Below are 56,862 nucleotides of genomic sequence, written 5' to 3' on the forward strand. Positions count from 1 at the left end.
CTTTCATTTGGACCAAGAGCGCCAAGGACATCCTGCAGAAGGTCATCCGGGCAAACTCGCGATTAAGTTCTAAACAGAATGAAACACTACACTAGCAGCCTGTCGGACTTTGGGCGTCGATAGCGAGAATGGGCCCCAGCGAGGCCAGTTTTTGCCGGATTCGCAGCCCCGTAGCGGGACTACGGGGCAAGAAGACGGTAAAAAATGGACCGCTGCGGCACATTCGCAGCCGACGATTCCAAAGTCCGACGGGCTGCTAGAATCCCCCGCGTCAGGAGAGAGCGCCTGCAGCCTTTGCAACAAAGCAAGCCGCAGGTGCCGCCGAAGGCGCAGGAGGTTTTCCAAACGCTCAGGCAAAAGGACTGGCAAGCGCCCGCAGCGATGCGGGCGTTTCCTTGCTGGAGAGAGATCGCCCCGCCCGCAAGCGGTGGCCATCCACCGAAGGAGCAAGCCGCTCGATGCCGTGCACCCCAGGCCGGCACAGGCGGTGAATCTCTCAGGTAAAGCGGACAGCAGGCAAACTCCGTGGCACTTCCTTGTGAGGTCGGCTGCGGTTCACTTTGCTCTGGAGAATGTCCGTGTCCACTCCTTCTGACTCCGCCGAAACCACCGCCTTGCGCACCACGCCGCTGCACGCCCTGCACCTTGAGCTCGGCGCGCGCATGGTGCCGTTTGCGGGCTACTCCATGCCCGTCCAATATCCCGCCGGGCTGCTCGCTGAACACAAGCATACGCGCAGCGCCGCGGGGCTGTTCGATGTCTCGCACATGGGTCAGCTGCGCCTCGTGGGCGCCGACGCGGCCGCGGCCTTCGAGCGCCTGATGCCTGTCGATGTCATCGATCTGCCCGTGGGCCGGCAGCGCTACGGGCTGCTGCTCAACGAGGCCGGCGGCATCATCGACGACCTGATGTTCGTGCGCCGCGAAAGTGACATCTTCGTCATCGTCAACGGCGCGTGCAAAGAAGGCGACATCGCGCATATCCAGACACGGATCGGCCAGCGCTGCGCAGTGCAGCCGCTACCCGAACAAGCCCTATTGGCGCTGCAGGGGCCGCAGGCTGCGGACGCGCTTGCGCGGCTTGCGCCCGAGGTGCAAAAACTCGTGTTCATGACGGGCATGGACGTGCGCATCGCGGGCTGCGACTGCTTCGTCACGCGCAGTGGCTACACCGGCGAAGACGGCTTCGAGATTTCGCTGCCCGCTGCGCAGGCCGAAACCTTGGCGCGCGCGCTGCTCGCGCAGCCCGAAGTGCAGCCGATTGGCCTGGGTGCCCGCAATTCGCTGCGACTCGAAGCGGGCTTGTGCCTTTACGGCAACGATATCGACACGCACACCACGCCCGTCGAGGCGGGCCTGCAGTGGGCAATCCAGAAGGTACGGCGCACGGGCGGCGCGCGCGCCGGCGGCTTTCCGGGCGCCGAGCGCGTGCTCGCGCAGCTCGACGGCCGCGTGCCGCTCACACGCCAGCGCGTGGGCCTGGTTGCGACCGAGCGTGTACCCGTGCGCGAGCACACGCGGCTCGAAAACATGGACGGCCAGGCGATTGGCGAAGTCACGAGCGGCCTGCTCAGCCCCACACTGAATCAGCCCATCGCGATGGGCTACGTGCCGCCCGACTATGCCGCTTTGGGCACCGAAGTCTTTGCCATGGTGCGCGGCAAGCCGGTGCCCATGCGCGTGAGCGCCATGCCCTTCGTGCCCACGCGCTACTACCGCGGCTGAAGGCCCGGGTCGGCGTGGAGTTTGCTCGCACGCACGGTTTACATTCACCCTGGACTTACGCAAACAAGGATGCTGCAAAGTGTTTTGCCCTGGAGCGCGCGCCTTGCCTGACCCCGATTTGCGTAATTCGTGTCACCCTCCCTTTTCCCTTTTTCAGGAGCCATTGCCATGAGCATCAAGTTTTCGCGCGAGCACGAATGGATCGACGCCAGCAACCCGCAAGCCGCCGTGGTCGGCATCACCGCGCACGCGCAGGACGCGCTGGGCGACGTGGTGTTCGTCGATCTGCCCGAGGTGGGCAAGACCTACCGTCAGGGCGAGGTGGCTGGCGTGGTCGAATCGGTGAAGGCCGCGGCCGACGTGTATATGCCCGTCACGGGCGAGATCGTCGAGGTCAACGAAGCGCTGCGCGCCGACCCCGCGCTCGCCAACTCCGACCCGCTGGGCGCGGGGTGGTTCTTCAAGGTCAAGCTTGCGAATCCCGCCGAGCTCGATGCGCTGATGGATGCAGCCGCATACGCCGAATTCTGCAAAAACGCTTGAAATACCTACGCTTTTAACTTCGCTTTCGAGAGCATTCATGCCTTCTACTCCACCGCTTGGCGTGCTGGAAAACGCCGCCGAATTTCTGCCCCGCCACATCGGCATAGACGCCGCCGACGAAGCGCACATGCTCTCGGTGATCGGCGCCGCTTCGCGCCGCGCACTGGTCGATGCGATCGTGCCGCACGCGATCGCGCGCAGCCAGGCCATGGACTTGCCCCCGCCCGTGGGCGAGGCCGCGGCACTGGCCGAGCTCAAAGCCATCGCGGCGCAGAACAAGGTGCTCAAGAGCTTCATCGGCCAGGGGTATTACGGCACGCACATGCCCGCCGTGATCCTGCGCAACGTGCTCGAAAACCCCGCCTGGTACACCGCTTACACGCCCTACCAGGCTGAAATCTCGCAGGGCCGCATGGAGGCGCTGATCAACTTCCAGACCATGGTCTGCGACCTCACGGCCATGCCCATCGCCAATGCTTCGATGCTCGACGAGGCCACGGCCGCGGCCGAGGCCATGACGCTCGCGCGGCGCAGCGCCAAGAACCCGAGCCAGCGCTTCATCGTCTCGGCCGATGCACACCCGCAGACCATCGAGGTGATCCAGACGCGCGCGGCGCCGCTGGGCATTGAAGTCGTGCTCGTGCCGCAGGCCGCGTGGGGCGCGGCGCTTGCAGGCGAGTATTTCGGCGTGCTCGCGCAGTACCCGGCGACGCACGGGCGCATCGACGACCTGCGCGCCGACGTGGCGCTCGTGCACGCCAGGCAGGCGCTGTTCGTCGTGGCGGCAGACCTGCTCGCGCTCACGCTGCTTGCGCCGCCCGGCGAATGGGGCGCGGACATCGTCGTCGGCAGCACGCAGCGCTTTGGCATGCCCATGGGCGCCGGCGGCCCGCACGCGGCGTACATGGCCTGCCGCGACGAGCTCAAGCGCTCGCTGCCCGGGCGCCTGGTGGGCGTGAGCGTGGATGCGCACGGCAACCCGGCCTACCGCCTTGCGCTGCAAACGCGCGAACAGCATATCCGGCGCGAAAAAGCCACCTCCAACATCTGCACTGCACAAGTGCTGCCCGCCGTGATCGCGAGCATGTACGCGGTCTATCACGGCCCCGCGGGCCTCGCGCGCATCGCCGAGCGCGTGGCCGCCTACACCGCGATCCTCGCGCAGGGCCTGCGCCAGCTCGGCGCTCCGCTGCGCGCGCAAAGCGCTTTCGACACCCTCGTGATCGACACCGCAGAAGCTACCGAAAAAATAGCTGCAAGCGCAGTATCTACGGGCGTAAACCTCAGAATTTATGCCAAAAACGCGGTGGGCATCTCGCTCGACGAGACCACCACGCGCGCCGACATCGAACTGCTCTGGCGCCTGTTTGCGCAGCACTTCGCCAGCGCAAGCCAAGCGCTGCCGCGCTGGGATGCGTTCGAAAACGGCGTCGCTACGCTGTTGCCCGAGGCGCTGCGCCGCAGCAGCGCCTTTCTCACGCACCCGGTGTTCAACACCCACCACAGCGAGACGGCCATGCTGCGCTACCTGCGCCAGCTCGCCGACAAGGATCTGGCGCTCGACCGCTGCATGATCCCGCTGGGCAGCTGCACCATGAAGCTCAACGCGACGAGCGAAATGATCCCCATCACCTGGCCCGAATTCGCCCACGTGCATCCGTTCGCGCCCGCCGATCAACTGCAGGGCTATCGGCTGCTCGACGCGCAATTGCGCGCCTGGCTCTGCCAGGCCACGGGCTACGCGGGCATCAGCCTGCAACCGAACGCGGGCAGTCAGGGCGAATACGCGGGGCTGCTCGCGATCCGTGCCTACCACGCGGCGCAGGGCCAGAGCCAGCGCACGGTCTGCCTGATCCCGAGCAGCGCGCACGGCACGAACCCCGCGAGCGCACAGATGGCCGGGATGCAGGTCGTCGTCGTCGCCTGCGATGCGCAGGGCAACGTCGATATGGCCGACCTGCGCGCCAAATGCGCGCAGTACGCCGATCGTCTGGCGTGCGTGATGATCACCTACCCGAGCACCCACGGCGTGTTCGAGACGCAGGTCAAAGAGCTCTGCGACCTCGTGCACCAGCACGGCGGGCGCGTGTATATCGACGGCGCGAACATGAACGCGCTCGTCGGCGTGGCGGCGCCCGGCGAATTCGGTGGTGACGTGAGCCACCTGAATCTGCACAAGACGTTTTGCATTCCGCACGGCGGCGGCGGCCCCGGCGTCGGGCCGGTGTGCGTGGTGGCCGACCTCGTGCCCTATCTGCCGGGCCACGCCACGGCGGGCATCCCTGGCGGCGTCGGCGCCGTGAGCGCCGCGCCGCTGGGCAATGCGAGCGTGCTGCCCATCAGCTGGATGTATGTCCGCATGATGGGCGCCGAAGGGCTGCGCCGCGCCACCGAGACCGCCATCCTCAGCGCCAACTACATCAGCGTGCGCCTGCGCGAGCACTACCCCACGCTCTACACCAGCGCAGGCCAGGGCACCGGCCCCGGTGAACCCGGGCGCGTGGCGCACGAGTGCATCCTCGACTTGCGCGGCCTCAAGGAAAGCAGCGGGGTGGTCGCCGAGGACGTGGCCAAGCGCCTGATCGACTACGGTTTCCACGCGCCCACGCTGAGCTTTCCCGTGCCCGGCACCTTGATGGTCGAGCCCACCGAGAGCGAGCCGCTGGCCGAGCTCGACCGCTTCATCGAAGCCATGATCGCGATCCGCGACGAGATCCGCGAAATCGAGGCTGGCCGCTGGCCGCAGGACGACAACCCGCTCAAGAACGCTCCGCACACCGCTGCGAGCCTGCTGCAGACCGAGTGGCCGCATCCTTACTCGCGCGAAGTGGCGGCCTACCCGGTGCCCCGTTTGCGCCAGAACAAATACTGGTCGCCCGTGGGCCGCGTAGACAACGTCTATGGCGACCGGCATCTGTTTTGCAGTTGCCTGCCGGTGCAAGACCTCGCCGAGGCCTGAAGCGCGGGCTTACACTGGCAATCCTGCGCTGCGCGTTGGCCTGCGGGCCACGCAGCGAGGTTTGCCACCATGACACGCCCTGACCTTTCCCTGCTGTTTGCCGCTGCCTTGGCGGAGGATGCGCAGCGTTCGTCCGCCGGTGCGTCCCCGCCAGCGACCGCTACACCGCCAACACCTGCCATGCAGGAACGACCTGGCGCGGATCGGCCGCACGGCGCCGTCGCCGCGCTGATCGCCGAGCTGCGCGCCTCGCAAGCCGAGCTCGAGAGCCAAAACCAGATGCTGCGCTACAGCCAAGCAGTGGCTGAGCGTGCCTCGGAGCGCTTCGAGACGCTGTTTGCAAGCGTGCCGCTCGCGCTCATGGTGGTCGATGCGCACGACATCGTGGTACAGGCCAACGCCATGGCGCACCTCTCGTTCCAGCCGAGCGAGCGCGACCGGCCGCTCACCATGCTGCAGCCTTTCGTGCACCCGGCCGACCTGGCGCGCGTGCAGCAGGCGTTCGCGCAGGCCAGCGAGCTCGGGCACAGCGAGGTCAAGGAGGTGGTGTTCACGATCGAAGGCCACCCTTGCATCACGGGCGACTTGCACATCGCGCGCATCGAAGCGGCGCAGGAAGACGAAGACACCCCGGCGCCGGTGCAATTCTTGTGCGCCGTGATCGACCAGGGGCCGCTGCTTGCCGAGCGCCGCGCGCTGCAGGAGCGCAATGCGCAGCTGCACGCGAGCGAAAAGCGCCTCGCCGCAGTGATCGACTCGGCGCTCGACGCCATCCTTTGCGTCGATCAAGAGCAGCGCATCACCGTATTCAACCCCACCGCGGCGGCGCTGTTCCAGTGCAACGCCGACGACGCGCTGGGCAGCCCGCTCGAGCGCTTCTTGCCCGGTGCAGCGCAGGCGCTGGCGTTTTCGCAGCTCACGACCCAGGCCATGCTCGGCGAGATGACGGCACGCACTGCCAGCGGCAAAGAGCTCGCCGTCGAAGTGAGCATCTCGTTCGAGCGCCATGCCACGAACGAGACGGCCACCGTGTTCGCGCGCGACCTCACGGGCCGCAAAAAAGCCGAGGCGCAGCGCAACGAGCTCGAAGCGCAGCTGCGCGAGTCGCACAAGATGCAGGCCGTAGGCACCATGGCCGGCGGCATCGCGCACGACTTCAACAACATCCTGGGCGCGATCCTGGGCAACGTGGAGCTTGCGAAAGCGGACTGCGCCGCGGCGCCGGACACCCCTGTGAGCCAAACGCTCCGCGAGAGCCTCGAGGAAATCGACAAGGCCGCGCGGCGCGCGCGCGATCTGGTGCGCCAGATCCTTACCTTCAGCCGCAATGAGCCGCCGCAGCGTGCTGCCGTGTCCTTGGCCGAAGTCGCGCACGACACCGAGCGCCTGCTGCGCGTCACGCTGCCGCCCACGATTGCCCTGCATCTCCAGGTGTCCGAGCAGCTCCCCGCCGTGCTCGGCGACGCGACGCAGATCGGGCAGGCCGTGCTCAATCTCTGCACCAATGCCGTGCAGGCGCTGGGCAGCAGCCGCCGCGGCCATGTCCATGTCGAAGCGCAGCGGGTACAGCCCGAGCAGCGCCTGCGCGAACGCCTGGGCCTCGCCGCCCACACCGACTACATCGCCTTGACGGTGCGCGACGATGGCCCCGGGATGGACGCGGCCACTCAGGCTCGCATCTTCGAGCCTTTTTTCACCACCAAACCCGTGGGCCAGGGCACGGGCTTGGGGCTTGCCGTGGTGCACGGCATCATGCGCACGCACGGCGGCAGCATCGCGGTGCAAAGCAGCCCCGGCCAGGGCAGTTGCTTCACGCTGTATTTCCCGGTCGCCGACAGCGCAGCCGCGGGCGTCGCAGGGGCTGGAGCGGACAACGCCGCCGGGGGAGCGGCAGCAGCGTCCGCCACTAGCGTCGCTGCGCTGCCGGCGCCAACGCCTGCCCGCGCGGCAAGCACCGCGGCGCGCGGGCACCACGTGATGTACGTCGATGACGACCAGGCCTTGGTGTTCGTGGTGCAGCGCCTGCTGCGCCGCCGCGGCTATGAGGTCAGCACCTTTACTGATCCGCAGGCGGCCTTGCAAGCCTTGCGCGCCGCCCCCGAAAAGTACGACCTGCTCGTGACCGACTACAACATGCCGGGCTTTTCCGGCGTGGAATTGCTGCGCGCCACGCGCCAGATCCGGCCTGCACTGCCCGTGGCGCTGGCCTCAGGCTACGTGAGCAGCGAAATCGAGCAAGCCGCACTGGCCGAAGGCGCGCGCGCACTGATCCACAAACCCAACGACGTGCAGGAATTTTGCGCGACCGTGGCGCGATTGCTCGAAGCCGCGCACTGATCGCACCACCCCAAGGCACCATCTCGTCGCTGCGCGCCGTGCGTCTGGCACGCGCGCCGCTTGCGACGATTTTTTGCACGCGCTCTCAGTTGCTCTGCGCCAACTGCTCGAGGATCGCGGGGTTTTCGAGCGTGCTCGTGTCCTGCGTGATCGCCTCGCCACGCGCGATGCTGCGCAGCAAGCGGCGCATGATCTTGCCGCTGCGTGTCTTGGGCAGATTTTCGCCAAAGCGGATGTCCTTGGGCTTGGCGATGGGGCCGATTTCCTTGGCGACCCAATTGCGCAACTCGTTGGCAATCTGGTGCGCCTCTTCGCCCTTGGGCAGCGGGCGCTTGAGCACCACGAAGGCGCAGATCGCTTCGCCCGTCACGTCGTCGGGCCGGCCCACGACGGCGGCCTCGGCCACGAGGTCGGTCTTGGCGACCAGCGCCGATTCGATCTCCATGGTGCCCATGCGGTGGCCCGAGACGTTGAGCACGTCGTCGATGCGGCCCGTGATGCGGAAATACCCGCGGTCGGCGCTGCGCACGGCGCCGTCGCCTGCGAGGTAGTAACCCTTGAGCTCTTCGGGGAAGTAGCTTTTCTTGAAACGCTCCGGGTCGCCCCAGATGGTGCGGATCATGCTGGGCCACGGACGTTTGATGACCAAAATGCCGCCCACGCCGTTGGGGATGTCGTTCCCCACTTCATCGACGATAGCAGCCATGATGCCCGGCAGCGGCAGCGTGCAGCTGCCCGGCACGAGCGGCGTGGCGCCGGGCAAGGGCGTGATGACGTGGCCGCCGGTTTCGGTCTGCCAAAACGTGTCCACGATGGGGCAGCGCTCGCCACCCACGTTTTTGTAGTACCACATCCAGGCTTCGGGGTTGATGGGCTCACCCACGCTGCCCAAAATGCGCAGGCTCGACAGATCGAAGCGGGAAGGGTGCACGGCGGCGTCGGTGTCGGCGGCCTTGATGAGCGAGCGGATCGCCGTCGGCGCGGTGTAGAAGACGCTGCACTTGTGGCGCTCGATCATTTGCCAGAAGCGCGCCGCGTTCGGGTAGGTGGGCACGCCCTCGAAGACGATCTGTGTCGCCCCCGCAGCGAGCGGCCCGTAGGCCACGTAGGTGTGGCCCGTGATCCAGCCGATGTCCGCCGTGCACCAGAAGACGTCCTCGGGACGGATGTCGAAGGTCCACTCCATCGTGACCTTGGCCCACAGCAGGTAGCCGCCCGTGCTGTGCTGCACGCCCTTGGGCTTGCCCGTCGAGCCGCTGGTGTAGAGCACGAACAGCGGGTGCTCGGCCCCCACGCTGACGGGTGGGCAGACGCTGCTCTGCCCGGCCAGCGCTTCATCGAAAGTCGTGTCGCGCCCCGCCACCATGGCGCAGGGCGTGGCGGTGCGCTGGTACACGAGCACGTTGCGCACGCACTCGCAGCCGCCCATGGCCAGCGCCTCGTCGATGATGGACTTGAGCGGCAACTCCTTGCCGCCGCGCATCTGGTAGTTGGCCGTGATCACGGCCACGGCGCCCGCGTCGATGATGCGCTCGTGCACCGCCTTGGCGCTGAAGCCGCCGAACACCACGCTGTGCGTCGCGCCTATGCGCGCGCACGCCTGCATGGCGACCACGCCCTCGATGCTCATGGGCATGTAGATCAGCACGCGGTCGCCCTTGTTCACGCCCAGCGCCTTGAGCGCGTTCGCAAACTGGCTGACGCGCGCGAGCAACTCCTTGTAGCTGACGCGCGTCACGCTGCCGTCGTCGGCTTCGAAGATCAGCGCCGTCTTGTTTTCGGTCGGCGTGCCCATGTGCTTGTCGAGGCAGTTGGCCGAGGCGTTGAGCTCGCCGTCGGCAAACCACTGATAAAACGGCGCGTTGGTCGCATCGAGCGTGCGCGTGAAGGGCCGCGTCCACTGCAGATGCTCGCGTGCGAGCCGCGCCCAAAAGCCTTCGTAGTCCTTCTCGGCCTCGGCGCACAGCGCGTGGTAAGCCTCCATGCCGGCGATGCGCGCCGTGCGCGCGAGCGATTCGGGCGGGGGGAAAACGCGGTTTTCGATCAACGTGGACTCGATCGTCGAAGAAGAGGTGGTCATGGCTTTCGTCTCCTACTGGGATTGGGTAAAACGGCGCAAATTTCCACTGCGGCACTTACACCCGACTGACGAGGTGGAATCTTAGCGCCGCAATCTCCATCCGTTTTGCGTGCCTTTGGCGCATTTCTACAATCGCGCCTCCGAATTCTTCGCATCCTCATCTTCTGACTTGCATCGCATGACGTCGCCCAACCCACCCAAGCACTCGCCCTTGCGCCCCTTGCCCGCGCTGATTTTTGCCAGCCGCTGGCTGCAGCTGCCGCTGTACCTCGGGCTGATTGCCGCGCAAGGGGTGTATGTGTGGCATTTTCTGGTGGAGCTGGCGCACCTGGTCGAAGCAGCATTCGGCAGCCAGACGGCGCTGCAGGCGCTCGTGACCAGCATAGGCTACAAACCCGAAGTGCAGGTCAGCACGCTCAACGAGACGGTCATCATGCTCGTGGTGCTCGCGCTCATCGACGTGGTGATGATCTCCAACCTGCTCATCATGGTCATCGTGGGCGGCTACGAAACCTTCGTGAGCCGGCTCGGGCTGGAAAACCACCCCGATCAGCCCGAATGGCTGGGCCACGTGAACGCCTCGGTGCTGAAGGTGAAGCTCGGGCTGTCCATCATCGGCATCAGCTCCATCCACCTGCTCAAGACCTTCATCAACGCCGCGAATTACGACGTCAAGGTGCTGATGTGGCAGACCATCATCCACGGCGTGTTTTTGCTCAGTGCGCTGGCGATCGCCTACACGGACAAGCTGCTCGGTACATCGGAGAGCGCGCACTGACCATAAAAATCAAGAGTGTTTTTGGCACTTTGCGCTTATGCATCCAGCGCTGGCAGCTCTCTTTTCAGGAGTTTTTCTTGCCGCTCTTGCCACGCGCTTGCGCCAGGGTTTGTTTGACCAGCGCATAGCCTTCCTCCTGGTTGCGGCGGATCGCCTCGGCGGAGAAGTCGTAGTCGCGCGAGGCCGGCTCGCCCGGCTGGCCGACGCGCACGAAGCGCGTGACCTGCAGCGGCGCGCCCACGCCCATGAGTTCGATGAACAGCGGGCGCTGCTTGATCTTGGCCTGCACTGCAGGATCGACCTGCTCCAGAATGCCCTCGACCAGGCGCCGGTATGCGCCCGCGGTTTCGCGCCAGCGTAGGTCATTGCGCACGCGCTCCGAATAGGCGATCTCGTCGCGTCGCGCCATCACTTCGACCATGTTCTGCGGCAAGGGACGCTCGCCCGCGAACAAGTCGACGACGAAGGCGCGCTTGCCTTCGGCGCCGCAGCGCTCGACCACGAGTTCGAGCGGCGAATTGCTCAGCAAGCCGCCGTCCCAGTACGCCTGGCCGTCGATCTCGGTCCAGGGAAAGCCCGGCGGCAGGCTGCCGCTGGCCAGGATGTGCTCGGGCGTCATGTCATCGACGTAGCTGTCGAACACTTCGAGCTTGCCGTTGGCCACGTTCACGGCGCCGACCAGCAGGCGCACGGGGCTGGACTTGAGCGCCTTGAAATCCACGTAGCGCGCCAGCAGCTCCTTCATCGGCGTGGTGTCGTAGTAGCTGGTCCAGTGCAGCGGCAGCGCTGCCGGGCCGGCCAGCAGGTCCGCCCAGGTCGGCAGCCAGCGTGGGCGGAAGAACTTGGGCACGCCCCAGGTCAATACCTGCAGGCTGGTGGCCACATTGTCGGCCGCGCTGCCCGGCGGAAATGGCGTATGCACCGCAAGCTCGGCCCAGAAGGCCTCGAGCGCCTGGGCCGCATGGCGCGGGTGCGCGGCGACGATGGCGCCATTGAGCGCGCCGATCGAAATGCCCGCGACGATGTCGGGATAAATGCGCTCTTCTTCCAGCGCCTTGACCACGCCGCATTCGAACGCCCCCATCGCGCCGCCGCCTTGCAGCGCGAGCACGGTCTGCGCGGGGATCTGGTCGAGCGCAAAGCCGGGGTCGGCCAGGCGCTCCTTCACGGCGCGCAGCTGCACGCGGTAGCGGATCAGGTTTTCGGCGTGGCGCGTTTCGTCGGCGGGCCGGCCCATGGAAAACAGGGCGCGCAGCACATTGCGTTGCAGGTAAAACACCGCGCACGAGCCGCTTTCGAGCGAGCCGCGCACGATGCGCTCGTCGGCGCCCTCGGGCATCCCCATGAGGCTGAAGCTCAGGTCGCCGATGTCGCAAAAAAAGCACGACACCACGTCGTGGCGCACGCGCCGCCCCAGCATGTTGCGCGCTGCAAGACGGCCTTGCTCGATGGCGTTGTCCCAGTGCTCGATGTGGCGCCGCTGCGCGAACACCGGGTCTTGAAAGCAAGTCACGTCACCCGCAGCATAGACCTGCGCCACGTTGCTGCGCAGCAGCTCATCCACGAGCACGAGCCCGCCTTCGAGCGCGATGCCGCTGCCCGCAAGATATTCGGTCGCAGGCATCACGCCCATGCAGACCACGAGCAAATCGCACGGCAGGCGCCGGCCCGAGGCCGTTTCGACCTCCTGCACGCGCTCTTGGCCATGCACGGCGACGAGCGTATCGGAGAGGAAAAACTCCGCGCCGCGGCTTTGCGCATGGCGCCGGAAAAAGTCCGAAGTCAAAGGCGCCTCGAGGTGCGGCAGGATCACGGCCTCCTGCTCGACCACGGTCACCTGCAGGCCCAGCGCCAACAAGGACATGGCGATTTCCATGCCCATGAAGCTGCCGCCCAGCACCACGGCACGGCGCGGCGCCGACACGCGGCTTTGCCCCTCTTGCAGGCCCGCGCTCTGGCGCAGCGCCTGCACGTCGGCCACGGTGCGCACCGTGTGCACGCCGGCCAGGTGCGCGCCCGGTACCTGCAGGGGCACGGGGCGCGAGCCGGTGGCGATCAACAACTGCCCCCAGCGCACGGTTTCGCCCGTATCGAGCCGCACCGTTTGCTGCACCGTATCGACGGCGAGCGCGCGCGTGCCCAATTGCAGCTCCACCGCCTGCTCGGCATAAAACGAAGGCGGATGCAGCAGGCGCTGCTGCACCTCGCTCGTGCCCAGCAGCATTTCCTTGGACAAGGCGGGGCGGTAAAACGGCGCCACCGGCTCGGCCGAGACGATCAGGATGGAGCCGCTCGCGCCCTCCAGGCGCAATGTTTCCGCCGCGGCCGCGCTCGCTGCGCCGCCGCCCAGCAGCAAATGGTCGATTGCACGCAAAGCCACACTCCTTGGTTCTGCACAAAAGCACCCTGGACTTACGCAAACAAGGATGCTGCAGAGTGTTTTGCCATGGGGCGAGCGCCTTGCCTCACCCCGATTTGCGTAAGTCGTAGCACCTTCACCTGCGCCGCAAAGGCGGGTGTCAGGGCGACTCACTACGCGGCGATTGCCGCAGCTGCGGCGGCAATCGGAAGGTCTGGCTTTACTGCATGAACCAGCCGTGGCTCACCACCAGCGACTGCCCGGTGAGCGCGTTCGTCTCGAACGCAGCAAAGAACAGCGCCGCCTGGGCCACGTCCTGCGTGGTGGTGAACTCGCCATCGACCGTGTCCTTGAGCATGATCTTCTTGATCACGTCTTCTTCGGAAATGCCGAATTCCTTGGCCTGCTCGGGGATTTGCTTGTCCACGAGCGGCGTGCGCACGAAGCCGGGGCAGATCACGTTGGCGCGCACGCCGTGCTTGGCGCCTTCCTTGGCCACCACTTTGGCGAGGCCGATCAGGCCGTGCTTGGCCGTGACGTAAGGCGCCTTGAGCATGGACGCCTCTTTGGAATGCACCGAACCCATGTAGATGATGCTGCCGCCCGTGCCCTGGCGGTACATGTGGCGCAGCGCGGCGCGCGTGGTGAGAAAGGCGCCGTCTAGGTGGATTGCGAGCATCTGCTTCCACTTGGCGAGTTCGAGTTCATCGACCGCGGCGATGGTCTGGATGCCCGCGTTGCTCACCAGAATGTCGATCTTGCCGAAGGTTTGCACGGTTTGCTCCATGCCCGCATCGACGGCGGCCTCGTCGGTCACGTCCATGGCCACACCCAGTGCCTTGGCCGGGCCGCCGAGTTCGGCGGCCGTGGCCTGCGCGCCCTGCGCGTTCAGATCGGCGATCACGACCTTGGCACCCTCGGCGACGAAGGTGCGTGCGATTTCCTTGCCGATGCCGCTCGCGGCACCCGTGACGAGGGCGACTTTATCCTTGAGACGCATGCTGACACTCCTTGCGATTGGTGGTTGGAATGCCACCATCTTATGCTGCTTGCTGCACTGCAATATGCGCCCGCCTGAAAACCAGGCCGGGCACTTCGGTTTTTGCTCTGCGCTCAGCCGAATATCAGCGCCTCAACGCCGCACGTAAATCTGGTCGAAGCTCGCGCCGTCGGCAAAATGCGCCCGGCTCGCCTGCGCCCAGCCGCCAAAGGCCTCGTCGATGGTAAACAGCTTCAGCTGCGGGAACTGCTTTGCATACTTGGCCTGGGCCTTGGCCGAGACGGCGGGGCGGTAGAAGTGCTTGCCCGCGATGTCCTGCCCCTCCTCGCTGTAAAGGTATTGGAGGTATGCCTCGGCCACCTTGCGCGTGCCTTTCTTGTCCACGTTCTTGTCCACCACGCTCACCGCGGGCTCGGCCAGGATGCTGATGGACGGCACCACCACGTCGAATTTGCTGCCAAATTCTTTTTCGAGCAGATAGGCCTCGTTCTCCCAGGCGATCAACACGTCGCCCTGCCCGCGCTGCGCGAAGGTGATGGACGAGCCGCGTGCGCCCGTGTCGAGCACCGGCACCTGCGCGTAGAGCTTGCCGACGAACTCCCTGGCCTTGGCTTCGCTGCCCGTTTTGCGCCGCGCAAATTCCCAGGCCGCCAGATAGTTCCAGCGCGCGCCGCCCGAAGTCTTGGGATTGGGCGTGATCACGCTCACGCCGGGCCGCACCAAGTCGTCCCAATCCTTGATGCCCTTGGGATTGCCCGCGCGCACCACGAGCACGATGGTCGAGGTGTAGGGTGAGGCGTTGTGCGGCAGGCGCTTTTGCCAGTCCTTGGGGATCAGCCCCGCCTGGGTGTGCAGCGCATCGGTGTCGCCCGCGAGCGCGAGCGTCACCACGTCGGCGGGCAAGCCGTCGATCACGGCGCGCGCCTGCTTGCCCGAGCCACCGTGCGACTGCTGGATCACCACGTCTTGCCCGGTCTGTGCCTTCCAGTGTTGGGCAAAGGCCTGGTTGAATTCGACGTAAAACTCGCGCGTCGGGTCGTAGGACACGTTGAGCAAGGTGACGGGCTGTGCCCATGCCGGCCAGGCCGTCAGGGACAAGCTGCCCGCCACGGCGGCAGCCCAGGGAAACTTGATAAAGTCGCGGCGCAGAGTCATACAAGGCTTTCTACAGAATGGAACATGGAATGAAATACGGCGTGTCGCGTTGTTGCGCATCGCCCGTTTGAGCGCCATTCTCAAAGTCACTCATCAAAACTGGAACGACTGATTTTTCAGTTTCTTATTCAAAATTCCTCTAAAACTGGAGCCTCCATGGCACGCACCGTTCACTGCATCAAGCTCGGCAAAGAAGCCGAGGGCCTCGACTTTCCGCCCTACCCCGGCGAACTCGGCAAGCGCATCTGGGAAAACGTCAGCAAGGAAGCCTGGGCCGAATGGCTCAAGCAGCAGACCATGCTGGTCAACGAAAACCGCCTGAACCTCGCCGATGCGCGCGCACGCCAGTACCTGGTGCGCCAGATGGAAAAGCACTTTTTCGGTGAAGGCGCAGACAAAGCTGCGGGCTACGTGCCGCCCAGCGCCTGACGCGGCACGCTGTCTCTGCCGCCCCATCGTCCTCATCACCGACCCAGCATCGCGGCGCCATGGCCGAGCCCTTGCAATGGCTGCCCGACGGCACGCCCTATAGCGCGCGCTTTGGCGACCGCTACCACAGCAGCGCGAACGGTGGAATCGACCAAGCCGAGGGCGTCTTTCTGCGCGGCTGCGGCCTGCCAGAGGCCTGGGCCGGGCAGACGCAGTGGCGCATCCTCGAGACCGGCTTCGGCCTGGGGCTGAACTTCCTCGTCACCTGGGCCGCGTGGCGCGCCGATGTCCAACGGCCGCGCCTGCTGCACTTCGTCTCGACCGAGGCCTGGCCGGTCAGTGCGGCAGACTTGCTGCGCGCGCACGCCGCGCACCCGCAGCTCGCACCGCTTGCGCAGCAGTTGCATGACCAATTCTGGGGCTTGCTGCCGGGCGTGCACCGGCTGAGCTTCGAGGGCGGGCGCGTGTTGCTCACGCTGTGCATAGGCGATGCGCAAACCCTGCTGCGTCAGCAGGATGGCACGGCCGACGCCGTCTATCTGGACGGCTTCAGCCCCCAGTGCAACCCTGAGATGTGGGGTCTGCACACCCTCAAGGCCGTGGCGCGCTGGTGCCGGCGCGGCACGCGGTTGGCCACCTGGAGCATGGCACGCAGCGTGCGCGAGGCGCTCGTGCAGTGCGGCTTTGCCGTGCAGCGCGTGCCTGGCGTGCCGCCCAAACGCGAAAACCTGCACGCCATCTACGACCCGCACTGGGAGCCGCGCCGCAGCGTGCAGACGGCGCACAGCACCGCATCCACACCCGCGCCCATGCCCGAGTCCGTGCACGCGCCGGGCCGCTGCATCGTGATCGGCGGCGGGCTCGCTGGCGCTGCCACGGCGGCGAGCCTCGCGCGGCGCGGCTGGCAGGTCGAAGTGCTGGACCAGGCCGAAGCACCGGCCGCAGGCGCATCGGCCCTGCCCGCAGGCGTGTTTGCGCCGCATGTCTCGCCCGACGACAGCGTGCTCTCGCGCCTGTCGCGCAGCGGCGTGCGCCTGGTGCTCGAACATGCGCAGATGCTGCAAGCGCAAGGGCTGCTGCGCGCGGGCGTCGATTGGCAGTGCAGCGGCGTGCTCGAACACCGCGTCGATGGCAGCCCCGGCCTGCCCCCGGACTGGGAGCGTGGCCCCGGCGCCGACTGGAGCCGCCGCGCCAGCGCCGAAACACTGCAGCAAGCGCAACTACCCCGCGATACCGCCGCCTGCTGGCACCTGCGCGCCGGCTGGATCAGGCCCGCGCGCTTGGTCGCGGCGCTGCTCGCGCAGCCCGGCATCCAGTGGCATGGCAATGCGCACGTCGCTCGCCTGCAGCGCAGCAGCGATGGGGCGCACTGGCAGGCCTTGGACGCCCAAGGCCGCGTGCTGGCCGAGGCCGCGCGCGTGGTGATCGCCGCAGGCGCGGGCAGCCGCGCGCTACTGCCCGCGGGCTGGACGCTGCGCCCGCTGCGTGGCCAGATTTCGTGGGCCCGCTGGCCCGCCGGCGTTGCCCCTGTGCTGCCCTACCCCGTCAACGGCCATGGCAATTGGGTGCCGTCGTTTCCCCTCGGCGACGAGGCCGAGGGGCCGCGTGCCTGGGTGCTGGGCTCGACCTTCGAGCGCGGCGTCGATCACCTGCCCCCGACTCCCGACGAACAACGCGCGGCCCACGCCGCCAACTGGCACAAACTGCAAACCCTGCTTCCCGCCGCGGCGCAGCAATTGCAAGCGAGCTTTGCGTCCTTCACAGACCCAGCGCACCAACCTTCATCTTCCGCCCCGCCGCTGCAAAGTTGGGCCGCGGTGCGCTGCGTCGCACCCGACCGGCTGCCCATCGTCGGCCCCGTGGCTGCGCAACCATTCCCCGGCCTTTGGGTCTGCACCGCCATGGGCGCACGCGGCCTCACGCTCGCCTTGCTGTGCGCCGAACTGCTCGCCGCGCGCTGGCACGATGAGCCCTTGCCCTTGGATGGCAAGCTCGCGCGCGCGCTGGCGGCGCAAAGGCAGGGGTGATTTCTCCTTGAATCTGGGCCCAGCGTTTATGCAACCGCAAAAAATTTTCAATGAATCGCCCGCTTGCGGACGTCCAGCAAGCGCAACCAGCTATTGATACGGTAGCGCATAGACACCCTTTGCCCCAGCACCAGACCAGCGCCCTATCAGTCCGACAGGCTCCTAGCGTTCACATCGAGCGCTCACATGACCGTCCGCATGCTCTGCAAGCGGCCCCGCTCTAAAATCACGCTGTGCGACCCTCCACACCCCCGCCCTGCCAGGCCGGGGGTTTTCGTCGTTTGTGCCCTGTGCTTTTCCCCTCCCGCGCTCTCATGGACTTGCCCAAACTCTCCCCCGGTAAACGCTTCACCCTACCGCGCCCCGTGGGCAGCGCCGATGCGCTCTTGCTTGCGCAGCTGGCCGCGCGCGAAAAATCGGGCCGGCGGCTCACGGCCATCGTCACGGCCGACGCGAGCGACGCGCAGCGCCTGATCGACGAGATGGCGTTTTTTGCGCCCGAGCTGCGCATTGCGCTGTTTCCCGATTGGGAGACGCTGCCTTACGACAGCTTTTCGCCGCACCAGGACTTGATCAGCGAGCGCCTTGCGACGCTGTGGCGCATCAGCCAGAGGGACCAGGAAACGGGCGCCGACGTGGTGCTGGTGCCGGCCACGACGGCGCTGTACCGGCTCGCGCCGCCGTCGTTTCTCGCGGCCTACACCTTTCACTTCAAGACGGGGCAGAAGCTCGACGAGGCCAGGCTCAAGGCGCAGCTCACGCTGGCCGGCTACAGCCACGTCACGCAGGTGGTGAGCCCGGGCGAATACGCGGTGCGCGGCGGCTTGATCGACCTGTTCCCGATGGGCTCGCCCATGCCGTATCGCATCGACTTGTTCGACGACGAGATCGACAGCATCCGCGCCTTCGACCCCGACAGCCAGCGCAGCCTCTACCCCGTGCCCGAGGTGCGCCTGCTGCCGGGGCGCGAATTCCCCATGGACGAGGAAGCGCGCACGCGCTTTCGGCGCCGCTGGCGCGAGCTGATCGAGGGCGACCCGACCAAGAGCCGCATCTACAAGGACATGGGCAACGGCGTGGCCACCGCGGGCATAGAGTATTACCTGCCGCTGTTTTTCGACGACACGGCCACGGTGTTCGACTACCTGGGCGCGCAGGCCACCGTGGTGCTGCACGGCGACGTGCAGGCCGCGTTCGCGCAGTTTTGGCAGGACACGCGCGAGCGCTACCGCCTGGTGCAGGGCGACCCCGAGCACCCCGTGCTGCCGCCCGAGGCGCTGTTTTTGAGCGCCGAGCAGTTCTACACCCGCGCCAACGCCCATGCGCAACTGGCGCTGCGCTCCGCCGCAGGCGCTGGCGCAACGGGCGGCGAGACGCCTGAAGGCATGGTGTCGGCCGAGAGCGCGGCCTCGGCCTACGCCGAATTCGCCACCCTGCCCGACCTCACCGTGGTGCGCGGCGCCGACGAGCCGCTCACGCGCCTGCAGGCGCACGTGCAGCGCACGCCCCAGCGCGTGCTGCTGCTGGCCGAAAGCGCAGGGCGGCGCGAGAGCCTGCTGGACTTTCTGCGCGCAAGCGGCCTGCACCCGCCAGCGTTCGAGTCGCTCGCCGAATTCCAGGCCGCGGACGAAAAGGTCGGCATCGCCACCGCAGCGCTGGGCACGGGCTTTTCGTGGCCCGAAGGCGGCATCGACTTCGTCACCGAAACCGAGCTCTTTGCCACCGGCGCCGCCACACGCCGGCGCAAACGCCAGGAGCAGACCAGCGACGTCGATGCGCTGATCAAAGACCTCTCCGAGCTCAACGTGGGTGACCCCGTGGTGCACAGCGCGCACGGCATTGGCCGCTACCGCGGGCTCGTGCACATGGACCTGGGCGAGAAAAACCCCGACGGCAGCCCGGCGACGCAGGAGTTCTTGCACCTCGAATACGCCGACAAGGCCGCGCTCTACGTGCCTGTAAGCCAGCTGCAGCTCATCAGCCGCTACACCGGTGTGAGTGCCGACGAGGCCCCGCTGCACAAGCTTGGCAGTGGCCAGTGGGACAAGGCCAAACGCAAGGCCGCCGAACAGGTGCGCGACGCCGCGGCCGAACTGCTCAACATCTATGCGCGCCGCGCCGCGCGCCAGGGCTACGCCTTTCGCTTCCACGCGCAGGACTACGAGATTTTTGCGAACGACTTCGGCTTCGAGGAAACCGCCGACCAAAAGGCTGCGATCCATGCCGTGATCCAGGACATGATCAGCCCGCGCCCCATGGATCGGCTGGTGTGCGGCGACGTGGGCTTTGGCAAGACCGAAGTCGCCCTGCGCGCGGCTTTCGTGGCCGTGACGGGCGGCAAGCAGGTGGCCTTCCTCGCGCCCACCACGCTGTTGGCCGAGCAGCATTACCAGACGCTGATCGACCGCTTTGCCAAGTGGCCCGTGAAGGTGGCCGAGGTGTCGCGCTTTCGCTCCGCCAAAGAGGTGGCGGCCACGCTCAAAGGGCTGGCCGAGGGCACGGTGGACATCGTCGTGGGCACGCACAAGCTGCTCAGCGCGTCGGTGCACTTCAAGGACCTGGGGCTGCTCATCATCGACGAGGAGCACCGCTTTGGCGTGCGCCACAAAGAGGCCATGAAGCAGCTGCGCGCCGAGGTCGATGTGCTCACGCTCACGGCCACACCCATTCCGCGCACGCTGGGCATGGCGCTCGAGGGCCTGCGCGATCTCTCGGTGATCGCCACCGCGCCGCAGCGGCGCCTGGCCATCAAGACCTTCGTGCGCAGCGAGAGCACCGGCGTGATCCGCGAGGCCGTGCTGCGCGAATTGAAGCGCGGCGGGCAGGTGTATTTTTTGCACAACGAGGTCGAGACCATCGAAAACCGGCGCCAAAAGCTGCAGGAGATCTTGCCCGAGGCGCGCATCGCCGTGGCCCACGGCCAGATGCCCGAGCGCGAGCTCGAGCGCGTGATGCGCGACTTCGTGGCGCAGCGCTACAACCTGCTGCTGTGCTCGACCATCATCGAAACCGGCATCGACGTGCCCACGGCCAACACCATTCTCATCAGCCGCGCCGACAAGTTCGGCCTCGCGCAGCTGCACCAGCTGCGCGGGCGCGTGGGCCGCAGCCACCACCAGGCCTACGCCTACCTCATGGTGCCCGACCTCGAAGGGCTGACCAAACAGGCGCAGCAGCGGCTCGAAGCCATCCAGCAGATGGAGGAACTCGGCAGCGGCTTTTACCTGGCCATGCACGACCTCGAAATCCGCGGCGCGGGCGAACTGCTGGGCGAGAACCAGAGCGGCAACATGCTCGAAGTGGGCTTTCAGCTCTACAACGAAATGCTCAGCGAGGCCGTGCGCTCGCTCAAGGCCGGCAAGGAGCCCGACCTGCTCGCGCCGCTGTCGGCCACCACCGACATCAACCTGCACGCCCCCGCCCTGCTGCCCGACGACTACTGCGGCGACGTGCACCTGCGCCTGTCGTTTTACAAAAAGCTCGCCACCGCGCAAAGCGACGAGCAGATCGACCGCCTGCTCGAAGAGATCGTCGATCGCTTCGGCAAGCTGCCGCCGCCCACGCAAACCCTGATCGACGTGCACCGCCTGCGCGTGCTCGGCAGCCGCTACGGCGTCACCAAGGTCGATGCCGCGCCCGGCGTGATCCACATCAGCTTCAAGCCCCAGCCGCCGATAGACCCGATGGCGATCATCGGGCTGATCCAGAAAAACAAGCACATCAAGCTCGCCGGCAACGAAAAGCTGCGCATCGAGCGCGCCTTGCCCGACCCCAAGGCGCGCGCGCAGCTGGTGCGCGACGTGCTGCGCAGCCTGGGCCAGCCGCTCGCGGCCGTGGCGGCGTGAGGGCGTGGAGGGGCGCGAGGGCGTTCCCATGGGCCAAGACATATGCCGCGGCATAGGCTACACTGACCCCTCACCCAAAGGAGGCACCCATGCCCCATGTCGCCGCATCCACTGCGGTTGACCGCCCGCAGCCCGAGGCGGCCCAAGCCCCCACTGCTGGCGCTGCCGTGCCGACTGCTGCTGTCAACCCCGGCGCTGATACCGACACCACAAAAATCCGCCGCGTGCGCCTGTTTCGCAACGGCGCGAACCAGGCCGTGCGCATTCCCAAAGAGTTCGAGCTGCCCGGCAAGGAAGCGCTAGTGCGCCGCGAAGGCAATCGCCTTATCATCGAGGTCGTGCCAGAGCAGCCGCCAAAAGGCACCGCTGCGGCGCTGGCCGCGGCGCTGCAGGAAATCGCCGCGCTGGGCCCCTGCACGGAGCCGTTCCCGGACATCGACGACTCCGACCTGTTGCCCCTGGATGACATCCGCTTCGAAGACGACGACCACGCATGACTGCACCTGCGTCGATCGCCCAATCCCCGCTCTATCTGCTGGACACCAACATCGTCAGCCACATGATGAAGGACGGGCTTGGGCGCGCCGCCCAGCGCGGTTATGAGCTCGCGCAAACGCACCCGCAAGCGCGCATCGTCACGAGCATCATCGTGCAGTGCGAACTCTTGTTGGGCCTGCGCAAATACCCATCCGCACGCATGCAGCAAGCCTATGCTGCGCAAATGGCCCGCTTGCTCGTATTGCCTTTCGACACTGCCGCGGCCGAGGCATATGCCAGGCTGCGCGCCACGCTGGAGCGCCAGGGCACTCCCATGGGTGCGAACGACCTGCTGATCGCCGCGCAGGCGCTCGCCATAGGCGCCACCGTGGTCAGCGCCGACGCCGCTTTTGCGCGCGTACCCGGCTTGCAGGTGAGCAACTGGCTGGCTTGATGCGGCTTCCTTGGCGGCTTTCCTGGCATTGATCCCACCACGTTTTGTCGATTCCATGCTGCTCGAAGCCACCCTCGTGATTTTGGCCGTGCTCGTGGCGCTGTGGCTCGCGCCGTGGCGCATGCTCGTGTGGCCCGCTGCCGCCGGGCGCGAACGCACGCTCTCGCCGCTCATCTCTCCGCTGCTTGCCACACTCGTGCTATTGCCCTGGGTCTGGGCGCTGCCCACCCTGCACGCCATGCCGCTGCAACTGCAGTGGTCGGGCGCTTGCCTCGTGGTGCTGGTGCTCGGCTGGCCGCTGGCCGTGCTCACGCTCGTGGCGGTGGGCGTGCTCGCGTGCTGGTTTTCGCCTGCCATGGACTGGGCGCAGGCGCTGGGCTCCATCGCCTGGCTCGGCGTGGTACCAGCCACCTTTGCGCTACTGCTCGGCGCGCTGATTCGGCGCTTCATCGGCGCTCGGATCTTCGTCTATGTGCTGGGCCGCGCGTTCCTGGGCACGGTGCTGTGCGTGTTCGCGTCCGCCATGCTGGCCCAATGGAGCGGCCACACGCTGCCCGGTGTCGATGCGAGCCTGTCGCTCGTCGGGCACTGGCTCATGGCCTGGGGCGACGGCTTCATCACCGGCATGTTCGCGGCGATTTTCGTCGCCTTCAAACCCGAATGGCTCGCCACCTGGTCTGACCGGCTGTACCTGCACCCGCCGCCACACTGAGGGGCCACCAAAATCGTTCGCATCTGACGCACATCAATCCACGAAACCGTCTGCAGCGCGATAGTGAAACTCCCGTTTCTAAGGAGGGTTTCATGAAGTTGCTAACCGACCTCTTTTCCACCGACTATGGTTTGATGAGCATCATCGGCATCCTGTTCATGATCGGTATGGGCGTTTTCTTCGTGCGCTTGTTCCTCGGCAAAATGGATGAAAGTGCACGCAAGGCCCAGCAGTCCAATACGCAAGCGCCGCACACGCCTTAGTGCGCTGCACCCCAAATAGCCTGCAATCGATCGATTCGCGCTCAAGGCGTAAGAGCGAACCGTGGTTCGATCCTGCCCGCGCGGGAAACTCGTAAAAGCTTCGATCATCTTAAGCGCTGCTGCAGGCGCAGGAAGGCAGCTTCGGTCTTGCCTTTGCCCATCGGCACTTGGATGAGCACGAGCGGCGGCTTGTTGACCTCTTCCAGCCGCTGACGGTCTGCTAAGGCGACAGCGCTGGAATACCCCCCATCGTGCGTGAGAGCAGCCGGGTGGTATCTTTTTGCCCGAGCCCGAATAAATTTCGATATCCCGCACCTTTCACGTATCCCGCAAAAGCTCGCAAAAACCTTGCGGATGGAAGCGGAATTCAATCACTGCCAATGTCTGCTGCTATGGTTCGCGGCTTGCCGCGTGTTTGACCAGCCTTCTTCAGACGCCTTCCTTCCACCGCCCCTCGCAACACCACCCATGACAGCCCCCACCACGATCCAGCTCATCGGCGCCGCCCTGTTCGGCCTGGCCGTCCTGCACACGTTTTCGACCAAGCTCTTCGAGCACCTTGCGCACACGCAGCCGCGGCATGCGGGCATCTGGCATCTGCTGGGGGAGGTCGAGGTGGTGTTCGGCTTCTGGGCCATGGTGTTGATGCTGTGCATGTATGCCCTGCTGGGCACGCACGAGGCCACGGCCTACCTGGAGTCGCGCAACTTCACCGAGTCCATGTTCGTCTTCGCGATCATGGTGATCGCGGGCACGCGGCCGGTGCTGGAGCTGGCCGGGGCCAGCGTGCGCCTGGTGGCGCGCTTTGTGCCGCTGCCGGACGGCATGGCGATGTATTTCCTCGTGCTGGCCTTCGTGCCGCTGCTGGGCTCGTTCATCACCGAGCCCGCCGCCATGACGCTGGCTGCGTTGATGCTGCGCGACCTGCTGTTTTCGCGCCAGGTGTCATCCAAGCTGAAATACGTGACGGTGGGCGTGCTGTTCGTGAACGTCTCCATCGGCGGCACGCTCACGCCGTTTGCCGCGCCGCCCGTGCTCATGGTGGCCACACCCTGGAACTGGGACTTGTGGTTCATGCTGGGGCACTTTGGCTGGAAGGCGGCGCTGGCCGTGGTGTTCAATGCCGCTTCGGCGATGCTGCTGTTTCGCGCCGATGTCGCGCACATGTCCGCCAAGCCTGCGCGCAAGCAAGCCAGCGTGCCGCTGTCCGTGGTGCTGGTGCACTTGCTGTTTCTGGCGCTGGTGGTGGTGTTTGCGCACCACCCCACCGTGTTCATGGGCCTGTTTCTGTTTTTTCTGGGCTTTACTGCGGCGTACCCGCAGCACCAAAACCCGCTGATTTTGCGCGAGGCCCTGCTCGTGGCCTTTTTCCTTGCGGGGCTGGTGGTGCTGGGCGGCTTGCAGCAATGGTGGTTGCAGCCCGTGCTCACAAGCCTGGATTCGCACACCGTGTTCTTCGCAGCGGCGGCGCTTACGGCCATCACCGACAACGCCGCGCTGACCTATCTGGGCACCCTGGTCGAAGGGCTGAGCCAGGACTTCAAAATCTCGCTGGTTGCCGGGGCCGTCACGGGCGGTGGCCTGACGCTGATTGCCAACGCCCCCAACCCCGCCGGCGCCGCCATCCTCAAGGAAAAGTTCGCCGACAACGCCATCCACCCGCTGGGCCTGCTGATCGCCGCCCTGCCGCCCACGCTCGTGGCCGTGCTGGCGTTCCAGGTGTTGTGAGCTTGCAGTGCCTCGTCCACACGGTCATTGGCCGTGCGAATACTGCAGCAGGGCGTTGATCAGGTACAGCCCGAGCAGCGCGATGCTGGCCCAGCTGCCCAGGTGCAGCACGCGCGAGACAGGCCGGTACGCCAGCGCCACCACCACGGCGCCGCTCATCACGCAGGCGCACAGCGCGGATAGCACGTGAATGGGCGCCACGTGCAGATACAGCACCCCGGGGCGAAAGGCGATGTCGTCTATGGCCAGGATCAAGATGTCGAACAAATTGCTGCCGAGCAGGTTGCCCACGGCCAGATCGATGGCACCTATGCGCACGGCCCCCCAGGTGGTGGCAAGCTCCGGCACCGAGGTAGCCAGCGCCACGAACAAGGTGCCCACGAAGGAATCCGACCAGCCCATGATCCGCGCCAGCTCCACGCCGATCAGGGGCAGCCAGATGCCGCTGCCCACGATCACCATGGCCGCCAGCGCATAGCCGGTCAACGCCACCTTGAGGGATACGGCGGGCCGCTGCGCCTCGGCCGCAGGGCGATCGCGCTGCTCTGCGAGGTACATGGTGCGCATGGCCAGGGCATACAGTGCCAGCAGCACCAGACTGCCCCAGCTGACATGGCCCACGCTGGGCAGAAAGCCTTGGGTGCTGGCCAACATCACCAGCGCTGCCATGGCCAGCAGAATGGCACCAAACCCCGCCGACAAAATGTGCCCGCCACTGGCCGCGGCGTACACAGCGCCGCGGCGATAGAACACGTCCACCAGCGCCAGGATGGCCAGGTTGAACACGCAACTGCCCAGGACGTCGCCCGCCGCCATGTTGGGGGATTGCGCCACCGTGACTGCGCTCAGCCCCGTCACCAGTTCCGGCAACGAAGTGACGGTGCCCACCAGAATCACGCCCAACCAGCTGCGCGACAGCCCCGTCCAGGCCGCGATCGCATCGCCATAGCGGATCAGACGCACACCGGCAAAGCCGATCACGACGATGCAAAACGCGAATTGCAGCCACACTTCCAACCATGCAGGCATGACTTCTCCTCTCTCGGCCAATGCCGGGGGAGTTTAGAGCCTGCACCATTGCCTGACCGATTCGCTTGCCCCTGCGCGCAGCAGCGCGCTCCGGATCAGCATCAAATCGGGACTTTGCGCAGAGATCACGTAGGCTATCAGCTATCTATTCAATAGTGCAGCACAAACGCCGCCATGATGCTGCGCTGCACCGGCGCGCCATAGGACTGGATCACGGGACTTTGGCGCGCGCTGCTGGAGAGTTTGCCCCAGGAGAAGTCGAGCGCCACGCCGGTGTGTGCGCTCGTGGGCACGAAGGCCTGGTATTCGAGCGTGTATTGGCTGGCCCCGCGCCCCGGCGCGTAAGGGCTCTGGCCCAGCGCCGCGGCGCTGGCCGCATCGAGCCCGAAAAAGCGCCGCATGCCCCGGCCGTTCATGCCCTCCACGCCGCCTTTGAGGCTGTGCTCGACGTAGCCCAGGCGCGGCAAGTCCCATTCGGCGTACAGGTCGCCATAGACCACGCCCGTGGCCTGGAGGTCGCGGCGCCAGCGCAGGCCCAGGCTCAAGGGCTCCATGGGGGCGTATTCGAGATAGACGCCGGCCTGAGCCGTGGTGTCGAACGTAGGCAGTTGGGACGCGGCGCTGCCCAGGTCGTGGCGCGAGCGGCCCCAGGTCAGCGTGCCGACCAAGCCGCCGTGCCAGTGCTGCCCATGCAGCAAGTCCACGCGCAGGCCGTCGGTAGTGGAAAGCTCGACGCGGTCCTGCCAGTTCAGATCCACGTAAGGAATGGGGATGGTGCGCTGGCTTTTCGCGCCCAGCCAGCGCGGGTAGCGCAGCGCGCCCAGGCCCAGCGTATAAGCAAACGGCTCGGGTGGCGGCGCGGCTGCCTGCGCGGTGGTGGCGGGGTCGCTACCGGGCTTGGTCTCGGCCGCCGCTGCGGCACCGTCGGCGCGCGCTGGCACTTGCAAAAAAATAGCTGCCAGCGCAAGTCCCGCCTGCGTTATGGCACTAAATGACTGAAAACGAACAAGCATGGGCAGGGGCGACTTAGCGGCGCAGGCGGAAACGAAACACAAACACGACTTACACAACTTGACTCAAGCAAGGCGCTCGCCTCATGGAAAACACTTTGTTGCACCCTTGTTGGCGTAAGTCCATACAAAAATTGACGAGAAAGTTAAATTTACAGAGCCTTCAAAATACCTACAGACCGATAACCTGCGGGGATATCGTCAGCGCCAAAGCCCTTGCGCGCGATACTTCGCCCGCATGTGTGCCACCCTGCCCTGCGCGCTGCGCGATCCATCTGTCGCCCCGGAGGGGCCGCCGGCCTCGACCTACGCCTGCGCCCTCGAGCCGCCGGGGCTGCTCGGGCATTTTCTGGCGCACCCGCCCGAGGGCTTTGCAGCGCGGCAGTTTGCGGGCGGCGTGCCCGGCTTCGTCGCCGACTTCGACTTGCTCACCACGGCCGACGAACGGCTGCTCGCCACCTTGGCCCAATGGCCGGGCCAGCGCGCGCTGCGGCGCCTGCTGACCTGGCGCACCTGCTTTGCGGGCAGCACGGTGAGCGAGTATCTGCCCCTGCCCGCGCACACCACACAGCACACCGCGCCCGCGGCGCTGCTCGACGCCGTGCTGCAAGACTGGCAGCGCAGCACGCGCCTGCTGATCTTCAAGGACATCGCGCTGCCCACCGAACTGCTGCCCGAAGACGAAACCCGCTACGCCGGCGCCTTGCTGCAGGCCTGCGCTGCGCAGGGCTTCGTGATCGTCGAGGGCCAAGCGCTGGCTTATGTGCCCATCGACTTTGCGAGCGAGGACGAATACCTCGCGCGTCTCTCGAGCGGCCGGCGCAAGGACATCCGCCGCAAACTGCGCGCGCGCCAGGGGCTGCGCGTGCAGGTGCTGGCCACGGGCGATGCCTGCTTTGCCGACGAGGCTTTGCTCGCGCGCCTGTACGCGCTGTACCTGCAGGTCTATGCGCAAAGCGAGCTGCACTTCGATCGCCTCAGCGCCGAATTCTTCCGCGCCGTGCTGCAGGATGCGGCGCTCGACGGGCGCGTATTTTTGTACGCCACGCCAGCGGGCGCACTCGTGGGCTTCAACCTGTGCTTCGTGCACCGTGGCATGCTGATCGACAAATACATTGGGCTCGATTACGCCTTGTCGCGCCAGCACAACCTGTATTTCGTGAGCTGGATGGAAAACCTGGCCTACGCGCGCACGCACGGCCTGCGCCACTACGTCGCAGGCTGGACCGACCCGCAGATCAAAGCCTACCTGGGCGCGCGCTTTGCGCTCACGCGCCACGCCGTGTACGTGCGCAACCCGCTGCTGCGCGCCGCGCTCGCGCGCCTCGCCCGCTGGTTCGAGCGCGACCACGCCTGGTTTGCCGATGAAGGCCATGATCGCCGATAACCGCCGATAACTGCCGATAACTGCCGATAACCGCTAATGACCGCCAGTACCGCCATGCCCCCTCCCCCGCCGCTGGTGCTTGACCTCGACGGCTCGGTGCAGGGCATCGACGGCGTGGCCGGTATGGGGCAGGCACTGCGCGTGCCGCTAGGAGCCTGGCAGGAAGCGATCCGCTTTGGCTGCGGCTGGCGCCGCTGGGCGGCCTTCTGTGCGCACGCCGAGGCGCTGCTTGACGCGCTCGTGCCTGCAGCGCACGGCACGGTGCTGCTGGGCAGCGGCGACTTTCACCACCTGAGCCACTGGCTGCTGCAGCGCGTGCCCGGCAGCGCACCCTTCGACGTGGTGGTGCTGGACAACCACCCCGACAACATGCGCTTTCCGTGGGGCATCCACTGCGGCTCATGGGTGCACCACGCAGCGCGCCTGCCGCGCGTACGCCGCATCGACGTACTCGGCATCGGCTCGGGCGACGTGGGCTGGCGCCACGCCTGGGAAAACCACCTGCTGCCGCTCGCGCGCGGCAAAGTGCGCTACTGGAGCGTGGGCGTGGACCTGCGCTGGACGCGCGCGCTCGGCCCCGGCGCGGCCTGCCGCAGCTTTGCCACGCCCGCGCAGCTGCTCGACGCCTTTTGCATGGAACTGCACGCGGGCGACGCGCCCGTCTATCTCTCCATAGACAAGGACGTGTTCAGCCCCGCGGTGGCGCACACCAACTGGGACCAGGGCTGCTTCGACCTGCCTGCGGCCCTGCGCGTGATCGCGGCGCTGCGCGGCCGCATCGTGGGCTCGGACATCACGGGCGAGGTCTCGATCCACCCCTACCGCACGCGCTGGAAGCGCTGGCTCAGCGCGCTGGACGCGCAGCCGGCCATCAGCGCGACGCAGCTGCAGACTTGGCAGGAAGAGCAGGCGCAGGTGAATCGCAGCTTGCTCGCGGCGCTCGCGCAAAGCCGAAAAAGCTATTAAATACATAGCTATCAGCGCTTGATGCACCTTCACTGGATGGCGATTTGGCCAAATTTTTGGGTACATGCGCCTTTCGCTGCCGACCCCAAGCTTTTCTTAAGTATCCGTCTCTACCATGGCCTTCAACGCAACGATGTTCGGAGGTCAACAATGCCAACCACCCTGTGTCCGCAACGGCGCAAGCCTGAAACCATGTCCACGCAGGAGCTCGTCGAAGTGGCCTGGGTGCGCAAAGACGAGCCTGGTGCCGAAGCGGTAGGGCGCTTCGTGCAGGCCATTTACCTCGAGCGCTATGGCGCGCGCATCGCCTTGCCGGCGGGGCCTTTTCTGGTGCTGCGTGACCCGCACGGCCGCGTGCGCGCCGCATTGGCGCTGCGGCGCGGGCAGGCGCCGTTTTTTCTCGAACACTACCTGGACGCACCGGTCGAAACCGTTTTGCCCGGCGCCAGCGCAGCGCGCGAGACCATCGTCGAAGTCGGCAGCCTGGCGGCGGACATCACCGGCGGCGCGCGTGCGCTGGTGGTGACGCTGACGGCCTTTCTTGCCGCGTGCGGCATGCAGTGGGTGGTGTTCACGGCGCGGCGCGAGCTGCGCAACACCTTTGCACGGCTGGGCATCGAGCTGCATGCACTGGCGCCGGCGCAGGCCGAACGGCTGCCCGGCGGCGGGCGCGATTGGGGCACGTACTACGCGGACGACGGCGCGCCGCAGGTCATGGCCGGCGCCGTGCCGCAGGGCGCCATGGCGGTGCGCAAGGCGGTGGGTGACGTGCAGGCGCCTTTGCTTGCGCTGTGGCTGCGCGGGCTGGCGCTGGGCTGCGGCCTGGGTGCGCAAGACCTCGCGCGGAGAGCCCAATGTCCGCATTGATCGACGCCTTGCAGCACTGGGCGCGCGTGCAGCCGCATGCGGCGGCGTGGGAAGGCGCGGCGCACACGCTCGACTTCGCTGCGGCTGCGCAGCAGGTTGCCGCATGGCAGGAAAAGCTGCTGCCACTGCGCGGGCGCGGCATCGCGCTCGCGCTCGACAATTCACCTGCCTGGGCCGTGTGCGATCTGGCGGCGCTCGCGGCGCAAGTGCCCGTCGTGCCGCTGCCGGGGTTTTTCTCGGCGCAACAGCTGGGCCACGTGCTCGCCGACTCCGGCGTCGAAGCCGTCGTGACGGACAGGCCGCAAGCCTTCGCCGCCTTTGGTACGGGCGCACCGATCGTCGCGCTGGGCGAAGTGGCCGGCGAGCCCCTGTGGGCCGTGCCTTTGCAACCCACGGCGCCGCCCTTGCCGGCAGGCGTTGCCAAGGTGACCTATACCTCGGGCACCACGGGCACGCCCAAAGGCGTGTTGCTGCGCCGCGAGGCCCTGGAGGCGGTGGCCCGGTCGCTGGTGTGGGCCGCAGGCGTCGGCGCGCAGGACCGGCACCTTGCCGTGCTGCCGCTGGCCGTGCTGCTGGAAAACGTGTCCGGCCTGTACGCCCCTTTGCTCGCGGGCATGACGACCGCGCTCTGGCCGCTGGCCGACGTGGGTTTGCGCGGCGCGGCCGAGGTGGACGCCGCGCAGCTGTGGCAGGCGCTGCAGCGCGCGCGCCCCGGCACCGTAGTGCTCACGCCACAGCTGCTCGCCGCGCTGGTGGCGCAAGTCGAGCAGCGCGGCCTGCCCACCCAAGCGCTGCACTTCGTGGCCGTGGGCGGGGCCAAGGTGCCGCTGCGCCTGCTCGAGCGCGCGCAGGCCGCGGGCCTGCCGGTGTTCGAAGGTTATGGCCTGTCGGAGTCGGCGTCGGTGGTGGCCGTGAACCGGCCCGGCGCCGCGCGCCTGGGCAGCGTAGGCCAGCCCTTGCCGCACGCCCAGGTGCGCGTGGCTGCGGACGGCGAGCTGTGGGTGCGCGGGGCGGTGTGTGCCGGCTATTTGCGGCAGGCCGCACCAGCGCTGGACGCCGGCTTCTGGCCTACGGGCGACATCGGCGCTTTTGATGAAGATGGTTTCCTGTTCCTCACGGGGCGCAAGAAAGACATTTACATCACAGCCTTCGGGCGCAACGTGGCCCCCGAATGGGTCGAGGGCGAGCTCACCCAGGTGCCCGGCATCGTGCAGGCGGCCATATTTGGCGAAGGACGAGCGCGCAACGCCGCGGTGCTGCACACGAGCCTGGACGACACGGCGCTCGCCAAGGCGCTTGCCGCCGTGAATGCCCAACTGCCCGATTACGCCCGAGTGCATGCCTGGGTGCGGGCGCAAGCACCTTTTTCCATAGCAAACGGGCAGCTCACGCCCAACGGCCGCCTGCGCAGGCCGCAGATTCAGCAAGCCTACGCCGCGCAGCTGGCGCAGGCATGGTCTGACGATGAAGGAGCACTCTGACATGGGTTTTTATGCCGAACTGCTGGCCGGTACCGAGGCCGAACGCGCGGAATTCCTCGCGATCCCGCTCTTTTCCGCCGCCGTCGCGGGCCAGGTGAGCCTGGCCACGTACCAGGCGTTTTTGACGCAGGCCTACCACCACGTCAAGCACACCGTGCCCTTGCTGATGGCCGTGGGCGCGCGCCTGCCGGAGCGCCTCGAATGGCTGCGTGAAGCGGTGGCTGAATACGTGCGCGAAGAATACGGCCACCAGGAATGGGTGCTGGACGACATCCGCGCCTGCGGCGGCGACGCCGAATCCGTGCGCCACGGCGCGCCGGCGCTCGCCACCGACCGCATGGTGGCCTACGCCTGGGACACGGTGATGCGGCGCAACCCGGTGGGCTTTTTCGGCATGGTGCTGGTGCTCGAAGGCACGAGCGTCAACCTCGCCACGCGCGCTGCACGGGCCATCCAATCGGCCCTGCAGCTGCCCGACGCGGCGTTTTCGTACCTTACGAGCCACGGCGAGCTGGACCAGAGCCACATCGGCTACTTCGAGCACCTGATGGATCGCCTCGACGATCCAGGCGACCAAAGCGCGGTGCTGTGGTGCGCGCGGCAGATGTACGGTTTGTATGGCGACGTGTTTCGCAGCGTGCTGCAGACGCCGCAGGCATGAAAACCTTTCTGGACTTACGCAAACAAGGATGCTGCAGAGTGTTTTGCCATGGGGCGAGCGCCTTGCCTCACCCCGATTTGCCTAAGTCGTGCTTTTTTTTGAGGAGGCCCCATGGAACTGCGCAACAGACGGATATTGCTCACGGGCGCGAGCGGCGGCATAGGCTCGGCGCTCGCGCAGCGCCTCGCGGCAGCGGGCGCGCGCCTGGCGCTGGTCGGGCGGCGGCACGAGGCCCTGGCGCAGCTCGCATCCAGCCTGCCGGGGGCGAGCATCGTGGTGGCCGACCTCGCCACGGCGGCCGGCTGCCGCGCCGCGGTCGAACAGGCCAAGGCGTCGCTCAGCGGCGTCGATGTGCTGGTGCACCTCGCGGGCCAGGGGAGTTTTCGCTGCTTCAGCGACGAAGACCCCGACGCCATGGAGCAGATGCTGCGCACCAATTGCGTCTCGGCGATGTGGCTCGCGCAGGCCGTGCTGCCGCAGATGACGGCACGCGGCGACGGCCAGCTGGTTTTTTGCGGCTCGGTGCTGGGGGCGCTCGCGCTGCCGGGCTACACCGTGTATGCGGCGAGCAAGTTTGCGCTGCGCGGCTTCAGCGAAGGTCTGCGGCGCGAGCTTGCCGACAGCGGCGTCAGCGTGACTTACGTGGCCCCACGCGCGGTGCGCACGGCGCTCAACCCGCCCGAGGTTTACGAGATGGCCAAGGCCACCAGGATGGCGGTCGATACGCCCGAGGCCGTGGCCGAGCAAATCCTCGCCGCGATGCGCCGCGACGCCCGCGAGGCGGTGCTCGGCTGGCCCGAATCCTGGTTCGTGCGCCTCAATGCGCTGTGGCCCGCGCTGGTGGACAGGGCCATGCGCAAGCAGGCCGAGGTGGTGCGGCGTTTTGCCAAACCGCACCCCACGCAGCAAACGCAGGCAGAGCAGCAAACGTCGTAACCCATTGCAAAGGAGCAAAACATGCCATCCAAACGCCACGCCATCGGGGCATCGCTCGTGGTAGCCCTGTGTCTGGGGCTTTCCACTGCGGGCCACGCCGAGAACTCCACAGCCAGCCCGACAGCGGCGGCGGTAGCAGCCGCCACGACGCCCGAGCAGGCCGTGCGAACCCTGCAGCAGCAATGGGCCGTGGCCAACTACCAGCGCCAGGGCAAGGAGCGCGTCAAGGCGCTCGAAGCGCTGGCCGAGCAGGCGCGTGAAGCCGCAAAACGCTTTCCAGACCGCGCCGACGTGCTCACCTGGGAGGCCATCTGCCTGGCCACCTACGCGGGATCCTTGCAGGGCTTGAGCCAGCTGCGCGCCATCGGCCTGGCCAAGGAAGCGCGCGACCGCCTGCTCGAAGCCGAGGTGCTCGACCCGAGCGGCTTCGGCGGATCGATTCCGACCTCGCTGGGCAGCCTGTACTTCCAGGTGCCCGGCTGGCCGCTCGGTTTTGGCGACGATGAAAAAGCCGAGCAATACCTGAAGAAAGCCCTCGCGATCGACCCGAACGGCATCGACGCGAATTATTTCTACGGCCTGTTCTTGATGAAGAAAAAGTCCTACCCCGAAGCCAAGGCCGCGCTCGAAAAGGCGCTCGGCGCGCCGCCGCGCCCCGACCGCGCACTGGCCGACGAAGGGCGCCGCAAGGAAGTCAAGGCAGCCTTGGCAGACTTGGCGCAAAAAGCAGGCACCAGCGCAAACTGAAGCCATGCGTTTGCTGCTCGTCGAAGACGACGCCATGCTGGGCGCGGCCGTGCAGACCGGGCTGCAGCAGGAGGGCTACGCGGTCGATTGGGTGCGTGACGGCGCGGCGGCCCAGGCCGCGCTGCGCAAGGAGCGCTTCGACCTGGTGGTGCTCGACCTCGGGCTGCCGGCCATCAGCGGCATCGACGTGCTGCGCTACGCGCGCAGCATCGGCATGACGGCGCCCGTGTTGATCCTGACGGCGCGCGACGCCGTGGCCGACCGCGTCGCGGGGCTGGACGCGGGTGGCGACGACTACCTGACCAAGCCCTTCGACCTCGAAGAGCTGGCCGCGCGCCTGCGCGCCCTGCTGCGGCGCGCAAGCGGGCGCTCGGACAACGTGATCCAGTATGGCGATCTGGTGCTCAATCCGGTGGCCTGGACGGTGCATCTGGCCGGCGAGCCGGTCGATCTGTCGAGCAAGGAATTTTCCTTGCTGCATCTGCTGCTGCAAAACATGGGCAAGGTGCTGTCGCGCGAGCGCATGGAAAAAGGCCTTTACGGCTGGCAAAGCGACATCGACAGCAATACCATCGAAGTCCACGTGCACCACCTGCGCCGCAAGCTGCGGCGCGAATACATCGTCACGGTGCGCGGCGTGGGTTACATGATTCCACTGCAAGTTCCCCGGCCAACCCCATGATTTCGATTAGACGCCGCCTCACGCTCGCCATGCTGGGCGTGTTTTTGCTTGCATGGCTGCTGCTGATCGGCATCGTGTTCTGGAACGCCCGCGCCGAGATCGAAGACCTCTACGACGACCGCCTGAGCAAGATCGCGGGCGTGATCACGGGGCTGGCCTACCACGAGCTCAGCGACGAAGAAGAGCCGCCGGAAAAGGTGCTGCAAGGAGTTTTCAGCGAGCGCCTGGTGCGCCTGTACGACGGAGAGGCCGCTTTTCAGCTGTGGTACCGCGGGCGCCTGCTAGTGCGCTCTTCCGCGGCGCCGCAGGAGCGCTTCAGCAATGCCCCCGGCTTCGCCAGCGTCACGCTGCAGGGCACACCCTGGCGCGTGTTGCAGCAGGCGCACCCTTCGGGGCTCATCACGGTGTATGTGGCCGAACCCATGGCCGGGCGCGTCGCCCTGGTGCGGCATGTGCTGGGCGAGCTCGTGGGGCCGCTAGCCCTGGCGCTGCCCGTGCTCGCGGTGCTGGTCTGGATGGGCATACGGCGCGGCCTCGCACCGCTTGCGCAGACCGAGCGCGAAATCGTGCAGCGCACACCTGCGCAGCTCACCCCCATACCACTGACCCAGGTGCCGCAGGAAATCCACGGCGTCGTCGGCGCGCTCAACCAACTGCTCGAAGCCCTGCAGGCCGCCATGGCACGCGAGCGGCGCTTCACCGCGCACGCCGCGCACGAGTTGCGCACGCCGCTGGCGGTGCTGAAAACGCAGGCCCAGCTGGCCTTGCGCGCCGACGAGGGCGCACCGCGCGAGCACGCCTTGCAGCAGCTCTTGCAGGGAGTGGACCGCGCCACGCGCGTGGTGTCGCAGTTGCTCACGCTGACGCGCCTCGACCCCGAGGCCACCGGCGCGCTGCGCGCGCAGGTCGATCTGCGCACCGTCGCCACAGACGTGGTGGCCGAACTGGCCCCTTTGGCGGTGGCCAAAAATGTGGAGCTGGGCGTGGATGGCGAGGGCGAAATGCCGGTGTATGGCATCGCCCTGGGCTTGACGATCCTGGTGCGCAATCTGGTGGACAACGCGATCCGCTATTCGCCCGCGGGCGCCAGGGTGGATGTCGCGCTCAGCGCCGACGCGCACGCGGTTCACTTGATGGTTTCCAACCAGGGGCCGGGCATCCCGCCCGAAGAGCGCACGCGCATTTTCGAGCCGTTTTACCGCCCGGCCGCAAGCCCGCCCGGCGGTGCAGGGCTGGGCTTGACCATTGTGCAGCGCGTTGCCACCTTCCACGAGGCACGCATCCACGTAGGTGCCGACCCCTACGGGCAGGGGACGCGCTTCACCGTGGTGTTTCCGCGCCAAAGCGGGCACACGGATCAGGCAAACCGCTAACCCAAGCGCGCAAACTCCACCCGCACGCGAATGCCGCGGCCGCTTGCGGTGTCGAGCAACTGCAAGTGCGCATGATGGCGCTTGGCGACTTCACGCACGATCGCGAGGCCCAGGCCCGAGCCGGCGGCCTGCACGCCGCGGCCGCGAAAGTACGGCTCGCCCACGCGCGTGCGCTCTTCGGGCGGAATGCCCGGCCCCTCGTCCTCGACCTCCAAAAAGGCTGCGCCGCTCGCGGTGTCGGTGCCGCAGCGCACCGTGACGCGCCCGCCTGCGGGGCTGTATTTGATGGCGTTGTCGATCAGGTTGCCCAGCAGCTCCTGCAGCATCCAGGGTGAGCCCTGGCACTTGGCGGGCGCGAGGTCAAAGCCCAACTCGACGCCATGGCGCAGCGCGTGGTCGAGCCAGTTCGAGGCCGCGTCTTCGAGCAGCTCGCCCAGGTCCACGGGGTGAAAGTCGTGCACCGTGCTCGCCTGCTCGGACGAACGTGCGAGCGTGAGCATCTGCTGCGTGCAATGCGCAAGGTCGTCGATCGCCGCGTGGATGCGCTCGAGCCGCTCGCGCACCGCGGGGCCCGCGTCCATCGCGGCGAGCTCGAGCTGCGCCTGGATTCCCGCGAGCGGCGTGCGCAGCTGGTGCGCCGCACCCGAGAGGAACACCTGCTGCTCGGCCACGGCGCGCTCGAGGCGCTCGAGCATGCGGTTGATCGCCGTGACCAAGGGCAGGATGTCGGCCGGCACGCCGTCTTGCGGCACGGGGGTCAGGTCGGCCATCTCGCGCCGGTCGATGGCCGCGCTCAGCGTACCCAGCGGCTGCAGCGCCCGGGTGATGCCGCGGCGCATGAGCCAGGTCATGACCACGAGCAGCAGCACGTTGGGCCACAGCGTGTCGAACAGAATGCTCAACGTATTGGCGCTGCGCTTGTGGTTGGTTTCGGTCACGATCACACGGTTTTCGAAGCCCTTGGCGCGGTGGCGCAGGTCGATCAGCCGCACTTCCTGCCCCGCCACCACGGCATCGTCGAAGTCCGGGTCGGGGTCGTCGAGGTCGGGTGGTGCGCGCTGCGCCAGCAGCGGCAGCAGCGCCGGGTCGCCCACGAGCAAACGGCCCTGCGCATCGACGACGAGAAAGTGCACTTCGTCTTCAGGGTCGGCCTTGAGCAGGGCTTCGGCCTCGGGGTCGATGTGCTTGATCAGGTCCTCGCGGCTTTCGTACGCTTCGTCGGGCGTCATGCGCGTGGCCAGCGCGATCGCGGTCTTGTAGAGCACGTTGTCCTGCGCCTGCTGCGCCAGATCGAGCGCGTTGTAATAGTCGAACACCGCGCTGATGGCCACCAGCACGAGCGCCGGCACCAGCGCCGAGCGCGTGAGCCGGCTGCGCAGTGTTTCACGCTTTTTCGGTTGCATCTTATTCGATTTCCAGGCGGTAGCCTATGCCGCGCACGGTGCGCAGCAGCACGCCGCTGCCGTCGAGCTTGGCGCGCAGGCGGCTCACGTAGATTTCCACCGCGTTGCTGGTGATTTCCTTGTCCCACTCGCTCAGGCTCTCGGCGAGCTTGTTTTTGCTCACCACGCGCGGCGCGGCCAGCAGCAGCGTCTCGAGCACCGCCCATTCGCGCCCCGTGAGGTGCAGCGGCGCATCGGCGAGCGTGGCCTCGTGCGTGGCGGTGTCGAGCACCAGCGCGCCCAGGCGCAGGGCCGATTGCGCATTGGCCTGGCTGCGGCGGATCAGCGCCTGCGCGCGTGCGATCAGCTCGGGCATGGCAAAGGGTTTGACCAGGTAGTCGTCGGCGCCCAGGTTGAGCCCCTTGACGCGGTCTTCAAGAGCGTCGCGCGCGGTCAGCATGAGCACCGGCACCTTGCTGCCCGTGGCGCGCAGGCGGCGCACCATCTCGAGCCCGTCCATGCCCGGCAGGCCGATGTCGGCCACCACCAGGTCGAACGGCGTCAAGCGCAGCGCGAGCAAGGCCTGCTCGGCCGCCGTGAGGTGGTCCAGCGCGTAGCCCGCGCGGTGGAACACCTCGCGCAGGCCGTCGGCCAGCATGGCATCGTCTTCGACCAGCAGGATTCTCATGGTGCTTCTCGTCTTCGTGGTGCAAGTGCGGATAGTGGCACTGAGTGGCAATCGGCGCATCAGCGCAGACAGCGCTCGAGCTCAGCGACGATGCGTGCAAAGCCTGCGTCGTCGAGCCAGGGGCTGTTGCTGATGGTCAGCATGCGCGCGGCCAGGTCGCGCGCGTGAGGGCAATTCTGCACAGGCAGCCAGGGGCGCAGGTAGGCATAGTCAGGCAGCGCGTGGATGAACAGGCGCGTCACGCCGAGCCCGCGCGGCCACAGCGCCGCGAGCGCCGCGTCGCGCTGCGCGGGCGTGGGCAAAAGCAGCATGAAAAACGGCCAGAGGCCTTGGTAGGCACCGTCCCCTGCCGTGCCGCCCTCCGCAGCGTCGGCCGGCGCATACCCGAGCACCGTCACGCCCGGCAGGCGCGCGAGCTGTGGCAAGCGCCGCTGCGCCTGCTGAGCCAAAGCCGCCTGGAATGCCGGCAGCCGACGCAGCGCCCGCGCGCCCACCGCGCGCCGCCACGCGCCCACGGGGTGCAGCGGAATCGGCAAGTCGAACACGTCGCCCACGGCCTGCGCGAGCTGCCCGCGGCGCACGGCGCGGCGCAGGGGCAGGCCATAGACGTAGGGCAACATGCGCGGCCGGTAGCACAGCGCCAGCCCCAGCAGCTGCAGGCTGCGCCAGGCCTCGAAACCCCAGGCCGGCGTCTGCAACTGGCGCGCGGTGGCGGCAATCTCGGCGCGCAGCGCGGCATCGCGTGCAAGCCAGGCACCGCCCTCGTACAAACTCAAACCCTTGCCCGCGGCAAAGCTGAAAAAGCCCGCATCGCCGGCCAGCCCGACGCTTTGCGTGCCTGCGGGCGCCGCCACAAGCGCCTGAGCATGCGCCTGCGCCTGCACGCGCGCCCCGAAGGCCTGCGCCGCGTCTTCGACGACGAAAGCGCCCGCCGCGCGCGCCACGGCCAGCACCGGATAGAGCCGCGCCACACGCCCGCCCAGGTGCGTGGGCAGCACGGCCAGCGTGTCGGGGCCGCTGAGGGCCGCCAGGTGATCCGGGTCGAGCTCGAAGCTGCCCGGCGCCACGTCGCACACCACCGGCTGCAGGCCGCACTGCACCACCGCCAGCACCACGAGCGGGCAGGTGTAGGCCGGCACGATGACCTGCCGGCGCGCGCGCAAGCGGCGCAAGGTCTGCAGGATGAGCACCAGCGCCGCACTGCCAGAGGCGCTGATGCCGACTTCTTCAACTCCTAAAAACTGAGCTGCCAGCGCAGGTAGATCAGGCGCTAAGGGCCCAAAAAGCTCTGAAACACGCACAGGCAGCCCGGCCGTGGGCGGCACCTCGCGCGGCAAAAAACCAGGCTCAAGGCCGGGCCGGCGCATGCGTGCTCTCCCCGAGCGCGAGGCACACCACGCCCGCGATGATCAGCCCCGCACCGAGCAGCTGCAGCGCGCTGAGCGCCTCGCCAAACACCGGCACCGAGAGGATCATCACGCCGATGACTTCGAGGTGCGAGGCGGCGAACGCCGGGCCTATGGGCGCGTGGCGCAGCAGCGTCATCCAGGTGACGAAGGCGCCCAGGTAGCCCACGATGGCTCCGTACACCCAGGGCTGCAGCAGCACGCGCAGCACCCAGGCCGCATCGGGCGCAAACGGCGCCGCGTGCAGCGCCGTGAGCTTGAAGCACACCTGTGAAAAGGTGTCGAACGCGATCAGCGCCACAAAGCCCAGCAGGTAAAAGCGCTTGAGCGACATCAGCCCAGCCCCACCACGGCCACACCGGCCGCGATCAGCCCTATGCCCAGCAGGCGCAAGCGCGTGAAGTGCTCGTGAAACAGCCAGCGCCCGCCCAGCATCACGACCACGATGCTGACCATGCCCAAAAGCACCCCCTGCGCGAGCGGCACCACCGACAGAAACGCGAGCCACACCAAAAACTCGCCCGCGAAGCAGGCCACGCCCAGCCAGATCCAGGGCCGCGCGAGCATGTGCCGCCAGCGCGCCCAGCCGTCGGCCGCGCCGGGCTCTATGGCCGCCCGCTTGAAGGCGAGCTGCCCGCCCGCGTCGAGCACGGTGTTCGCCACCCACAACAAAAAGACCTGCATGCGCGCCCACATTTCCCGTTGCAAAACCCCGCCATTGTGGGCAGCGCGCGCAGGCGCGCCAAGGCAATCCAGTACGCAGCCACAGGGCTCTGGCGCCGTCAGGCAAATGAAGGCGCGGCCTTTTTACGCTGGCGCCATCAACGTACAGGAGAGCGAATGATTTTCGTGATCGACTTCGACGGCACCGTGTCCACGCAGGACACGGTAGACCAATTGCTCGCGCAGCACGCAGACCCAGCCTGGCAGGAGCTGGAAGACGCCTGGCTGCAAGACCGCATCAGCGCCGTGGAGTGCATGCAGGGCCAGATCCGCCTGGTGCGCGCCGACGCCCACACACTCGCGGCGTTTTACCGCGGCATGCGCATAGACCCGCACTTTCGCGCGTTCAGCGAGCACGTGCGCAGTTTCGCGGCGCTGGCCATCGTGAGCGACGGGCTCGACCAGGCCATCCACGCCTGCCTGGGCCGCCACGGCATCTCCGAGCTGCCCGTGTACGCGAACCACCTCGAACACATCCTGCCCGACCGGCTGGAGCTGCACTTTCCGCTGCGCCAGAGCAGCTGCCAGGCCGGCAATGGCGTGTGCAAGTGCGCCGTGGCACAAGACCTTGCGGCGCAGCACGGCGGGCCCATCGTGCTCGTGGGCGACGGCAAGTCCGACGCCTGCCTGGCGGCGCGCGCCGACATCGTCTTTGCCAAGGGTTCGCTGATCGAACACTGCCGCGCGCAGCAGATCGCGCACACCCCGTTCGAGACCTTTGCCGACGTGCTGCGCGTGGTGCGCGGCTGGCCGCAGGCCCAGCCCTTGCCCGTGGCGGCGTGACGTCTTCACGGCTCCGCGGCTGCGTCCGCCTCCCAGCCACGCCCTGACCTTCATTTTTGATAGCACATTCCGTATGAAAAACCCCGCTCCGATGACCGAAAAGCCCCTGACCCTGCTCGAAAAAGACGCCATTTATTGTTCCTGGGGCGACACCGTGCACTACGCCGACCCGCCCAAGGTGTTCACATCGTGCGAAGGCTCGTACCTCTACGACGAGCAAAACACACCCTACCTCGACCTGCAGATGTGGTATTCGGCCGTGAACTTCGGCTACCGCAACCCGCGCCTGAACGAAGTGCTCAAGCGCCAGATCGACACGCTGCCGCAGCTGGCCTGCCAGTACCTGCACGCCGAAAAGGTCGAGCTCGCCGAGACGATCTGCCAATACGTGGAGCAAAAATACGGCGTCAAAGGCCGCGTGCACTTCAACGTGGGCGGCGCGCAGGCGGTGGAGGATTCGCTCAAGATCGTGCGCAACGCCACCGGCAAGAATTTGATGTTCGCCTTCATGGGCGGCTACCACGGCCGCACGCTGGGCGCCTCGGCCATCACCTCGAGCTACCGCTACCGCCGCCGCTTCGGGCATTTCTCCGACCGCGCGCAGTTCATCCCCTTCCCGTACTGCTTTCGCTGCCCCTACGGCATGAAACAGGAAAGCTGCGGCATGTATTGCCACAACGAGTTCGAAAAGCTGTTCGAGACCGAATACAACGGCGTCTGGGACGACAAGGCCAAGCAGGCCGAATACGGCGCGTTCTACGTCGAAACCATCCAGGGCACGGGCGGCTACGTGATCCCGCCCGCGGGCTACTTTCCAAAGCTCGCCAAAACGCTCAAGGAGCGCAACATCCTGCTCGTGGTCGATGAAATCCAGATGGGCGTGTACCGCACGGGCAAGCTCTGGTCGTGGGAGAACTTCGGCATCGTGCCCGACGTGTTCATTTTCGGCAAGGCGATCACCAACGGGCTCAACCCGATCTCGGGCATCTGGGCGCGCGAAGAGTTCATCAACCCGCAGGTCTTCCCGCCCGGCTCCACGCACTCGACCTTTTCATCGAACCCGCTGGGCACGGCCACGGCGCTCGAGGTGCTGCGCATGACGCAGGAAAAAGAGCTCGAACCCGAGCTGCGCGCCAAGGGCGCCTACTTCCTGCAAAAGCTGCAGGAGCTCAAAACCCGCTGGAAGATGATCGGCGACGTCAGCGGCATGGGCATGGCGCTGCGCATGGAAATGTGCACGGCCGACGGCTACACGCCCAACCGCCAGCTTGCCGACCGCATCTTCAACGAGGGGCTCAAGGGCGACCTGTCGCTCGACGGCAAAACCTACGGGCTGGTGCTGGACATCGGCGGCTACTCCAAAAACGTGTTCACCCTCGCGCCCAGCCTCACCATCACGCGCGCAGAAATCGACCTGGGCCTGGCGCTGTTCGAGCAACTGCTGCAGCGCTGCGGCGCGCAATGACCATGGGGACTATCGGGCTGATTTGCTGAGGAGACCCCCATGACCGACGCCGCACTCGATACCCTGCTCGGGCCCAACGGCTTTTATTTGCCACGCGGCAGCAGCGCTGTGCTGCTGGTGCACGGGCTGACCGGCACGCCGGCCGAAATGCGCGACTTTGGCCGCCAGCTCGCGCGCCAGGGCTTGTCGGTGGCCTGCCCGCAACTGGCCGGGCACTGCGACAGCGTGGCCGCGCTCAAGGCGAGCCGCTGGGAAGATTGGTACGACAGCGTGGAGCGCTGCTTCGAGGCGCTCGCGCAGCGCCATGCGCAGGTGTATGTGGCGGGCCTCTCGATGGGCGCGCTGCTGTGCCTGGTGCTCGCGAGCCGCCAGCGCACACGCGTGGCGGGCCTTGCGCTGCTCTCGCCCACGTTTTTCTACGACGGCTGGAACATGCCCAAGCTGCGCCAGACGCTGTTTTTGCCGCTCATCCTCTACAGCCCATTGCGCTACGTGTTTGCCTGGCAAGAGCCGCCGCCCTACGGCATCAAGGACGAGCGCGTGCGCGCCATGGTCACGGCCGTCCTGCAAAAGCGCGACAGCCAGACCGCCGACAAGGTAGGCCACTTCAAAACCCCCGCCACCGTGATCTGGCAAAGCCGGCGCCTGATCCGCGCCGCGCGCCGCTGCCTGCCGCAGGTGCAGCAGCCCACGCTGATCGTGCACTCCACCGAAGACGACATGGCCAGCATCCGCAACGCCTACCTCGTGCGCGACGAAATCGGCGCGCACCAAGTAGAAATCTGCTTCGTCGATGACTGCTACCACGTGCTCACGCTGGACAAGCGCAAGCACGAAGTCGCGGCGCGCGTGGCTGGCTTTTGCCGCGGTGCACGGCCCGCCAGCGAACACCTGCCGCAGTACCTGTATCCCCTGCACGCCAAGGCCGCGTAGGTAAGATGCGCGGCTTTGCACTCAACCCAGGTTGTTCATGAGGACGCGGGATGATGGCGAGGCGGCTGGCGTGGCAGTTTGGTCGCGGGTGAGAAATCCATGGCCGCAGCCATGGACGCCGAGGCCGCGGCCCAAATGACCGGCAGACGTCCGCCAGCGCCCGCGTAGGTGCGCAGCACCGCCTCATGGACAATCTGGGTTCACCGCCGCCCATGCCCCCATCCACCGAATTCACCCCCGGCCTCACCGTGCGCGGCATCCAGCCGCCTCTGCGTCTGGCGGACTACAGGCTCATTGCCTTTGACATGGATTCCACGCTGATCAACATCGAGTGCGTGGACGAGATCGCCGACGCCGTGGGCCGCAAGGCGGAAGTCGCGGCCATCACCGAAGCAGCCATGCGCGGCGAGATTGCCGACTTCAAAGAGAGCCTGCGCCGGCGCGTGGCCCTGCTGCGCGGCGTGCGCGTGGCCGACATGGAACGCATCTACGCCGAGCGCCTGCGCCTGAACCCGGGCGCGCAGGAGCTCATCGCCGCTGCCCGGGCCGCGGGACTCAAAACGCTGCTGGTGTCGGGCGGTTTCACCTTTTTCGCCGAGCGCGTGGCCGCACGCCTGGGCATCGACTTTGCGCGCGCCAACGTGCTGGAGCTCGCAGACGGCCAGCTTACCGGGCGCATGGTCGATCAGCCCTGGGGCGACATCGTCGATGGCGCGATGAAGCGCGACACTCTGCTGGCCACCTGCGCGCAACTGGGCTGCGCGGGCGCGCAGGCCATCGCCGTGGGCGACGGCGCCAACGATCTGCCCATGATGGCCGCCGCGGGCCTGGCCGTGGCCTACCACGCCAAGCCCGTGGTACGCACGCAGGCCCATGTGGCCATCGACGAGGGCGGGCTGGACAGGCTGCTGGAAGTCGTACGGCCTTGAATTACTTCTTTTTCGATAGCTGCTAGCGCTCGTCCATCAAGCGCTATACGCCAATTCAATGTCTAATTTTCGGGGAGGGGAAATTCCGCATCCGCCCCTGCCGCGCCCGCCCCGTCCGCGGACCGCATAGGCACGGCCTGCAGGCCCTGCCAGACTTGCGGCTCGGCCACCAGATCGGCCAGCGTCACGCCGTCGAGCACGGCCAGATAGGCGGCAAGCGCCTGCTCGAGCACGCCTTGCAGGCGGCAGCGCCCGCGCAGCCGGCACTGGTTGCGCTCTGCGTCGAAGCATTCCACCAGCGCAAAGTCCGTCTCGGTGGCACGCACCACGGCGCCGACCGTGATCGCCTGCGCCGGCTGCAGCAACCGCACCCCGCCGCCGCGCCCGCGCGTGGTGTCGAGCAGCCCGCGCGCCGACAGCTCCTGCACGATCTTCATGAGGTGGCTGCGCGAAATGCCATGCACCTCGGCGATCTCGGTAATGGTCACGGGCTGCGCGCGCTCGGCATGGATGGCGCAATACATGAGCACACGCAGGCTGTAGTCGGTCCACTGGGTCAGGCGCATGGGAATTTGACGTGCTTCACGCAAAAGATGAATGTGGAATGAATTTTATGGCATAAAATATTCACGTCGAATATATCTTTAGGAGTTCACCCATGCCAGCCTCCGTCTCCAGCGCCGCCACCGCAAACGTCCCCGCCCTCAGTGCTGATCTGCCGATCGGCCAGATCGCCGTGCAGTGGCCCGGCGCAACCGCGATCTTTCGCCGCCTCAAGCTCGATTTTTGCTGCGGCGGCCAGCAAAGCCTGCGCAGCGCCGCCGCGGGCAAAGGGCTGGACGCCGAGGCCGTGCTGGCCGAAATCGCCCCGCTGCAGCGCAGCAACGCGCTGCCCGAAGCGACGGCGCCCGGCGCGCTCATAGACCACATCCTCACGCGCTACCACGAAGTGCACCGCGCGCAGCTGCCCGAGCTGATCCGCATGGCGCGCCGTGTGGAGGCCGTGCACCGCGCGCACCCGCAGGTGCCCGCGGGCCTGGCCGACCTGCTCGAAGCCATGGAGGCAGAATTGCTCTCACACATGCAAAAAGAAGAGCAAATTCTTTTCCCCATGCTGCGCGCTGGCGGCGCCCCGTTCGTCGGCCAGCCCATCAGCATGATGCGCAGCGAGCACGTGGAGCACGGCGCGGCGCTGCAAAAGCTCGCCGCACTTACCAACGACGCCACGCCGCCCGCCGACGCCTGCAACACCTGGCGCGCGCTGTATGCGGGCATCGCCCAGCTCGGCGAAGACCTGGTGGCGCACATCCACCTCGAAAACAACGTGCTGTTCCCGCAGTTCGAAGCCCCTGCCGCGCCGGGCTGCGCCTGCCATTGAGATGCAAAAAACATCCACCATGTCCGCGATCGCCACGCCACCCACACCCCCCACGCAAGCCGCCGACATCCGCAGCCTGGTGCACGGCTTTTACGCCGAGGCGCGCCAGGACCCGCTGCTCGGGCCGGTTTTCGAGAAGGTATTGAAAGACCGCTGGGACACGCACCTCGCACGCATGGTGGACTTCTGGAGCACGGTGCTGCTCGGCAGCAAAAGCTTTCGCGGCGACGTGTTCCGAAAACACATGGCCCTGCCCGGCCTCACGCCCGCGCACTTCGCGGCCTGGACGCGGCTGTGGCAGCAGCACACCGAACGCCGCCTCCCCCCCGCCCTGGCCGAGCAGGCCCAGCGCGTGGCGCACGGCATCGCGTGCCAGCTCTACACCGGCTACTTCAACGAGCGCCCCCCCTTCGCCCCGCCGCCGCACAGCCATGGCGGGGACGAGGCCGCGCACTCAATCTTGTAACCGCCCCGCCTCCAGCCGCAGCACGCGCCCGCAGCGCGCCGCGAGGCTTTCGTCGTGCGTGACCACGACGAAGGCCGTGCCCTGTTCGCGCGCCAGGTGCAGCATGAGCTCGAACACGGTGTGCGCCGTGGCGCGGTCCAGGTTGCCCGTGGGCTCGTCGGCCAGCACGCAGGCCGGGCGCGTGACCAGCGCGCGCGCGATGGCCACGCGCTGGCGCTCGCCGCCCGACAGCTCCGCGGGCCGGTGCCGCAGGCGCTCTTGCAAGCCCACGGCGGCCAGCATCTGCGCCGCCTGCTGCTGGCTCGCCGCCACGGGCAGGCGCCGGATGCGCAGCGGCATGGCGACGTTTTCGAGCGCGCTGAATTCGGGCAGCAGGTGGTGGAACTGGTAGATGAAGCCCAGGTAGCGGTTGCGCAGCTGCCCCTGGCGCTCGGGCGTGAGCGCGGCCAGATCGTGCCCGAGCAGCTCGACGCGCCCGGCCGTGGGCGCGTCGAGCCCGCCGAGCAGGTGCAGCAGCGTGCTCTTGCCCGAGCCCGAGGCGCCGACGATGGCCAGCGTCTCGCCCGCGCGCACCTGCAAATCGACGCCCTGCAGCACGCGCACGTCGAGCGGCCCCTCGGTAAAGCGCTTGGCCAGCCCCGTGGCCTGCAGCACCAGCTGGCCGGGCACGGGCGCCGCAAACGAAAGTGCATCCGGTTTACTCATAGCGCAGCGCCTCGGCCGGGTTCATGCGGCTCGCGCGCCAGCTCGGGTACAGCGTGGCGACGAAGGCCAGCACGAGGGAAATGAGCACGATGGGCACGATGTCGCCGCTTTGCGGGTCGCTCGGCATCTTGCTGATGAGGTAGATGTCCTGCGGCAGAAAGCGCGCGTGGAACAGCCGCTCGAGCGCGGGCACGATGACGTCGATGTTCAGCGCCACGGCCAGCCCCAGCACCAGGCCGCTGAACGTGCCTATCACCCCCACCAGCGCCCCCTGCACCATGAACACGCCCATGATGCTGCGCGGGCTCGCGCCCAGCGTGCGCAGGATGGCGATGTCGGCGCGCTTGTCGGTCACGGCCATGACCAGCGTGCTCACGAGGTTGAACGCCGCCACGGCCACGATCAGCGTGAGGATGATGAACATCATGCGCTTTTCCATCTGCACGGCGGCGAACCAGGTGCGGTTTTGCTGCGTCCAGTCGCGGATCAGCAAATTGCCGCTGAGCGTTTGCGCGAGCTCCTGCGCCACTTCGGGCGCGCGATGCAAATCTTGTAGCTTGAGGCGCACGCCCGTCGGGCCTTCGAGCCGGAAAATGCGCTCGGCATCGTCGAGATGCAGAAACACCAGCGCCGAATCGTATTCGTAATGCCCCGAAGAAAACGTGCCCGCCACCGTGAGCTGCTTGTAGCGCGGCACCACGCCCGCAGGCGTCACCTGGCCGGCGGGCGCGACCAGCGTCACCACGTCGCCCACTTCCACACCGAGCGCGCGCGCCAGCTCGTGCCCCAGCAGCACGCGGAACTGCCCGGGCACGAGCTGCGTGAGCGCGCTGCCGCGCAGCGTCTGCGCCAGGTCCGTCACCTGTGGCTCCAGCGCCGGGTCTATGCCGCGCACCATCACGCCTTTCATGTCCTCACCGCGCGCCAGCAGTGCCTGAGATGCTACGAAAGGCGCAGCACCCAAGACTTGCGGGTTGCGCCGCGCCTCGGCCATGGTGCGCGCCGGATCGGGCATGGCGTTGCCGCCGGGGGCAAAAATCTCGATGTGCGGCACCACGCTGAGCATGCGGTCGCGCACGTCGCGCTGAAAGCCGTTCATCACGCTCAGCACGATGATGAGCGCCGCCACGCCGAGCGCAATGCCCAGCATGGAAACGCCCGAAATGAAGGAAATGAAGCCGTTGCGCCGCGTCGCGCGCCCCGCGCGCGTGTAGCGCCAGCCCAGGGCCAGCTCGTAGGGAATGTTCATGGTGAGGGCGGATTGTGGCATCCCGTCCCGCACAATAACGCCCCATGCCTGCCGCCTCGCATCTGCTCATCCCCTACGCGCTCAGCCCGGCCCCAGGTTGCACGCAGGTTCTGCCAACGCTGGACTTGCCCATGCTGCGCGCATTGCTGCAGCACCTCGCGCCCGGCCCGGCGCTCGCGGGCACGCCCCAAAGCCTTTCCATGCCGTACGAGCGCGCCTGGGCGCAGGCGCTCGGGCTGCCCAGCGCAGATGGGCGCATTCCGTGGGCGGCTTGGCGGCAAGTGCAGCAAGGGCTAGCGTCCGGCACCCAAGCCTGGGCCTTCGTCACGCCGTGCCAGTGGCACATAGGCGCAGACCACGTGACGCTTGGCGACCCCGCCGCGCTGCAGCTCGACGAAGCGGCCTCGCGTGCGCTGCTGGACATCCTCGCGCCCTGGTTTGCCGAAGACGGCATCACGCTGCACTACGAGCAGCCTACGCGCTGGCTCGCGCACGGCGCGCTGTTTGCCGATCTGCCCACCGCCGCCCTCGAGCGCATCATCGGGCGCGACGTGCGCCACTGGCTGCCGCCGCTGGCGAGCTCCGACGCCGCGCGCCGCCTGCAGCGCCTGCACAGCGAAGTGCAGATGCTGCTCTACACCCACCCCTTCAACGCCGCGCGCGAAGCGCAGGGCCTGCCCGCCGTCAACGCCTTTTGGGTGCATGGCGCGGGCGCGCTGCCCGCAGACTGGCACACGCCCCGCGCAGCCACGGCCGCCGCCCCCACCACCCTGACCGTGGCCGAAGACCTGCGCGCGCCCGCGCTGCGCGAAGACTGGCACGCCTGGGCCGCCGCCTGGCAGCAGCTCGACGCCGGCCCGCTCGCCGCATTGCACGCGCAAATGCAGCGCGGCGCGGCCGTGCAGCTGACGCTGTGTGGCGAGCATGGCGCCCTCAGCTTCGGCCCGGCACGGCGCAATTGGCTGCAGCGCTTTCAGAGCGTTTTTCGGCCTTTGCGGATCACTGACCTGCACAACACGCTATGAAAATCATTAACAGAGAAATCCCCCCGCGTGCCGTCTGGGCGCTGGAGCAGGCGGGCGTGCATCCGCTGCTTGCGCGCCTGTACGCGGCGCGCGGCGTGCACAGCAAGGACGAGCTCGACGACGGCCTGGCGCGCCTGCTGCCGCCGGACGGCCTGCGCAGCATCACGCAGGCGGCCACACTGCTGGCCGACGCCATCGCGCAAGACCGGCGCCTGTGCATCGTGGCCGACTACGACTGCGACGGCGCCACCGCCTGCGCCGTGGGCGTGCGCGGCCTGCGCCTTTTGGGCGCGCGGCACGTCGATTACCTCGTGCCCGACCGCGTGACCGACGGCTACGGCCTCACGCCGCCGATTGCCGAGCGCGTGCATGCGCGCGGTGCCGACGTGCTCATCACCGTGGACAACGGCATCGCGAGCGTCGAAGGCGTGGCGCGCGCCAAGGCGCTGGGCCTGGCCGTGCTCGTCACCGACCACCACCTGCCCGGCCCGGCGCTGCCGCCCGCGGACGCCATCGTCAACCCCAACCAGCCCGGCTGCGGCTTCGAGAGCAAGGCGCTCGCGGGCGTGGGCGTGATGTTTTACGTGCTGCTTGCGCTGCGCAGCGAGTTGCGCGCGCGCGGGCGTTTCGACGCCGCGCGCCAGCCACGGCTCGACGCGCTGCTGCCGCTCGTCGCGCTGGGTACCGTGGCCGACGTGGTGCGGCTCGACGCGAACAACCGGCGCCTCGTGGCGCAGGGCCTCAAGCGCGTGCGCGCGGGCCAGATGCCCGCGGGCATGGCAGCGCTGTTTCGCGCGGCGGGGCGGCAGGCGCAGGTGGCCAACACCTTCGACTTCGGCTTTGCGCTCGGGCCGCGCATCAACGCCGCGGGGCGCCTGGCCGACATGACGCTGGGCATCGAATGCCTGCTGACCGACGACCCGGCGCGCGCCGACGAACTCGCGCAGACGCTGGACGCCATCAACCGCGAGCGCCGCGAAATCGAGGGCGACATGCGCACGCAGGCCTTCGCGCTCGCAGAAAACCTGTTCGATGCCACCGAAGCGCCGCCGCCCGCGGTGAGCGTGTTCGACCCGGATTTTCACGAGGGCGTGGTCGGCATCGTCGCTTCACGCCTCAAAGACAAGCTGCACCGCCCGACCTTCGTGTTCGCCGCGAGCGCCGCGCCGGGCAAGGAGCATGAGCTCAAGGGCTCGGGCCGCTCCATCCCGGGCTTTCACCTGCGCGACGCGCTGGACCTAGTGGCCAAGCGCCATCCGGGCGTGCTGCTCAGATTCGGCGGCCACGCCATGGCCGCGGGCTGCACCATCGCCGAGGAGCATTTCGAGCGGTTCGAGCAGGCGCTCGCGCAGGTGGCGCAGGAGTGGCTCGCGCCAGCCACGCTCACGCGCCAGCTCGAAACCGACGGCCCGCTCGCGCCCGAATACCGCCGCGCCGAACTCGCCGACGCACTGCAGCGCGAAGTCTGGGGCCAGGGCTTTGCCGCGCCCGTGTTCAGCGAAGAGCTCGAAGTGCTGGGCCAGCGCCTGGTCAAGGAAAAGCACCTGTCGCTCAAGCTCAGACACCAGGGCGAGCCGGTCGATGCCATCTGGTTCGGCCGCACCGAACCGCTGCCCGCACGCGCGCTGCTGGCCTACCGGCTCGACGTGAACGAATGGCGCGGCGAGCGGCGCGTGCAGTTCGTGATCGAAGGGGCGCAGGGCTGAGCACCCTGAGCGACTATTTGGAGCGCGGCTGACGGCCTGCGCGGAACCCAGCCCCGCGCCTGCGCTGCAGTGACGAAAGGCGCGCTCAGAAACTCTCCCACTCGCCCTCGTCTGAATTCGCAGGCGCAGCCGCCTGGCGCGCTGCCGGAGACGTGCCCAGGCGCGGCGCGGGGGCGCTGGCGGGTTTGGGCTTGGCTTGGCCCGCTGCGGCGCTGCCTTGGGATGCAGGCGCAGCAGCTTTCTTTACATTACCAAAAACGGCTTTAGCGCCCGTTGATACTGCGCCTTTAGCTTTAAATTCAGGAGCATTCTGCGATCCGGCAGCGCGTGGCGAGGGCGCCAATGCGGCTGGTGGATTCGCCATGCCCACACTGCCCACATTGAACGTGGCCACAGCCTGCGCCAGGTGCTGCGCCTGCTCGCGCAGGGCGCTTGCCGCGGCCGCGGATTGTTCGACCAGCGCGGCATTTTGCTGCGTCATCTGGTCGAGCTGCATCACGGCCTGGTTGACCTGCGCAATCCCGTCGCGCTGCTCGGTGGCAGCAGCGGTGATCTCACCGATCAGATCGCTCACGCGCTGCACGCCCGCGACGATTTCGGACATCGCCTGCCCGGCCTGCGCGACCTGCTGCGAGCCGGATTCGACGTTTTCGACGGAAGTGCCAATCAACGCCTTGATCTCTTTGGCCGCCTCGGCAGAGCGCCCGGCCAGACTGCGTACTTCGCTCGCCACCACGGCAAAGCCGCGGCCCTGCTCGCCTGCGCGGGCGGCTTCGACGGCCGCGTTGAGCGCGAGGATGTTGGTCTGGAAGGCGATACCGTCGATCACACCAATGATGTCCGCGATCTTGCGCGAACTATCGGTGATCTGCTGCATGCTCTGCACCACCTGGCCTACCACCGCGCCGCCACGCTGCGCTGCCTGCGCGGCCTGGGCCGCGAGTTGGTTGGCCTGGCGCGCCGTATCCGCAGACTGCATGACCGTGGCCGTGAGCTGCTCCATGCTCGCAGCCGTCTCTTCGAGGCTGGAGGCCGCCTGTTCGGTGCGCGCAGACAAATCCTGGTTGCCATGCGCGATCTCGTTCGCCGCAAGCGCCACCGAATCCACCCCCGTGCGCACCTCGGTCACCACGCCGCGCAAATGCTCGACCATGCGCGAAAACGCCCGCAGCAGGTCGCCGAATTCGTCCTGGCGCTGGGTTTGCAGCGTCAAGCTCAAGTCGCCTTTGCCGATCGCCTGCGCCGCCTCGACGGCACGGTGCAAGGGCTGCGTGATCGAGCGCACCAACATCGTGCAGGCAATGGCTGCGAGCACCAGCACCAGGGCTGCGACAGCAAAACCCACGAGCATGGCCGTGTGGCGCGCTTCCTCGACACGTCGTTTGACGGCCTCGCGCTGCTCTTTTTGCACCTTGATGAAGTTGTCTATGGCCGCAAACAACTTCTGCGCCGCAGGCATGAATTGCTGCTGCACCATGTCTATGGTCGCATCCCGATTGCCGCTGGCTTTGAGTTCACGCACCTTTTTCAGTAGCGCCAAGGCATCGGCACGCTCTTTCGAAACCTGGGCAAAAGCCTGCTTTTCCGCTTCCGAACGCAAGCCTTCCGCGACTTTTTTCTGCAATTCGTTGATGGCGGCGGAATTCGCCAGGCTCCTGTCCAGCAGAAGTTTTTCGGCCTCAGGGTCATAGATGCTCAACGCAGCCAGGGAGCGTTCCAGCACTACCTCCGTGAGCCCCTGCCAGCGCGTCGTCTGGGTGATCGCACTGTCGTAGCGCTCCAGATCCTGCAATGCCTCGTCAATGGCCGCACTGGCCATGTTCTGGGCAAAAAAAGTGGCTGCCAGCATGATGACCAGCAGCCCCATGACCGACCCCCACAGCTTGGGAGCCACACGCAAATCTCCGAGCTTCATCGATGTTCCTACGCACTTATGAAAAACAACCTTCAGCCATGCATGGATTGCAGCAGCGTGACGGCAGCAAGGATTTTATAGAAATCGATTTGCAATTTTTTACAGACAACCCGACCCGCCACACCAGCGCAGCAAGGCAGAAGCGCCCCACGCCGGCGCAACAAAAAAGCCGCTGGACTGCGGCTTTTTTGTTCACGGGATCTCACCTCAATGCTTCAGGGCATCCGCGGCCGTGGGCGCCACCGGGGCTGCTGCTGCCGGTGCCAGCACCGCAGCATCCTCTTCAGGCAGCGGCGAGGGCTTACGCTCGAGGGCGATTTCGAGCACCTTGTCTATCCAGCGCACCGGCACGATCTCCAGCCCGCTCTTGACGTTGTCAGGAATTTCCTGCAAGTCCTTCACGTTTTCTTCGGGGATCAGCACCGTCTTGATGCCGCCGCGCAAAGCTGCGAGCAGCTTTTCCTTGAGCCCGCCAATGGCCGTGACTTCGCCGCGCAAGGTGATTTCACCCGTCATGGCCACATCGCCACGCACCGGAATGCCCGTGAGCGCCGAGACGAGTGCCGTGGTCATGGCAATGCCTGCACTTGGCCCGTCCTTGGGCGTGGCGCCATCGGGCACGTGAATGTGCACGTCACGCTTTTCGAAGGCCTCGTCGGGAATACCAAGCTTGCGTGCACGGCTGCGCACCACCGTGCGCGCAGCTTCGACCGACTCCTTCATCACGTCGCCCAGCGAACCGGTGCGGATGATGTTGCCCTTGCCCGGCATGGTTGCCGCCTCTATGGTCAGCAGATCGCCGCCCACTTCGGTCCAGGCCAGTCCCACGACCTGACCGACCTGGTTCTGCCCTTCGGTGCGGCCATAGGTGTATTTGCGCACGCCAAGGTATTCGGGCAAATCATCGGGGCCGACCACGACCTGCGGCGTCAGCTTCTTGAGCAGCAAGCCCTTGACCACCTTGCGGCAGATTTTCGAGAGCTCGCGCTCGAGCGAGCGCACCCCGGCTTCGCGCGTGTAGTAACGCACGATGTCGCGCACGGCCGCCTCGGTGATGAGCAATTCCTCTTCCTTGAGGCCATTGTTCTTGAGCTGCTTGGGCAGCAGGTAGCGCATTGCGATGTTGACTTTTTCGTCTTCGGTGTAACCCGACAGGCGAATCACCTCCATGCGGTCGAGCAAGGCCGGCGGGATGTTCATGGAGTTGGAAGTCGCCACGAACATCACGTCGCTCAGGTCAAAATCGACCTCGACATAATGGTCGGAGAACGCGTGGTTCTGCTCCGGATCGAGCACTTCGAGCAAAGCGCTCGATGGATCGCCACGGAAGTCCATGCCGAGCTTGTCGATCTCGTCAAGCAAAAACAGCGGGTTGCGCGTGCCCACTCGAGAGAGGTTTTGCAGCACCTTGCCCGGCAGCGCGCCGATGTAGGTACGCCGGTGGCCCCGAATCTCGGCCTCGTCACGCATCCCCCCCAAGGCCATGCGCACGTATTTGCGCCCCGTGGCTTTGGCAATCGATTGGCCGAGCGAGGTCTTGCCCACGCCCGGTGGACCCACGAGACACAAAATCGGCGCCTTGACCTTGTCCACACGCTGCTGCACGGCAAGGTATTCAAGGATGCGATCCTTGACCTTGTCGAGACCGTAGTGATCCTGGTTCAGCACCTCTTCGGCATAGCCCAGATCGTGCTTGATCTTGGTTTTTTTGCTCCAAGGCAAGGCGATGAGCACGTCGATGTAATTGCGCACCACGGTTGCTTCGGCCGACATGGGCGACATGAGCTTGAGCTTTTTCAGCTCGGCTTCGGCCTTTTTGCGGGCTTCGGCAGGCATTTTGGCGCGTTTGATCTTTTTCTCGAGCTCTTCGAGATCGGCACCCTCCTCACCCTCACCCAGCTCCTTTTGGATGGCCTTGACCTGTTCGTTCAGATAAAAGTCGCGCTGGTTCTTCTCCATCTGGCGCTTGACGCGGCCGCGGATGCGCTTGTCCACGTTCAGGATTTCGACCTCGCGGTGCAACTGCTCGAAGAGATTTTCGAGCCGCTCTTTGACGTCCGCCAAATCGAGCACGGCCTGCTTGTTTTCGAGCTTGAGCGGCAAGTGCGCGGCGATCGTGTCGGCAAGGCGCCCCGGATCGTCGATGCTCGCGATCGAAGTCAGAATTTCCGGCGGAATCTTCTTGTTGAGCTTGACGTACTGGTCGAACTCTTGCAGCACGGCACGCCGCAGCGCCTCGATCTCGGGCGAATCGGCAGCCTCTTGGGCTGCTTCCACCGGCACCACGGTCGCAACGAAATGCGTATGCGCGTCGATGATCGAGCGCACTTGGGCGCGCTGCTGGCCTTCGACGAGCACCTTGACGGTGCCATCGGGCAGCTTGAGCATTTGCAAAATCGTAGCAACGGCGCCCACTTCGAACATGTCGCCGACGGCGGGCTCATCCTTGGCAGCAGCCTTTTGCGCAACCAGCATGATGCGCCGATCCGCCTCCATGGCCAGCTCGAGCGCCTTGATGCTCTTGGGGCGACCCACGAACAGCGGGATCACCATGTGGGGGAAGACCACCACATCGCGCAAAGGCAGCAGTGGAAGGTCTAGGGGAGTGGCAGGTAATGGTTTGTATCCGGACATAAAAATCCTCATCGATTGCCATCGAATATGGCCTGGGACAGGGGATTTTCAATCCCCTGGGTCAATCTGCCAGTGAACAAAAACCTGCCCGAACCTCGCCTGCCGGTTTTCTGGGCAGGCTTCAGGCTTTTTTCGCGGCTTCGCGATAGACGAGCAGAGGCGGCTTGTTTTCTTCGATCGTGTTTTCATCGACCACCACTTTTTCGACATTGCTCATGTTGGGCAATTCGAACATGGTGTTCATGAGCGCCTGCTCGAGAATCGAGCGCAGACCGCGCGCCCCCGTTTTGCGCGCGAGCGCCTTGCGCGCGATCGCCTTCAGCGCTGCGGGGCGCACTTCGAGCTCCACGCCCTCCATCGCGAGCAGCCGGGCATATTGCTTGATCAGTGCGTTCTTGGGCTCGGTCAGGATGCGCACCAGCGCGTCTTCGTTGAGTTCGGCAAGCACCGCCACGACAGGCATACGGCCCACGAGCTCGGGGATGAGGCCGAACTTGATCAAGTCCTCGGGCTCGATTTCGGTGAACACTTCGCTCAAAGCGCGTTGCTTCTTGCTCTTGACGGTGGCGCCAAAGCCAATGCCCGAAGCCTCGGTGCGGCTTTCGATGATTTTTTCCAGGCCCGCAAACGCGCCCCCGCAAATGAACAGGATGTTGGTCGTATCGACCTGCACAAAGTCCTGGTTCGGGTGCTTGCGCCCACCTTGGGGGGGCACGCTCGCCATCGTGCCCTCGATGAGCTTGAGCAGCGCCTGCTGCACGCCCTCACCCGAAACGTCGCGCGTGATCGATGGGTTGTCGGATTTGCGCGAGATTTTGTCGATTTCGTCGATATAGACGATCCCGCGCTGGGCGCGCTCGATGTCGTAATTGCAGCTTTGCAAGAGCTTTTGGATGATGTTTTCCACGTCTTCGCCGACGTAGCCCGCCTCGGTCAGCGTGGTCGCATCGGCCATCACGAAGGGAACGTCGAGCATGCGTGCGAGCGTCTGCGCCAGCAGCGTCTTGCCCGAACCCGTGGGGCCTATGAGCAGGATGTTGCTCTTGGCCAATTCCACGTCGTCTTTGCGCGCCTTGTCTTTGTGGCGCAGACGTTTGTAGTGGTTGTAAACAGCCACGGCCAGGGTGCGCTTGGCCATTTCCTGATCGATGACGTACTGATCCAGGTTGGCCTTGATTTCCGCCGGCGTCGGCAAGTCCTTGCGCCCTTCGTGCGTGAGCGCGCCGGCCGGCAATTCATCACGGATGATCTCGTTGCACAGGTCTATGCACTCATCGCAGATGAAAACGGACGGCCCGGCGATGAGCTTTTTCACCTCGTGCTGGCTCTTACCGCAAAAAGAGCAGTAAAGGGTTTTTTCACTGGAAGCGCCTTTTTTTTCGGCCATGGAGCGGTGCCTTGTAACAAACCTGGGAATGATGATAACCAAAAGAAATGCGGCATTCCCCCTCGGGGAAGCGCCGCCA

The 56,862-nt window shown here is 66.6% G+C and carries 48 protein-coding genes and 2 riboswitches; of the genes, 30 read left to right on the forward strand and 18 right to left on the reverse strand.

The features are described from left to right. The first annotated feature begins 262 nt into the window (after positions 1-262). Positions 263-375, forward strand: a riboswitch (glycine riboswitch). A gap of 13 nt (positions 376-388) precedes the next feature. Beyond that, a riboswitch (glycine riboswitch) is annotated at positions 389-523 on the forward strand. A 49-nt stretch (positions 524-572) separates the two neighbouring features. The 4 genes from gcvT (at position 573) to DFR45_RS00020 (ending at position 7,563) form a co-directional block, all read left to right on the forward strand. After that, on the forward strand, positions 573-1,724 hold the full coding sequence (gene gcvT / locus DFR45_RS00005; protein ID WP_114481674.1) for a glycine cleavage system aminomethyltransferase GcvT: 1,152 nt from the start codon (positions 573-575) through the stop codon (positions 1,722-1,724). Between the two features lie 168 nt (positions 1,725-1,892). Next, on the forward strand, positions 1,893-2,267 hold the full coding sequence (gene gcvH, locus DFR45_RS00010; protein WP_114481675.1) for a glycine cleavage system protein GcvH: 375 nt from the start codon (positions 1,893-1,895) through the stop codon (positions 2,265-2,267). A gap of 37 nt (positions 2,268-2,304) precedes the next feature. Beyond that, positions 2,305-5,226, forward strand: coding sequence for an aminomethyl-transferring glycine dehydrogenase (gene gcvP / locus DFR45_RS00015; RefSeq protein ID WP_114481676.1), 2,922 nt, complete (start codon positions 2,305-2,307; stop codon positions 5,224-5,226). Positions 5,227-5,295: 69 nt separating this feature from the next. Then, entirely contained in the window at positions 5,296-7,563 is a 2,268-nt protein-coding gene (locus tag DFR45_RS00020) for a PAS domain-containing hybrid sensor histidine kinase/response regulator (RefSeq protein WP_114481677.1), read from the forward strand. 85 nt (positions 7,564-7,648) lie between these two features. Here DFR45_RS00020 and acs read toward each other — a convergent pair whose 3' ends face one another. After that, positions 7,649-9,643 carry an acetate--CoA ligase gene (acs, locus tag DFR45_RS00025; protein WP_114481678.1) on the reverse strand — a complete coding sequence of 665 codons (1,995 nt, stop codon included), beginning with the start codon at positions 9,641-9,643 and terminating at the stop codon, positions 7,649-7,651. Between the two features lie 178 nt (positions 9,644-9,821). Here acs and DFR45_RS00030 point away from each other — a divergent pair, with 178 nt between their 5' ends. Beyond that, positions 9,822-10,421: a TIGR00645 family protein gene (locus tag DFR45_RS00030; RefSeq protein ID WP_114481679.1), complete on the forward strand. Its 600-nt coding sequence runs from the start codon at positions 9,822-9,824 to the stop codon at positions 10,419-10,421. A gap of 64 nt (positions 10,422-10,485) precedes the next feature. On the opposite strand, the gene DFR45_RS00035 is transcribed toward DFR45_RS00030, so the two are convergent. The 3 genes from DFR45_RS00035 to DFR45_RS00045 all read right to left on the reverse strand — a co-directional run bounded on the left by DFR45_RS00035 (position 10,486) and on the right by DFR45_RS00045 (position 14,935). Further along, complete coding sequence (locus tag DFR45_RS00035) at positions 10,486-12,801, reverse strand: FAD-dependent oxidoreductase (RefSeq protein WP_114481680.1); 2,316 nt, start codon at positions 12,799-12,801, stop codon at positions 10,486-10,488. 199 nt (positions 12,802-13,000) lie between these two features. After that, a complete protein-coding gene (locus DFR45_RS00040) occupies positions 13,001-13,780 on the reverse strand; it encodes a 3-hydroxybutyrate dehydrogenase (RefSeq protein ID WP_114481681.1) in 780 nt (259 codons plus the stop codon). A 132-nt stretch (positions 13,781-13,912) separates the two neighbouring features. Beyond that, positions 13,913-14,935 carry a sulfate ABC transporter substrate-binding protein gene (locus tag DFR45_RS00045; protein WP_114481682.1) on the reverse strand — a complete coding sequence of 341 codons (1,023 nt, stop codon included), beginning with the start codon at positions 14,933-14,935 and terminating at the stop codon, positions 13,913-13,915. Between the two features lie 156 nt (positions 14,936-15,091). On the opposite strand from DFR45_RS00045, the gene DFR45_RS00050 reads away from it, so the two are divergent. From DFR45_RS00050 to DFR45_RS00080, 7 genes are all read left to right on the forward strand, one after another. Then, entirely contained in the window at positions 15,092-15,364 is a 273-nt protein-coding gene (locus DFR45_RS00050; RefSeq protein WP_114481683.1) for an oxidative damage protection protein, read from the forward strand. A gap of 59 nt (positions 15,365-15,423) precedes the next feature. Then, a complete protein-coding gene (gene mnmC / locus DFR45_RS00055) occupies positions 15,424-17,391 on the forward strand; it encodes a bifunctional tRNA (5-methylaminomethyl-2-thiouridine)(34)-methyltransferase MnmC2/FAD-dependent 5-carboxymethylaminomethyl-2-thiouridine(34) oxidoreductase MnmC1 (protein WP_114481684.1) in 1,968 nt (655 codons plus the stop codon). A gap of 314 nt (positions 17,392-17,705) precedes the next feature. Then, positions 17,706-21,236 carry a transcription-repair coupling factor gene (gene mfd, locus DFR45_RS00060; RefSeq protein ID WP_114481685.1) on the forward strand — a complete coding sequence of 1,177 codons (3,531 nt, stop codon included), beginning with the start codon at positions 17,706-17,708 and terminating at the stop codon, positions 21,234-21,236. Between the two features lie 89 nt (positions 21,237-21,325). Then, positions 21,326-21,733 (forward strand): antitoxin, encoded by a 408-nt coding sequence (locus tag DFR45_RS00065; protein WP_114481686.1) that lies wholly within the window; start codon positions 21,326-21,328, stop codon positions 21,731-21,733. Then, positions 21,730-22,167: a PIN domain-containing protein gene (locus DFR45_RS00070; protein WP_114481687.1), complete on the forward strand. Its 438-nt coding sequence runs from the start codon at positions 21,730-21,732 to the stop codon at positions 22,165-22,167. Before DFR45_RS00065 ends, DFR45_RS00070 begins: the two co-directional genes overlap by 4 nt. A 55-nt stretch (positions 22,168-22,222) precedes the next feature. Continuing rightward, positions 22,223-22,879 (forward strand): hypothetical protein, encoded by a 657-nt coding sequence (locus DFR45_RS00075; protein WP_114481688.1) that lies wholly within the window; start codon positions 22,223-22,225, stop codon positions 22,877-22,879. A gap of 92 nt (positions 22,880-22,971) precedes the next feature. Continuing rightward, positions 22,972-23,142, forward strand: a complete 171-nt coding sequence (locus tag DFR45_RS00080) for a DUF3149 domain-containing protein (RefSeq protein WP_114481689.1) — start codon at positions 22,972-22,974, stop codon at positions 23,140-23,142. 104 nt (positions 23,143-23,246) lie between these two features. On the opposite strand, the gene DFR45_RS14280 is transcribed toward DFR45_RS00080, so the two are convergent. After that, entirely contained in the window at positions 23,247-23,513 is a 267-nt protein-coding gene (locus tag DFR45_RS14280) for a hypothetical protein (RefSeq protein ID WP_144686919.1), read from the reverse strand. Positions 23,514-23,610: 97 nt separating this feature from the next. Here DFR45_RS14280 and DFR45_RS00085 point away from each other — a divergent pair, with 97 nt between their 5' ends. Next, entirely contained in the window at positions 23,611-24,870 is a 1,260-nt protein-coding gene (locus DFR45_RS00085) for a putative Na+/H+ antiporter (RefSeq protein WP_114481690.1), read from the forward strand. A gap of 24 nt (positions 24,871-24,894) precedes the next feature. Here the strand turns inward: DFR45_RS00085 and DFR45_RS00090 are convergent, their stop codons facing one another. Further along, entirely contained in the window at positions 24,895-25,899 is a 1,005-nt protein-coding gene (locus DFR45_RS00090) for a sodium:calcium antiporter (protein ID WP_114481691.1), read from the reverse strand. Positions 25,900-26,048: 149 nt separating this feature from the next. After that, positions 26,049-26,840, reverse strand: coding sequence for a MipA/OmpV family protein (locus DFR45_RS00095; protein ID WP_170132832.1), 792 nt, complete (start codon positions 26,838-26,840; stop codon positions 26,049-26,051). 307 nt (positions 26,841-27,147) lie between these two features. Between DFR45_RS00095 and DFR45_RS00100 the strand changes: the two genes are divergently transcribed. The 9 genes from DFR45_RS00100 (at position 27,148) to DFR45_RS00140 (ending at position 36,009) form a co-directional block, all read left to right on the forward strand. Then, positions 27,148-28,296, forward strand: a complete 1,149-nt coding sequence (locus DFR45_RS00100; protein ID WP_114481693.1) for a GNAT family N-acetyltransferase — start codon at positions 27,148-27,150, stop codon at positions 28,294-28,296. Positions 28,297-28,332: 36 nt separating this feature from the next. Next, positions 28,333-29,262, forward strand: coding sequence for an arginase family protein (locus DFR45_RS00105; protein WP_199755289.1), 930 nt, complete (start codon positions 28,333-28,335; stop codon positions 29,260-29,262). Positions 29,263-29,412: 150 nt separating this feature from the next. Further along, complete coding sequence (locus DFR45_RS00110; protein ID WP_158636972.1) at positions 29,413-30,129, forward strand: thermostable hemolysin; 717 nt, start codon at positions 29,413-29,415, stop codon at positions 30,127-30,129. After that, positions 30,117-31,610, forward strand: coding sequence for an AMP-binding protein (locus DFR45_RS00115; RefSeq protein WP_114481695.1), 1,494 nt, complete (start codon positions 30,117-30,119; stop codon positions 31,608-31,610). Before DFR45_RS00110 ends, DFR45_RS00115 begins: the two co-directional genes overlap by 13 nt. Further along, a complete protein-coding gene (locus DFR45_RS00120; RefSeq protein ID WP_338419575.1) occupies positions 31,594-32,271 on the forward strand; it encodes an iron-containing redox enzyme family protein in 678 nt (225 codons plus the stop codon). Before DFR45_RS00115 ends, DFR45_RS00120 begins: the two co-directional genes overlap by 17 nt. A gap of 111 nt (positions 32,272-32,382) precedes the next feature. Further along, the gene (locus DFR45_RS00125; RefSeq protein WP_114481697.1) at positions 32,383-33,207 is read left to right on the forward strand and encodes an SDR family oxidoreductase; all 825 of its coding nucleotides are present in this window, start codon (positions 32,383-32,385) and stop codon (positions 33,205-33,207) included. Between the two features lie 21 nt (positions 33,208-33,228). Continuing rightward, positions 33,229-33,954 carry a tetratricopeptide repeat protein gene (locus tag DFR45_RS00130; protein WP_114481698.1) on the forward strand — a complete coding sequence of 242 codons (726 nt, stop codon included), beginning with the start codon at positions 33,229-33,231 and terminating at the stop codon, positions 33,952-33,954. A gap of 4 nt (positions 33,955-33,958) precedes the next feature. Then, complete coding sequence (locus DFR45_RS00135; protein WP_114481699.1) at positions 33,959-34,636, forward strand: response regulator; 678 nt, start codon at positions 33,959-33,961, stop codon at positions 34,634-34,636. Further along, the gene (locus DFR45_RS00140; protein WP_114481700.1) at positions 34,633-36,009 is read left to right on the forward strand and encodes an ATP-binding protein; all 1,377 of its coding nucleotides are present in this window, start codon (positions 34,633-34,635) and stop codon (positions 36,007-36,009) included. Before DFR45_RS00135 ends, DFR45_RS00140 begins: the two co-directional genes overlap by 4 nt. Here the strand turns inward: DFR45_RS00140 and DFR45_RS00145 are convergent. From DFR45_RS00145 to DFR45_RS00165, 5 genes are read right to left on the reverse strand one after another with little or no spacing between them, the layout of a single operon-like run. Next, positions 36,006-37,412: a sensor histidine kinase gene (locus DFR45_RS00145; RefSeq protein ID WP_114481701.1), complete on the reverse strand. Its 1,407-nt coding sequence runs from the start codon at positions 37,410-37,412 to the stop codon at positions 36,006-36,008. The two genes, DFR45_RS00140 and DFR45_RS00145, sit on opposite strands and share 4 nt — an antisense overlap. Position 37,413: 1 nt before the next feature. After that, positions 37,414-38,079 (reverse strand): response regulator, encoded by a 666-nt coding sequence (locus DFR45_RS00150; protein WP_114481702.1) that lies wholly within the window; start codon positions 38,077-38,079, stop codon positions 37,414-37,416. Between the two features lie 59 nt (positions 38,080-38,138). Next, positions 38,139-39,446, reverse strand: a complete 1,308-nt coding sequence (locus tag DFR45_RS00155) for a DegT/DnrJ/EryC1/StrS family aminotransferase (protein WP_114481703.1) — start codon at positions 39,444-39,446, stop codon at positions 38,139-38,141. Then, a complete protein-coding gene (locus tag DFR45_RS00160) occupies positions 39,427-39,819 on the reverse strand; it encodes a DMT family transporter (RefSeq protein ID WP_114481704.1) in 393 nt (130 codons plus the stop codon). Before DFR45_RS00160 ends, DFR45_RS00155 begins: the two co-directional genes overlap by 20 nt. Beyond that, positions 39,819-40,169: an EamA family transporter gene (locus tag DFR45_RS00165; RefSeq protein WP_174564667.1), complete on the reverse strand. Its 351-nt coding sequence runs from the start codon at positions 40,167-40,169 to the stop codon at positions 39,819-39,821. Before DFR45_RS00165 ends, DFR45_RS00160 begins: the two co-directional genes overlap by 1 nt. 156 nt (positions 40,170-40,325) lie before the next feature. Between DFR45_RS00165 and DFR45_RS00170 the strand changes: the two genes are divergently transcribed. The 4 genes from DFR45_RS00170 (at position 40,326) to serB (ending at position 44,318) form a co-directional block, all read left to right on the forward strand. Next, on the forward strand, positions 40,326-40,991 hold the full coding sequence (locus DFR45_RS00170) for an HAD-IB family phosphatase (RefSeq protein WP_114481706.1): 666 nt from the start codon (positions 40,326-40,328) through the stop codon (positions 40,989-40,991). A 73-nt stretch (positions 40,992-41,064) separates the two neighbouring features. Next, positions 41,065-42,456 (forward strand): aspartate aminotransferase family protein, encoded by a 1,392-nt coding sequence (locus DFR45_RS00175; protein ID WP_241659326.1) that lies wholly within the window; start codon positions 41,065-41,067, stop codon positions 42,454-42,456. 39 nt (positions 42,457-42,495) lie between these two features. Then, a complete protein-coding gene (locus DFR45_RS00180) occupies positions 42,496-43,389 on the forward strand; it encodes an alpha/beta hydrolase (protein WP_114481708.1) in 894 nt (297 codons plus the stop codon). Positions 43,390-43,601: 212 nt separating this feature from the next. Further along, complete coding sequence (gene serB / locus DFR45_RS00185; RefSeq protein WP_114481709.1) at positions 43,602-44,318, forward strand: phosphoserine phosphatase SerB; 717 nt, start codon at positions 43,602-43,604, stop codon at positions 44,316-44,318. Between the two features lie 62 nt (positions 44,319-44,380). Here the strand turns inward: serB and DFR45_RS00190 are convergent, their stop codons facing one another. Then, complete coding sequence (locus DFR45_RS00190) at positions 44,381-44,884, reverse strand: RrF2 family transcriptional regulator (protein ID WP_114481710.1); 504 nt, start codon at positions 44,882-44,884, stop codon at positions 44,381-44,383. 92 nt (positions 44,885-44,976) lie between these two features. On the opposite strand from DFR45_RS00190, the gene ytfE reads away from it, so the two are divergent. Both ytfE and DFR45_RS00200 read left to right on the forward strand, forming a co-directional pair. Continuing rightward, positions 44,977-45,696 carry an iron-sulfur cluster repair protein YtfE gene (ytfE, locus tag DFR45_RS00195; protein ID WP_114481711.1) on the forward strand — a complete coding sequence of 240 codons (720 nt, stop codon included), beginning with the start codon at positions 44,977-44,979 and terminating at the stop codon, positions 45,694-45,696. 19 nt (positions 45,697-45,715) lie between these two features. Continuing rightward, complete coding sequence (locus tag DFR45_RS00200) at positions 45,716-46,162, forward strand: group III truncated hemoglobin (RefSeq protein ID WP_241659327.1); 447 nt, start codon at positions 45,716-45,718, stop codon at positions 46,160-46,162. Here the strand turns inward: DFR45_RS00200 and lolD are convergent. Further along, on the reverse strand, positions 46,151-46,867 hold the full coding sequence (lolD, locus tag DFR45_RS00205; RefSeq protein ID WP_114481712.1) for a lipoprotein-releasing ABC transporter ATP-binding protein LolD: 717 nt from the start codon (positions 46,865-46,867) through the stop codon (positions 46,151-46,153). The genes DFR45_RS00200 and lolD overlap by 12 nt on opposite strands. After that, positions 46,860-48,116: a lipoprotein-releasing ABC transporter permease subunit gene (locus DFR45_RS00210; protein WP_114481713.1), complete on the reverse strand. Its 1,257-nt coding sequence runs from the start codon at positions 48,114-48,116 to the stop codon at positions 46,860-46,862. Before DFR45_RS00210 ends, lolD begins: the two co-directional genes overlap by 8 nt. Before the next feature lie 44 nt (positions 48,117-48,160). On the opposite strand from DFR45_RS00210, the gene DFR45_RS00215 reads away from it, so the two are divergent. Both DFR45_RS00215 and recJ read left to right on the forward strand, forming a co-directional pair. Next, the gene (locus DFR45_RS00215) at positions 48,161-49,141 is read left to right on the forward strand and encodes a phosphoglycerate mutase (protein WP_114481714.1); all 981 of its coding nucleotides are present in this window, start codon (positions 48,161-48,163) and stop codon (positions 49,139-49,141) included. Further along, entirely contained in the window at positions 49,138-50,847 is a 1,710-nt protein-coding gene (gene recJ, locus DFR45_RS00220) for a single-stranded-DNA-specific exonuclease RecJ (RefSeq protein ID WP_114481715.1), read from the forward strand. The genes DFR45_RS00215 and recJ overlap by 4 nt, the downstream gene beginning before the upstream one ends. Positions 50,848-50,932: 85 nt before the next feature. Here recJ and DFR45_RS00225 read toward each other — a convergent pair whose 3' ends face one another. From DFR45_RS00225 to clpX, 3 genes are all read right to left on the reverse strand, one after another. After that, positions 50,933-52,762, reverse strand: coding sequence for a methyl-accepting chemotaxis protein (locus tag DFR45_RS00225; RefSeq protein WP_114481716.1), 1,830 nt, complete (start codon positions 52,760-52,762; stop codon positions 50,933-50,935). A gap of 207 nt (positions 52,763-52,969) precedes the next feature. Then, positions 52,970-55,396, reverse strand: coding sequence for an endopeptidase La (gene lon / locus DFR45_RS00230; RefSeq protein WP_114481717.1), 2,427 nt, complete (start codon positions 55,394-55,396; stop codon positions 52,970-52,972). Positions 55,397-55,517: 121 nt separating this feature from the next. Then, a complete protein-coding gene (gene clpX, locus DFR45_RS00235) occupies positions 55,518-56,783 on the reverse strand; it encodes an ATP-dependent Clp protease ATP-binding subunit ClpX (RefSeq protein ID WP_114481718.1) in 1,266 nt (421 codons plus the stop codon). Between the last annotated feature and the right edge of the window lie 79 nt (positions 56,784-56,862).

It is taken from the genome of Extensimonas vulgaris, assembly GCF_003337425.1.
Classification (GTDB): domain Bacteria; phylum Pseudomonadota; class Gammaproteobacteria; order Burkholderiales; family Burkholderiaceae_C; genus Extensimonas; species Extensimonas vulgaris.

Coding starts and splice junctions, on each gene's coding strand:
- gcvT (WP_114481674.1), top strand. CDS start 573: ATGTCCGTGTCCACTCCTTCTGACTCCGCCGAAACCACCGCCTTGCGC.
- gcvH (WP_114481675.1), top strand. CDS start 1,893: ATGAGCATCAAGTTTTCGCGCGAGCACGAATGGATCGACGCCAGCAAC.
- gcvP (WP_114481676.1), top strand. CDS start 2,305: ATGCCTTCTACTCCACCGCTTGGCGTGCTGGAAAACGCCGCCGAATTT.
- DFR45_RS00020 (WP_114481677.1), top strand. CDS start 5,296: ATGACACGCCCTGACCTTTCCCTGCTGTTTGCCGCTGCCTTGGCGGAG.
- acs (WP_114481678.1), bottom strand. CDS start 9,643: ATGACCACCTCTTCTTCGACGATCGAGTCCACGTTGATCGAAAACCGC.
- DFR45_RS00030 (WP_114481679.1), top strand. CDS start 9,822: ATGACGTCGCCCAACCCACCCAAGCACTCGCCCTTGCGCCCCTTGCCC.
- DFR45_RS00040 (WP_114481681.1), bottom strand. CDS start 13,780: ATGCGTCTCAAGGATAAAGTCGCCCTCGTCACGGGTGCCGCGAGCGGC.
- DFR45_RS00045 (WP_114481682.1), bottom strand. CDS start 14,935: ATGACTCTGCGCCGCGACTTTATCAAGTTTCCCTGGGCTGCCGCCGTG.
- DFR45_RS00050 (WP_114481683.1), top strand. CDS start 15,092: ATGGCACGCACCGTTCACTGCATCAAGCTCGGCAAAGAAGCCGAGGGC.
- mnmC (WP_114481684.1), top strand. CDS start 15,424: ATGGCCGAGCCCTTGCAATGGCTGCCCGACGGCACGCCCTATAGCGCG.
- mfd (WP_114481685.1), top strand. CDS start 17,706: ATGGACTTGCCCAAACTCTCCCCCGGTAAACGCTTCACCCTACCGCGC.
- DFR45_RS00065 (WP_114481686.1), top strand. CDS start 21,326: ATGCCCCATGTCGCCGCATCCACTGCGGTTGACCGCCCGCAGCCCGAG.
- DFR45_RS00070 (WP_114481687.1), top strand. CDS start 21,730: ATGACTGCACCTGCGTCGATCGCCCAATCCCCGCTCTATCTGCTGGAC.
- DFR45_RS00075 (WP_114481688.1), top strand. CDS start 22,223: ATGCTGCTCGAAGCCACCCTCGTGATTTTGGCCGTGCTCGTGGCGCTG.
- DFR45_RS00080 (WP_114481689.1), top strand. CDS start 22,972: ATGAAGTTGCTAACCGACCTCTTTTCCACCGACTATGGTTTGATGAGC.
- DFR45_RS00085 (WP_114481690.1), top strand. CDS start 23,611: ATGACAGCCCCCACCACGATCCAGCTCATCGGCGCCGCCCTGTTCGGC.
- DFR45_RS00090 (WP_114481691.1), bottom strand. CDS start 25,899: ATGCCTGCATGGTTGGAAGTGTGGCTGCAATTCGCGTTTTGCATCGTC.
- DFR45_RS00100 (WP_114481693.1), top strand. CDS start 27,148: ATGTGTGCCACCCTGCCCTGCGCGCTGCGCGATCCATCTGTCGCCCCG.
- DFR45_RS00105 (WP_199755289.1), top strand. CDS start 28,333: ATGACCGCCAGTACCGCCATGCCCCCTCCCCCGCCGCTGGTGCTTGAC.
- DFR45_RS00110 (WP_158636972.1), top strand. CDS start 29,413: ATGCCAACCACCCTGTGTCCGCAACGGCGCAAGCCTGAAACCATGTCC.
- DFR45_RS00115 (WP_114481695.1), top strand. CDS start 30,117: ATGTCCGCATTGATCGACGCCTTGCAGCACTGGGCGCGCGTGCAGCCG.
- DFR45_RS00120 (WP_338419575.1), top strand. CDS start 31,594: ATGAAGGAGCACTCTGACATGGGTTTTTATGCCGAACTGCTGGCCGGT.
- DFR45_RS00125 (WP_114481697.1), top strand. CDS start 32,383: ATGGAACTGCGCAACAGACGGATATTGCTCACGGGCGCGAGCGGCGGC.
- DFR45_RS00130 (WP_114481698.1), top strand. CDS start 33,229: ATGCCATCCAAACGCCACGCCATCGGGGCATCGCTCGTGGTAGCCCTG.
- DFR45_RS00135 (WP_114481699.1), top strand. CDS start 33,959: ATGCGTTTGCTGCTCGTCGAAGACGACGCCATGCTGGGCGCGGCCGTG.
- DFR45_RS00140 (WP_114481700.1), top strand. CDS start 34,633: ATGATTTCGATTAGACGCCGCCTCACGCTCGCCATGCTGGGCGTGTTT.
- DFR45_RS00145 (WP_114481701.1), bottom strand. CDS start 37,412: ATGCAACCGAAAAAGCGTGAAACACTGCGCAGCCGGCTCACGCGCTCG.
- DFR45_RS00150 (WP_114481702.1), bottom strand. CDS start 38,079: ATGAGAATCCTGCTGGTCGAAGACGATGCCATGCTGGCCGACGGCCTG.
- DFR45_RS00155 (WP_114481703.1), bottom strand. CDS start 39,446: ATGCGCCGGCCCGGCCTTGAGCCTGGTTTTTTGCCGCGCGAGGTGCCG.
- DFR45_RS00160 (WP_114481704.1), bottom strand. CDS start 39,819: ATGTCGCTCAAGCGCTTTTACCTGCTGGGCTTTGTGGCGCTGATCGCG.
- DFR45_RS00165 (WP_174564667.1), bottom strand. CDS start 40,169: ATGCAGGTCTTTTTGTTGTGGGTGGCGAACACCGTGCTCGACGCGGGC.
- DFR45_RS00170 (WP_114481706.1), top strand. CDS start 40,326: ATGATTTTCGTGATCGACTTCGACGGCACCGTGTCCACGCAGGACACG.
- DFR45_RS00175 (WP_241659326.1), top strand. CDS start 41,065: ATGAAAAACCCCGCTCCGATGACCGAAAAGCCCCTGACCCTGCTCGAA.
- DFR45_RS00180 (WP_114481708.1), top strand. CDS start 42,496: ATGACCGACGCCGCACTCGATACCCTGCTCGGGCCCAACGGCTTTTAT.
- serB (WP_114481709.1), top strand. CDS start 43,602: ATGCCCCCATCCACCGAATTCACCCCCGGCCTCACCGTGCGCGGCATC.
- DFR45_RS00190 (WP_114481710.1), bottom strand. CDS start 44,884: ATGCGCCTGACCCAGTGGACCGACTACAGCCTGCGTGTGCTCATGTAT.
- ytfE (WP_114481711.1), top strand. CDS start 44,977: ATGCCAGCCTCCGTCTCCAGCGCCGCCACCGCAAACGTCCCCGCCCTC.
- DFR45_RS00200 (WP_241659327.1), top strand. CDS start 45,716: ATGTCCGCGATCGCCACGCCACCCACACCCCCCACGCAAGCCGCCGAC.
- lolD (WP_114481712.1), bottom strand. CDS start 46,867: ATGAGTAAACCGGATGCACTTTCGTTTGCGGCGCCCGTGCCCGGCCAG.
- DFR45_RS00210 (WP_114481713.1), bottom strand. CDS start 48,116: ATGAACATTCCCTACGAGCTGGCCCTGGGCTGGCGCTACACGCGCGCG.
- DFR45_RS00215 (WP_114481714.1), top strand. CDS start 48,161: ATGCCTGCCGCCTCGCATCTGCTCATCCCCTACGCGCTCAGCCCGGCC.
- recJ (WP_114481715.1), top strand. CDS start 49,138: ATGAAAATCATTAACAGAGAAATCCCCCCGCGTGCCGTCTGGGCGCTG.
- DFR45_RS00225 (WP_114481716.1), bottom strand. CDS start 52,762: ATGAAGCTCGGAGATTTGCGTGTGGCTCCCAAGCTGTGGGGGTCGGTC.
- lon (WP_114481717.1), bottom strand. CDS start 55,396: ATGTCCGGATACAAACCATTACCTGCCACTCCCCTAGACCTTCCACTG.
- clpX (WP_114481718.1), bottom strand. CDS start 56,783: ATGGCCGAAAAAAAAGGCGCTTCCAGTGAAAAAACCCTTTACTGCTCT.